This is a genomic window from Vibrio sp. B1ASS3, from assembly GCF_905175355.1.
Taxonomy (GTDB): domain Bacteria; phylum Pseudomonadota; class Gammaproteobacteria; order Enterobacterales; family Vibrionaceae; genus Vibrio; species Vibrio owensii.
Map to the genome: position 1 here is coordinate 1,441,788 of NZ_HG992743.1, position 57,671 is coordinate 1,499,458.

A 57,671-nucleotide genomic window follows, 5' to 3' on the forward strand; every position below is an offset into this window, starting at 1 on the left:
TCCCAATCACTAATATCAGCATTAAACGTTTTACGACTTTGAAATACATAAGTCATATCCGTCACCTGTGTGGTGCACAAGCGGATATGACCTTGCTCTAAATTATCTAACAAAGTCTTATTTTTGATTAGAGTGTTATCCACCACTATATAAACTTTGCCATTCTCAAACATCACGGAGTTAACAGGTTGGTCAGGGCATTTTACTGAGATATCAGCAGCAAAAACGGTTTGACTGGCAAGCGCGGCTGCGCCCACTAGAAGTGAGGTTATGGTTCTTTTCATTGTATTTTCCTAGGGTTGAATAGACGTTATTTAGAAAAAGTTGGAAGGTTATCTTCAGACAGGCCACTGCCTTTGGCGAAATCGATATGGCGTGAGACGCGCTTGACGTTCCAGTGGGTTAAGTCTTGGTCAAAGCGCTTAGCGCCGGAGAACATACGGTCCATGTTAGTAACACGGGAAGTATCCCAGCGGCTGATGTCTTGATTGAAGTATTTGTCTTTAGCGAACAGGTCACTCATGTCTGTTACGTGAGTGGTGCAGAGCAAAATGTTGCCATCCAGAAAGTTTTGCCAGTAGTCTGAATTGCGGATTAGCGTGTCATTGACGACCACAAACAATTCATCTTCTTGAACCATCACGGTTCCTGGTTTGTTGGACTCACAGGTGACTGTTTCAGGCTCACTAGCATAGGCTTGGCTACAACTTAGTAGCGCGCAGGCGGAAATAATCGAACGTAGCTTCATGATTAAGATATCCGTGTCTTATAAAACGAATCTCGATCATATAAAAAGCAATTTTGTCAGTTTCACTAATAGAGGCTTTAAATTAACTAAATCAATAAAAATGCATTCTTTAGCCCAATAAATACCTCACATTAATAACAGAATTCATTATAAAGAGAGAACTTTGTGAGACGTTCCGATAATTGTGCTGAATATCATCAGTGTATTTTCCAACCTTTACTTAATTAACGACTATTCACCGTATCAGTACACGTACTTTTAGGCATTTCGTTTTTGATCAAAAAAGAGCCGCAAACTGCGGCTCTTTATCTATTTCGTTGTATTTCAGAAAAGCTTATTCTTTACCGAATACGTTGTTTTCTTGCTCTTGTACGCGGATGAACGTAGTACGCTTGGTTAGCTCTTTAAGCTTTGCTGCGCCTACGTATGTACATGTTGAGCGAACACCGCCAAGGATGTCTTGGATAGTACCGTGAACGCTGCCACGGAATGGTAGAAGTACGGTTTTACCTTCAGCTGCGCGGTAGCCAGCAACACCACCAGAGTGCTTGTCCATCGCGCTCTTCGACGACATTCCATAGAATTTCATGAACTGCTTGCCGTCTTGCTCGATCACTTCGCCGCCTGACTCTTCGTGACCTGCTAGCATACCGCCTAGCATTACGAAGTCAGCGCCGCCGCCGAATGCTTTTGCAACATCACCCGCACATGAACAGCCACCGTCACCGATGATCATGCCGCCAAGGCCGTGTGCAGCGTCACCACACTCGATGATTGCAGAAAGTTGTGGGTAACCAACACCTGTTTTAACACGTGTAGTACATACAGAACCTGGGCCGATACCCACTTTAACGATGTCTGCACCCGCTAGGATTAGCTCTTCACACATGTCGCCAGTTACTACGTTACCTGCAGAGATAACTTTGTCTGAGAATGCAGCACGTACACGTTGTACGTACTCGACTAGGTGCTCTGAGTAACCGTTCGCGATATCGATACAGATGAAGATAAACTCATCAGAGATCGCCATGATATCTTTGGTTTTTTGGAAGTCTGCATCAGACGTACCCGTAGACACCATAACGTTGTTTAGCGTTGTTTTGTCAGCTGTTTTCGCAAACTCTGCCCAGTCTTCTACTGTGTAGTGTTTGTGAACAGCGGTCATTACACCATGCTCTGCTAGTGCCTTCGCCATTGCGAAGCTACCAACCGAATCCATGTTCGCCGCAATTACAGGTACACCAGACCATTGACGGCCACTGTGCTTGAATGTAAAATCGCGGGTTAAATTTACTTGAGAACGGCTCTTAAGGGTTGAACGTTTCGGGCGAAACAGTACATCTTTGAAACCTAACTTAAGTTCTTGTTCGATACGCATTGTGTAATTCCTTGATTCATAAGTATATGTGTCATCTCAGAGTGCGTAGTGAAGTCGTTGGCAGACGAGTTCACTGTTCTTCGGACACAAAAAAACCGGAGCGTTGGCAGACGCTCCGGTTTTCAGCATTATAGGTCGTGATTTATTTCCTACAAGTCTGATATTTGAATTTTTTTTGTGATACCATCTTGGAAATCGCATATCAAAAACACCTCACCACTCTCCCAAACCATAACTTTATCAACAATATCAAACAGTTAAATCCACCCTCTATTTAATCCTTTGCGCAAACCTTTGCGTTAAACAACGGGAATTTTACCGTTCAACCCCTCATAAACGGTCAAAATTACACCAAACGATACTTATTAGTCGGTTTGTACAAGAATAATTTTCTAATTTTTTTCACGCTCCACATCACTTTTCTGCCACTTTTTGAGTGTATCAAGCACGCACTAGCTCTCTGTAACGTTTATAGCGCATCGAAGTGATTCAATAACGTCACTTGCTAATAACCCAATTTCGCCTTTTTGTTGAACATTAATGTCCGCAGCGTGACTATGGAGCATCACTCCCAAACGTGCAGCAACAGCAATAGGTAACCCTTTGGCAAGCAGTGCGGCAATTACACCGGATAACACATCCCCCATACCGCCACTGGCCATTCCCGGATTTCCGGCAAGACAAACGTACATTCTCACACCATCATAGATAAGTGTACCCGCCCCTTTAAGGACTACAACACCACCATAACGTTCATGAAGTTGTCTTGCTGCGGCAAAGCGATCTTGCTCTATGTCCTTTGTAGAGACATTAAGTAAACGTGCTGCCTCTCCTGGATGTGGCGTCATAATGCGTTGCTCATCTCGTAAAACCACGACGTCATTACGCTGATTCAGCATCGCAAGAATGTTCAACCCGTCGGCATCAACGACTTTCAGTTTGTGCTGCTGAGATAAGTATTGATAGGCTTGATGCGCCCATTCATCCTCACCGAAACCGGGACCGAAAGCCAAGACATTCGCCCAACGTGTCCGTTTAATCAGTTCGTTATCTGCCTCTTTTAACTCATCAAGCGTAATAGCCTGACTCATGACTTCTGGCGAGCCAACTTGCAATGGCAACAATGAGCTTGGGTGTGTGAGAGCGGCGGTTAACCCTGCCCCTGTTCTTGCTGCGGCTGAGGCGCACAAACGAATGGCGCCAGACATGCCTTGATTACCGCCTACACATAAGAGCTTGCCATTATTCCCTTTGTGGGCTGTGGCTTTTCTTTTTGGTCGTAGCCTTTTGATGATTTGATGATCGACGCCCAAGGCACTTTCTTCCTCAATCGACTCGAACTCAACGTTTACACCTAAACCAGAAAAATGCAGCTCACCAACGTAGTCTCTCGCCTGCGCTGTACATAAACCTTGCTTCACACCAATAAAGGTCACCGTATGATCCGCTTGTATGGCATCTCCGAGCACGGAACCAGTGTCTGCACTTAACCCCGAAGGAATATCGATTGAGATGACTGGACAATGAATTTGATTAACTTGATCAAGGTAGCGACGATACTCATGCCTTACTTCACCAGAAAGCCCTGTACCAAGCATGGCATCGATGATCACATCCGCCTCTAAAAGTGCAGTGTGCCAATCATCCCAAGAGCTATTCTCGCCATCCACAGATTGCCAATCTTCAAACGCTCGCAACGCATCCCCTTTCAATGATGTGATGTCGCCTAGCTGGAAGACACGAACATTCAACTGTACCTGTTTGGCAAGCGTGGCAAACACGTATCCGTCGCCACCATTATTGCCTTTGCCGCAGACCACCAGCACGGTTCGCGCCCTTGGGTAAAGATGAAGAAATCGTTCGTATACCGCCATCCCTGCACGCTGCATTAGGCTGTACATTGAGACGCCTGCCATTTGAGCGGCGAGTATTTCTCCGTTTCTGACTTGCTCTGCGGTGTAGAGCTTAAGGGCGAGATTAAAGTCCATATTGAGATTCTGCGTTTTAGAAGACACGATTTAAGTATACGAAAAAGCCGAGGCGAACCTCGGCTTTTGCTGTGTTTATTTTCTCAAGCTTTATTTTTGCTGCTGCGACATCAAGGCTTCGGCAGTTGCATCTTGAATCGACAAGAACAGCGAGTTAATTTTCCCTGTTGGGGTTCGCATTGGGTTTAGCGTCACGTTTTGGTACATAAACTCTGCTTGTTGCGTCACTGGTCGAACATTGCGGCAACGGAACAAATACGGTCGCTGACGCCACGTGATAAAGCTTCGACACCCCAAATCGTAAACAGGCTTAGTTTTCAACTTGAACCACTCTTGCGGGATCTCAGGGAAGATATCAAAGATCGAACGACCAATTGCCTCGTGAGATTGCAAACCGCTGTGGTGAGTCATAAAGCCATTCCAGACTTGAACATTGTAATCTTTATCGATAACAACTAAGCCCATGTCGACATTTTGAACCATGTCGACCATCCAATGGAATTGTTCAAATTCTGCAGGTAAGTTCAGCATTAGAAATCCTCCATTAGGTACGACAGTTTGTTATCCAGCAACGGCAGTGACTCATCAACAAACATGAACAGTAGATCACAACGGATAGAGGTGCCTTCAATGTTGTAGCTGACCTCGAATGTCATGGTTCGGCTAAATGCACCTGTTGTCGACTCGATAATAGAATCGATGGAAATATGCTGACCAAGCAGCACTGGTGAACTCTGGAAAAAGCGGACTTCAGACTGTTCGCCCAAACCATTCAAGAATGATCCAACCAAGATATTGGAAATGTCCATCAACAGCTCTAGTTCTTCCAACTCTTCGCTGTCTGCTGGCACCTTCATCAGTTTCTTAAGATCAGAAACACTGGAGTCGCTCAAGATCACTAACGCTTCGCCGGCAATACCCTCACCACAAAAGCCTTGGCAAACACCAGAGACATTGTCGTGAGAGGCGAGATCACGCAAAGCCATGTGCAGTTCACTGACTTCAAAGATATTTACGTTTGGCAATGGAAGCTGAACAAATACATCAAAGTGTCGAGCGAGCGCATCCGCTGCACGACCAATAGAAACGTTCGCCACTTCCATATAGATGTCGCGACGGCGGAGAATAGGCAACTCTATGGTCGTCGGTGTGATGACTTGTGGTCGATCATTTGGTTCGATCAGCTCTTTTAACGTCGCTTTAAGCTCATCTTTACCAATCGGCTTTTGAATAAACGCTTTCGCACCGAGAGCAAACACACGCTCTTTTGCTTTTGGCTGAATATCACCAGACACAACCACGACGGGCGTTTGAATGCCCAAGCGTTTCATGTTTTCTAATGTTTCAAAACCGTCCATCTCTGGCATGGTGAGGTCAAGAAACATCAGTTTAAATTCTTTTTGCGCTAACTCTTCAAGCGCATTTTTACCATGGATGGCAAATGTCACGTCTGCATTCAATGTTGCTGGCAGTGATCTTGCCATCTGTTTGCGTGCTAACGCAGAATCATCACAGATGAGTACAGGAAAAGACATGCTACCACCTTTAAATATTCAACAATCTGCGCGGGATTCTACCAGATTGTTACTGCTACACAGACTAAGAGTCTTCGTTTTTTGTTTACTGGGTAAGCATACGCAATATGAATAGTTGAGTGAACCAATGAACTAAGAAAAAGTTCGATTCCCTATACATTTAGTGACATCAGTCAGGAATGATTAAAAGTTCTACAAGGCTTGATACGCAAGGGGTTGCGTTTATAAAGTTGCTGCCATTTAAGATAAACAGAAGTAAAAAAGGCACCCTCTTTGGAGTGCCTCAGTCTTTTGTTCACTGGTCGCTTTCTATGGCACACCGTGACCTTTTGATGCAACCCAAACTCGGTACCATTGCTCACGAGTTAGCTCAATGCTTAGCGCGTTAACTGCACTATGCACACGCTCGATTTTACCAGAACCAATAATTGGCATCGGCTTAGAAGGCAAGCGACGTACCCAAGCGTAAATCACTTCGTCGATGCTGTTTGCACCCACTTCTTCTCGGATAGCTTCTAGCTCGTTACGAACACGAACCGCTTGCTCCGTGTCACCAGTAAAGATGGAACCACCACCTAAACATGACCATGCCATTGGACGAACACGATGCGTTTGAAGTAGGTCTAGCGTACCATCGTGTGCCACTTCAAAGTTCAGTGGGTTGATTTCCACTTGGTTAGTCACAAGAGGTTTGCTTAAACGAGATTGAAGAAGCTCGAATTGGCGAGGCGTGAAGTTAGAAACACCAAAGTGCTTAACTTTGCCCACTTTATGTAGCTCAGAGAACGCTTCTGCAACCTCGTCAGCATCCATCAACACGTCTGGACGATGGATAAGAAGAACATCAATCTCGTCGACTTTTAGTCGCTCAAGCGAGTTGTTAACGGATTGATAGATGTGCGCAGCACTGGTGTCGTAGTGGTTAATCTTACGCTCTGGCGTTTTGTCACCACACAAGTTGATGTCGCACTTTGTCACGATCTGAATTTGCTCACGAACGCTTTTGTCCAGTGCGAGTGCTTCACCAAACAGCGCTTCACATTCGTAGTTACCGTAGATGTCAGCGTGATCGACGGTAGTAATACCTAACTCAATGTGTTGCTTTAGGAACGACAAACGCTCTTGCGCCGTCATGCCCCAATCTACTGCACGCCAATAACCTTGTACCAGTTCAGAAAACTCTGGACCGTTTGGTGCAGTCACAACTTTTGCAACCATGGGTTTATCTCCTTTTCTTAATCTGCTTTCATCCTAGTCTTGTTTTACCGCTCGCTCAACGGGTAAACTTTCGCAATTCGAACTGGAGTACGAAATATGTCTTTTGCCCAACGACTCGCGACATTAATTGGCGAAGAAAGCATCAGTGGATTTGCGCGACGTGTGGACGTCTCTGAAGCTTTGATTCGCAAATACCTCAAAGGCAGCGAACCAAGCTTAGCTAAAGCGAATCAAATCGCCATGCGAGCCAACTGTTCACTGGAATGGTTAGCCACAGGTTGCGGCTATTTATACCGTCAAGCGGAAGTCGTGGACATGGAGGCCTATAAACTAGCGTTCCAACACGTGATGAATGGAACGATATCAGAAGAGGAAGAAGCCAAGCACCGTAAGTTGGTAGCGGGTTATCAGTACCTACGAGCACACAAAAAGTCAGATGGTTTTTTGGATGAATCCGCGATGGCGACCTTTCTTTCGTTGCATGATGAAAACAAGACCGCGCAAAACTAAGCCTTTAAACGATGTTTGTATCGCGACGCTTTAACTTCCGCTTTAAAAGCGCTCAACCTTAAGCTCAATCATTTCGCCATCACTGTTTAACGTGACATGCACTCTCGGTGTTGGCGATTCAAACTCTTCAGCTAACACCCAATCAATACTTCGTGGCGCTTGCTGAGGGTAGCGGTTGATAAACAGAATCAGAGCTTTGTCGACAGCTTCTGGCGAGTTTTGTTTTAAGGCCGCAGCTATATCGTACTGCTCGCCCTGTATGTTAATTCGCTTCATCACCAAGCCATCTTTTCTCAGATTCAGTATCACACCACTCAAGTTTTGAGGTTGATAGTCCGTGAGAAAGTTCAGACGAATCGCTTTTTCTTCTATCGTTGCTTCTCCGTAAAGGTGCTGATGGTAATAATGAAAATCATCCAAGCATAATGCTCCTTCGCTTTCCTGCGTCTCACATCCGTACCAGTCACCACCCTCTTGCAAGGTTTGTTGAACCTCAGCGACAGGCGCTTCAGATAACATGATTTGCCACCATGCATCTCGTGCGTTAGCGGTATGAGAAAACAAACTTAAAGAAAGAAGCAGGAACAATGAGAAACGCAACATAGGGGTACTATCGATTTGACTCGAGAAGATGAATGAAAGAGCTTTATCTTTGCTGTAAGTAAAGCGAGAAGCAAGTGACTATGTCGGATTTCAGACACAAAAAAAGCGGACCTTCTAGCCCGCATCAATCTTTGTATAAAGCATAAACCGCGTAGTCCATCACGCTGAGAACCATTACGAGATAGCAGAATAGCATACCATTTATATTTATCAACACTTCATACGGTTATTATTAGACAACTGTGCAAACACTTATATAGGCGAAGTAGTGAATAGGCTTGCAGTTTAGACAGGCATTAAAAAGGCGCACTTTTGCGTGCGCCTCTGCCTCGTGACTCAATCGTGAGTATGCGAATCGGGAAGTCTATTGATGCATCCCGAACAAATAACGAGGAATTTCTGTAGGGTTTGAATCCATCCAAATTGTGTGTAAAACCTCACATCCCTCCTTCTGAAGCAGTCATGTTGCTTTACATTTAAAGCATGGTTCATTTTGCTCAGAAAACAAGGTTACTCGATAAAAAAATAGCGTGAGATATGGGATCAATAGCACAATATTTATCAATATTTGCACAATAGACGCTTGAACTGCTCAATAGTGGAAAGCTAAATTGCATCTTTATTGATTAGGTCTAGACTCTCGTGAGCGTATAATTTCTTTCGTCCCTTCCAATTAGTAGTCTAGGAGAATCTGTTAATGACCAAACGCGAGAGAATTGTGAAATCTGTGTTAGCGCACGTACCTAAAGATGCGATTAACCAGTTTGTCTCTCGAGGGTCAACGCCAACATCATTTTCCGTCCTCTTTATGGCCGCGATCGTTGGTACGTTAGCAGGTCTTGTCGGCACCTACTTCGAAATTGCCGTTCACTTTGTTTCAGAAACTCGTACCGAGTGGTTAAAAAGCGAAATCGGTAGCGTACTGCCTTTGTGGCTTGCTGCGATTCTAATCAGTGCAACCTTGGCATTTATCGGTTACTACCTTGTTCACCGTTTTGCGCCTGAAGCATCTGGCTCAGGCATTCCTGAGATCGAAGGTGCAATGGATAACATTCGTCCAGTGCGCTGGTGGCGAGTCATCCCTGTGAAGTTCTTCGGCGGTATGGGTGCGCTTGGTTCGGGTATGGTTTTAGGTCGCGAAGGTCCTACTGTACAAATGGGCGGCGCCGTTGGTCGTATGGTCACTGACATCTTCCGTATTAAAGACGATGATACACGCCACTCATTATTAGCTTCTGGTGCTGCTGGTGGCTTGGCTGCTGCCTTTAACGCACCATTAGCAGGCATTATGTTTGTGGTTGAGGAAATGCGCCCTCAATTTCGCTACTCGTTGATTTCTATCCGAGCGGTGATCATTTCAGCGATCATGGCAAACATTGTATTTCGCGCCATTAATGGCCAAGCCGCCGTTATCACCATGCCGCAGTATCAATCGCCAGAGTTACAATCACTATGGCTATTCCTATTGCTTGGTTCTCTATTTGGTGTATTTGGTGTCATCTTCAACAAGCTGGTGACTATCGCACAAGACAGCTTTGTTGCTCTGCATAAAAACGACCGTAAACGCTACCTAATCACAGGCACTGTATTGGGTGGTGTGTTTGGCCTACTACTGCTTTATGTTCCTCAACTTACTGGTGGTGGTATTGGTTTGATTCCGGACATTACCAACGGTAACTACTCAATCTCGATCTTGGTGATGCTGTTTGTTGGTCGTGTTATCACAACCTTACTCTGTTTTGGTTCAGGTGCTCCGGGCGGTATCTTCGCACCAATGTTGGCGCTGGGTACGCTATTTGGCTACGCGTTTGGCGCAAGTGCAGACATGTTATTGCCTTCTCTCACGATTGAACCTGGCGTGTTTGCCATTGCCGGTATGGGGGCGTTATTCGCAGCGACAGTGCGTGCTCCAATCACTGGCATCTTGCTGGTTATCGAGATGACAAATAACTACTACTTAATTCTGCCTCTCATCATTACTAGCTTAGGCGCGGTAATCGTAGCGCAGTTACTTGGTGGGCAACCGATTTACAGCCAGTTGCTACATCGTACGCTTAAAAATGACAAGCTACGTCAGCAAGACCTACCGGAAAACCAAGCCTAACTTAATATCGGCTCCAAATTATCTTCCACATAAGATGTTAGTTTGGAGCCAGTAATTCTGCGTTTTTGCATCTCTCTACAAAATTTCCCTACCAAACTCACAAAATTCCCATTCTCTGATATTTACTTATAATATTTAAGGGTAACGACTCATGAATATTGTTAGTATTCTCGCCTCAAATTAGAGTGATTCATCCAATCTCGGAGTAGTTTTGAACTGGAGAAGACTTGTACAGTTTTACAGTGTCCCGCCTTCGCAAGCGGCTTTGGCACTGGGTATGATAGGGCTTGGACAAGCTTGGGCTTTATACATTCCTGACATTGGCGAACCGATAAGACCATTTCTTGCTGCACTTGGTGCATTGCTCCTCACTCCAGTTCTCCTAAAATACGCCACCAGCCCTCGTCTGTTTATGGCGGACATCAAACACCCGCTAAGTGGTAGTTTAATGGCTCCAATGAGCATGGCCTTACTCGTGCTGTGTGACTACCTTGCGGCAGTAGCACCAATTATTGCGTATCCATTGTGGTTTGTGGCGGTCTTACTTCACTTTACGATGATGGTGTTGTTCTTTGGCTTCCAGATCATGAACTTCAAGATGTCGAACATCGTGCCAAGTTGGTTCTTATATCCTGTTGGCTTGATCAGCTCTTCCCTCGCAGGTTCTCAATTCGGCCATAATGTGTTTTCTGAAACCTTGGCAATGATGTGCATTGGTATCTACTTCTTCATGTTGCCATTAGTGCTATATCGCTTGGTGTTCTTTGGTTCCCTGCCACGCCGCGCACGCCCAACATTGGCGATCATGGCGGCACCAGTAAACTTGTCTTTAGCAGCATATTTGGTCAACTTTGGCGAACCAGACCCGATTCTGACAGGCGCATTGGCAGGCATCGCAATCACCATGACGTTGCTGATTTACCTGTGTTACTTCCGCTTAATGCGTTTGAAGTTCCAGCCATCTATTGCGGCCGTGACCTTCCCTTCCGTTATTAGTGCTATTGCGATGCATCGCCTCACCACCTTTTTTGCTGAGTCTCATCCCCACTGGCATTGGTTGCACGATTTTGGATTCCTAGAGTTAAGCATTGCCACTGTGCTTGTCGTTTGGGTTTCTGCTGGTTATGTAAAAATGTACTGGCCAGAACTGGTAAGAACGCCTTCAAAACAGACATAAAAAAACGACCTCATTACGAGGTCGTTTTCTTTTGTTCTTAGCAAGCTCATGCCCGATAAACATTACTCAATACACATTGGCCGATACATTGAGTTAGCCGATAAACTTGGCCATAAAGTTGCTGATATTGGTCACGCTTGATGCCGCCATCACCACGACAATTGCAACGCCCGTCAGCGTTAAATAGGCTGGGTGTTTGTAGTCACCTACGATGTCTTTTCTGCGTGTCGCCACCAGCACCATACCTAAAACGATTGGCAGAATAATACTGTTAACAAGGCCAGCCAGCATTAGCAGCAGAATCGGCATGTTCATCGTCACAGTGCCAAGCGATGTGATGATAATGAAACCGACACACCATGCTTTCTCGTTGCGAGCCACAACTGGGAAGAGTGTTTTGATAAGGGAAATCGCCATGTACGAGTTGCCCACAACTGAGGTAATCGAAGCAACAAACAACACCAAACCAAAGATAAAGTAACCTACTTCACCTGCACCTTGACGAAACGCGTCTGCGGCGGGGTTTGCAGAATCCAAAGTCGCGCCTGTTGCAATCACACCAAACACTGCCATAAACAACAGGATGCGAATCACCACGGCAATAGAAATACCTGCCCAAGCTGCCGTCTTGATAGCGGGTACGTTCTCTTTACCTTGCAAGCCGATATCAACCAAACGCTGTGCGCCTGTGTAATAGCCACCGACTGCGCCACCAACAATAGTCAACGTCGGTAATAGCAGGCTACCAACATCAGTAGGCATTACTGCTGCGCTCAAGGTCTCCCCCATTGGCGGCAAACTGGTCATCGCAACGTACGCAATTAAGATGATCATAAACAAGCCAAGGTAGCGTGCCATTTGATCCATGCGCTTAGAAGCGTTGTGCACCACAAACAGCAAACAACCAACTACGCCTGTGAAGAGAGCACCCCAAGTTGTATCCACACCCGTTAGTACGTTAATACCGAGCGCAGAGCCACTTACGTTACCGAAGTTAAATGCAACCGCGCCAAGAGCCAACAGAATGCCCACCACGTAGCCCATCCCCGGTGCAACTTTGTTGGCAATGTCTTGAATGCGCATACCAGACACACCTACGATGCGCCATAAGTTCATCACAATACCAAAGGTGATAAACATGGATGCAAACACAGGGAATGCCATGTCGATTTTGTAGATATTGGTGAAGACCGCTGTTTGGGTCAAAAAGCCAGGTCCAACAGACGTGGTCGCCATTAAGAACGCGACACTAAGAATTGCTTTCTTTTGCCAACTGTTTTCCGATGCTTGAATCGAAGCGGGAGCAGTCGAGTTGATGGTGGTTTGTGTGGTCATGCCAAATCTCAATTTTGTTGCCTTTCTACTATTAGAAAACAGAAAGACAACTGACCGAGATCAGCTGAGCTTGAAGAATCAAATTGGGCAGAACGAATAGAGAAGTGAACCTTCGCAACCGTTTGCTGGGCGCGGATATTAAGTCTATCGCATGTGACTGTCAACACAGAAATCGATAAATGATTTTTGTCGTTTTCATTCTCAAATCATTATTCATTTCAGACAGATACAAAAAAAGGATGGCGTTTGCCATCCTCTTAGAATAGTGCTTGGTTATTTAGCGTAAACCGTGCAGAAACTCGGCACGCGTTGCTGGGTTGCTTTTGAAGATGCCACCCAATGCTGTTGTTGTCGTTTCGCTGGTTGCATCCATCACACCGCGAGATTTCACACAGTAGTGTGTTGCGTCAATCGTCACTGCCACATCATCAGACTCAAGCAACGTTTGAAGTGCAACAAGAATCTGCTGAGTCATACGCTCTTGAACTTGTGGACGCTGGGCAAAGAAGCGAACGATACGGTTGATCTTTGATAGGCCAATGATCTTGCCACGTGGAATGTAAGCCACAGCCGCCTTGCCATCAATGGTCACAAGGTGGTGTTCACAAGTGCTGGTCACGGTAATGTCCTTCACGCGAACCATCTCGCTCACGTTCATCTTGTTTTCAATCACCGTGATTTTCGGGAAGTTGGAATAATCCAGACCAGAGAAGATTTCGTCGACGTACATCTTAGCAATGCGGTGAGGGGTTTCTTCTAGGCTATCGTCGGTAAGGTCAAGTTGAAGCAGACCTAAGATCTCACGCATGTGGTGTTCGATCTTCTCTTTCTTCTCTTCACGACTTACGTTGTTTGGACGCATTGGCGTTTCCAAACCGCGTTGCTCTAGCGCTTCTTTTACTAACTTCGCTGACTCGCTAAGACCTGACATTCCACTTCCTCTTTTGTTACTTCCGCTTCAATACAAACCCAATCAAAATTGCATTCATATTTTTCGCTTTGAGCTGCTCAGTTTCGTGTCTTTACACCAAGTCACATCAAATATAGGTACTGAGCTGATTTTATTGAGCTCCGCGGGCTTTTTACCCCTTTCGGATGGCTGACAAGGATACTCGGATTTTTGAATAATTACACCCATATTTTATAGGTGGACATTCTTACTCGGTCCCCTTTTTATGGTAAAGTTGCCACAAAACAAAAGAACACAGGATTTTCTCAATGGGCTGCTGCGACGCACCTGGCTTGATGCCAATTGAAGAAGCGATGGACAAAATGCTATCGCGAATCAAACCTATCCAAACAACGCTTTCTCTTCCACTTGCTGACGCACTCGGTTTTGTACTGGCAGAAGACATCTTGTCTCCTATTCACGTACCGCCATTCGATAACTCAGCAATGGATGGCTACGCTATTCGCATTCAAGATCTTGAGTCATCTTCTGTATTGCCTCTGGCAGGTAAATCATTTGCTGGACAACCTTTTGAAGGTGAATGGCCTCAAGGTACCTGTGTTCGCATCATGACTGGCGCAAAAATCCCACAGGGTTGTGATGCCGTTATCATGCAAGAAAACACAGAAGTAACGGATGCTGGTATTCAGTTCAACCAAACCGACGTGAAGCCGCAAAACAACATCCGCCCAACAGGTGACGACATCAAACAAGGCGACATCGTACTGGCAAAAGGCGCACGTTTAACACCTCGCGATATTCCGATGATTGCGTCTCTTGGTGTGAGCCATGTGACAGTAGTACGTAAGCCAAAAGTTGCTTTCTTCTCTACTGGTGATGAACTTAAACCATTGGGCGAGCCCCTAGACGAAGGTCAGATCTACGACAGCAACCGTTACGGTATTAAACCGCTTATTGAAAACTTCGGTTGTGAAGCCGTTGATCTTGGCATCATTCCAGATTGCCCAGAGACTCTGAAAGCGACCTTTGAACAAGCGCAAACGTTGGCTGATGTGGTTGTTACATCTGGTGGTGTTAGCGTCGGCGAAGCGGATTACACCAAAGACATTCTTGAAGAACTTGGTGAAATCGGTTTCTGGAAGCTAGCAATCAAGCCGGGTAAACCTTTCGCGTTTGGTAAGCTAAGCACTGCTTGGTTCTGTGGACTGCCGGGTAACCCTGTTTCCGCAGTTCTGACTATGTACGTGCTTGTTCAACCAATGCTGGCAAAACTTGCAGGCCATACAGAATGGAAAGCACCCGAATCTATTCCAGCAACAACCAAAACCGCCTTTAAGAAAGCGCCAGGTCGTACCGATTACCAACGTGGTATCTATACATTGGAAGATGGCAAGTTTGTCGTTGAAACAACCGGTAACCAAAGCTCTGGTGCATTCCGTTCAATGAGCCTAGCGAACTGTTTTGTTGTATTGGAACGTGAACGCGGCCGAGTTGAAGCGGGCGAAACGGTTCAGATTCAACTGTTCAACTCAACCCTTTACTAGGAAGTCGTTGTGGATATTCTTTCCGATCAGGAAATGCTGCGTTACAACCGCCAAATCATTCTTCGTCAGTTTGACTTTGAAGGACAAGAAGCACTCAAACAAGCATCGGTATTGATGCTTGGTGCTGGCGGTTTAGGCTGCGCATCAAGCCAATATTTGGCCACTGCTGGTGTCGGTAAAATCACACTGATTGATGATGATATCGTCGAGTTGTCTAACCTTCAGCGCCAAGTGCTACACCACGATGCGGATATTGGTCGTAAGAAGGTAGACTCGGCAGCCGATGCACTACGTGAGCTCAACCCGCACATCATTGTAGATACCATCGCAAAACGTCTTGATGATACAGCGTTAGAAAGCCTGATTAAGCAGCACACTATTGTTGTCGATGCATCAGATAACGTCGATACGCGTAATCAACTTAATCGCCTATGTTTTGCTACCAAAACACCGCTAATTTCAGGCGCGGCCATTCGTATGGAAGGCCAAGTGAGTGTGTTTACTTACGATGATCCAGCACAACCATGTTACCAGTGCTTAAGTGCCCTCTTTGGCAGCGGTGCGTTAAGTTGTGTCGAAGCCGGAGTCATGGCTCCTGTTGTGGGTATTGTTGGCGCAGTACAAGCGATGGAAGCGATTAAAGTGATTGCTGATTACGGCCAACCAAAGAAAGGCAAAATTCTGATTTTGGACGCGCTCAGCATGTCTTGGCGAGAAATGAATCTGATGAAAATGCCCACCTGTCCGGTTTGTAGTTAGTTCTAAACCGCTAATCATTCCCAAAAAGCCCAACTCGATGTTGGGCTTTTTTCTCATTTTGACAATCAGATTTAAAACCCTTCTTCTTACAAATATTAAATCACTAAAATTCAACAGCTTAAAAGTTGGCACATTCCTTTCATTGCATATATCACGAACCAATGAGAGGGCGAATTATGAAAAGGACATCACTACTACTTGGGTCTCTAATAGCGAGCGCTTATGCACAAGCGGCGCCATTTGACACATGCCCAAGCAAAGCATACCTATTCCAATCAACCCCGGTTCAAATCTATGGCGTCAATTTGGTTACAGGTTCTACGACTCTTTTAGAGGACGACACAGGTTTGGCTTCGGGCATTAACGGTGTAGGCTTTAACTTCACTGACCGTTATATCTACGGCTACGACACCACAAACAAAAAGATTGTTCGTCTTGGTCAAGACTTCCAAGCAGAAACGCTTGATGTTTCGGGCCTTCCTACCGACCACACGTTTTACGTAGGTGACGTTTACAACCACGTCTACTACTTGTACCGCAAAGGCAAAGGACTTTTCTCCATTGACCTTTCTCCGCTCGATTCTGATCCAAATGCGACATTAAGCATCGTGAAGATCAGTTCAACAGCGACTGTGAACCTAACCGACTTTGCATTCCATCCAGGCGACGGTTCCCTTTACGGCATCGACAATAACTCTGGAGTGCTGTACCAATTCAACCCATCAAATGGTAATACGACTGCGATAGGTGATACAGGCGAGTTAGGCACATTTGGTGCTGGTTACTTCGATGTGAACGGCAACTACTACGTGTCACGTAACCAAGACGGCAAAATCTATCGTGTTGACCTTTCGGAAGGTAACGCAGCCAATATCGCAGCAGGTATCGTTCCAGCGGTTGAGTTTGTATCCAACGGTCCAAGCTCAAGCCAAAATGATGGTGCACGCTGTGCAAATGCTCCAGTGATTGACGAAGACGAGCCAATCGATTTTGGTGATGCTCCTGACAGCTACCACACAACACTTGCGTCAAACGGCCCTCGCCACGAAGTGGACGGTGTAACTTGGCTTGGTTCTGTCGCGCCAGATGGTGATGCCGACGGTCAAGCAAACGACAACTCTGTGGGCACCGCTGATGAAGATGGTGTTGGTTTTGTATCCGCACTTGACCCAGGTTTAAGTTCAATAGTGAATGTGACGGCTTCCACTTCTGGCTACCTATCAGCATGGTTTGACTGGAACCGCGATGGTGACTTTGATGATGAAGGCGAACAAATCTTTACTGACGAATTACTGTCTGCGGGTAATAATCCCCTACCGTTTGTCGTTTCAACCGCTGCAACGGAAGGTTCAAGCTGGAGTCGATTCCGCTTTAGCCAACAAACCGGATTAAACTACGATGGTGGTTCGACATCTGGTGAGGTGGAAGATTACCCAATTACCATCACTGGTAATGGCTACTCAGTGGAATACTTCCCGAGTGCAGAAGATTACGCCACCGTGGCTTATGAAGATAATTGGCCATACACCGCAGACTACGACATGAACGATGTGGTCGTGAAATTCCGCATCACTGAAACCAGTCTTGCTGGTCATGTTGAGAATATCCAGATTACAGGTGACCTAGCGGCTTACGGCGCAAGCTACAAAAATGGCTTCGCAATCCGACTACCGGGTGTATTGAGAAGCTCGATTGAAAATGGATTAACGACGCTATCCTTCAATGGTGTAGAGCAAGCATCTAATGGCTTGGAAAGTATTTCTGATGAAGCAATTTTCATCATCAGTGAAGACTTAAGCACACACGCGGCGAGCAGCTGTAGCTACTTCCGCACAGAGTCTGGCTGTGATGAAAACGTTTCACTCACCTTTACTTTGAATGTGTACTTCACTGAAGGATCTGACCGTTCAGCCATTCAAGCCATGCCATACGACCCGTTCATCTTTGCAACACCGGGCACTTACCATGGCGATGGTATTACCTTCCAACCAGGTCGTAAATGGGAAGTTCACTTAGCAGACCAAGCACCTACAGAACAGTTTGATGACCAAAACCTCTTCGGTGTCGGCGTCGATGCAAGTGACCCAGCACAAGGTGTGTACTTCAAAACAGCCAACAACTTACCTTGGGCACTGTTGATAGTAGAAGATTGGGATTGGCCGCTAGAGCGTGTAGACATGGTCGATGCATACCCTCAATTCCAAACTTGGGCTGAGTCTGGTGGCGAACTAAGCACAGATTGGCACACCGCTCCAACACCTAACAAATGCTACATTCCATAGGGAGATAACATTATGAAAGCACTTATCACAATCATCATGGGATTAGCACTAACAGCTTGTGGCGGAGGCGGTGGCGGCGGAGGTGGTGGTAACAGCACACCTCCACCAACCCAAACCACCGTGCCAGAGGAAGATACTACCCAGCAGGAAGAAACGACCGAAGAAGAGACAACGGTAACAGTAGAAGAAGATGCAACTATGCAGGATCTAGTAGTACCAGATGACTTTAGCTACAACCCAGTGACGGAAGGTACGCTCAATGTAGACATCAGTGGTTTCTCTTCACAACGAGCACACCTAAGCGTATACAAAGAGTTTGTAGAGAACAGTTCAGGTAACTACGATGCAAGATACCCAAGTAAAGTCGCATCGGTTCCACTCAACAACGGTGCAGCAAACGTCGACTTTAATGTCTCTGATAGCCAAGGCAGCCTGCTTGTTGAGATTTGGTTCTATGACGGTAGTGACCCAATTCAGAAAGTGATTACTTCTGGAGACAACACTTGGACCATGTAACTGGGTAAATTGAAGGCATAGCGAAAGCAGCCTTTCAGAACAAATCTTCAATCTTTAACTTAAAAATCGCATCGTTCTTTTGAACATGCGATTTTTTTGTTGTAAAACAGTAGGATTAATCATCGAGCGGGAAAACACGTTGGACAACCCGAAAACCTTCATTTTGGTCTTTGTTGCTGCCATCGTCGCATTATGTTTGGCTCTGTGGCTAACATCTTCTGATGAAACACAAACCATCACCGCAAAAGTGATTTCAAATACCCTGACACAATCCCTCGATGGGCAAAGACGCTATCTCACCGTCGAATCAGAGGTACTCGGAACAAAGCGTGTTGCAGTTCCAACCTCTGTACATTGTCCTGAAGGTGCCTTAGTGACATTCAACCAAGCTACGGATTCACTCTTCGAGCAACCGCTCACGTTTTTAAACTGCGAATGAGCCTACTCTTCGAATTCATGTCAAACGTCATACTACTTTGAGGAAATGAAAAACAATGCAAGCACTGATCAGTACTGATGAACTCAATAGCCTTCTCGGCCAACCTAACGTCAAGCTCCTCGACGCTAGTATTGCGTTTCAAATCCCTTCTGAAGGCAAAAAGATCCAAGATAAGTGGATTGCAAATACTTTACGCTTTGATTACGACAATGACTTTTGCTTACCCGGCTCCTCCCTACCGCATATGATGCCAACAGAAGAAGGCTTCAACCAAAGTGCGCAACAACTCGGTTTGAACAACGAAGACTTGATTGTGGTTTATGACAACTCTGGCACTTTAGCGGCACCAAGAGCTTGGTGGATGTTCAAAGCCATGGGGCATGACAATGTCCGAGTCTTAAACGGCGGCCTTCCTGCTTGGATTGAAGCAGGACTCCCTGCCGAAAGTGCCCTATCGCAACCAAGCGAAGAAGGCAACTTTGCGGGCAAACTCAACCCAAATGCCTTTTTGAGTGCACAAGATGTTCTTGCTCATTCAACCAATAAAAGTGCCAATATCATCGATGCCAGAGCCAAAGCCCGCTTCCTTGGTGAAGTGCCTGAGCCACGAGAAGGTCTACGTAGTGGGCACATTCCAAATTCGGTTTGCTTACCGTTTCAAGAACTCTTAACCAACGGTCACATTAAACCGAATTCAGAGTTGCAACAGATATTTAGCGCACTAACAATAGATAGTGATAATTCAATCATTTTTAGTTGCGGCTCCGGTGTGACCGCATGCATTTTATTACTCGCGGCGTATCAAATTGGTCTGGACAATCTGTCGGTGTACGACGGTTCTTGGACCGAATGGGGCGCTGACCACTCTCTACCTATCGAGCGTTAAGATCAGGAGCAGTAAAACGATATGATCGGCTTAAAGAAGAACATTTGGACGCTCTATATGACACTGTTTGCTATCAGTGTCGGATTGTTCTCTCTGTTTGGTCACTATCATTACGAATCCACTCTCGATAAATATAAGGACAAGCAACTCCTTCAGTTGGAGTTGTTTGCTTCTTCTGTCGATTCTCTATTCAAAGGGCAAGAAACGCTGTTAGAAGTCGTTGGGCATCAACTAATTGACCAAAACGATTTCACTCGCACCGCGTCATTACAAATGCGCCCTTTGCTTGATGACTTGATGGATATCCATCCCGCCATCGCCGCTTTTGGCCTGACGAATCCTGAAGGGGATTATCTTGCCATTAGTTCTAATCTGGATTTACAAAAGCTCCACAACCTCAAGCAAGATCCTCAGACTAAACAGACTTTCGAAGCCGCACTGCAATCTGAGCACATGGTCGTTGGTAGAACCTATTTCATGCCCGCGCTCGATTCATTAGTGATTCCAATTCGAAAAGCGATTCGAGATAAAAGTGGTAAGGTGCTGGCGGTGATGACAGCAGGCTTCAACATGAACTCGTCTTTGGTGTTCAGAAATGATGTGCACGCCAACAAACACAATCGCGTGTCTTTGGTCCGAGAGGACGGCTACCTAACCTTTACCTCAGCAGAACAAGCAAGTCTATTCAGTTATACCCTTCCTGCTGATGGGCACAAAAAATCCATTGTTTTTGAACAGGTTGAGAAAAAGTACGGGTGGAGTCGAGAAACCGTCAAAGCGTTATCTGGTGCGGTCAATATTGTTGCTGATGATCCAAGAATTAATCAACTCGTCACGCTGAAGTACCTGCCAGATTACAAGTTGTGGGCCTCGTCTTCTACTGACCTACGCTACATCCAAAGTGGTTTTTTTGACCAATTTGCGCTGTATTCCATTGTCTTTCTTTTTATCCAAGCGGGTTTTTACGCACTCGTTCGCTCTATTGCCAACAACGAACTGGCGACACGCCAAAAGCTCCTTTACCAAGCGCATCATGATCACCTAACGTTGCTGCCAAATCGCGAATATCTCAGAACACATATCAAAAGTTGGTTAAGCGAGTCTTCAACGCCATTTACTCTGATGTTCATCGACATCGATAACTTTAAATCGGTCAACGACACTCATGGGCACGAGTTCGGCGACGAAGTGTTGAAGCAAATCGCACTGCGCTTGAAAAGCTTCGACAGTGATGGTCGATTGATTGTCAGAGAAGCCAGCGATGAGTTCATACTGCTCGTCAACCGTACCGATGAAAATGCCGTGCGAACGCTGGCAAGTGATCTGATTCATTACTTGTCCGAGCCTTACCTTGTGAACGAAAACCAGTTTCTATTGAGTTGCAGCATCGGTGTTGCCCTCTACCCTTCACACGGCAAAAATTTAGACGCATTGCTTCGCTCGGCAGATATCGCGATGTATCAAGCGAAAAAAGAGCGTAATGCATACAGTGTGTTCGACCAACAAATGCAAGCCAAACACCTACATAAAATGAAGATTGAACAACGTTTGAGGTTAGCGATAGAACGACAAAATCTGTTCCTAGTTTATCAACCACAATTAAACGTCAGCGGTGAAATCTATGGTGTTGAAGCCCTAATTCGTTGGCAAGATGAAGAGCTGGGTTTTGTTCCACCAAATGAATTTATCCCCGTAGCGGAAAGCTCAGGCTTGATGGTGAGACTGGGTGAATTAATCATCGAGAAAAGTTTGGTCGATATGGCTCGCCTAACCAACCTAGCCGCTCAACCAATTCAAATGTCGATAAACATCTCGGTCAAACAGTTCATACAGGTCAACTTTATCGACGACTTAGTGGCATTGATTGATAAACATGGGGTCGACCAACATCGCATCACACTCGAAATCACCGAGAACTTATTTATTGAAGACCTCAACAAGTTTGCCCCGATTTGCGAACGCTTACACACTCTAGGCTTCAAGATTTCTCTGGATGATTTTGGGACGGGCTACTCTTCACTTTCGATGCTCAAAGCGTTGCCGATCGATGAAGTCAAAATCGATAAGAGCTTTGTCGACAATATCGAGGACGACGAGAAAGCACTGAACATGGTGCAAAACATCATTGCTATCGGTAAAAACTTTGGGATGAAAGTGCTTGCTGAAGGGGTTGAAACACGTCAGCAACGCGACCAACTTACTGCTTGTGGCTGTGATTTGATTCAAGGCTACTTCTATTCCAAGCCCTTGCCTTTTGAGCAATTGATTAGCTTCGCCGCAGAGAGCCAAAACGAAAAAGCCGTCGAACGATAGCGACGGCTTGATTTACTTAGCTATAGTGTAAGGGGAAGAGACTAGTTCTGCATTTCCTTATACATCACTTCGACTAACTCCCCTTTCGGATCTCCTGATAGTTCCCATGTAAAGATCCCACCAAGATTTGATTGCTTCGCCCAGTCTGCTTTGGCTTTTATAGAGCGCTGATCTTCGAATGAGATGAACACCTTCTTATCTGGGTTCCACAGGTAAGGCGCTTGAGCTTGCTCGTCATATTTGTACTCATATCCCTGTTTCGTGCTGTAGTTCTTCATCAGATCCCAGAACATGAAGTAGCCATTCTCACCAGTACCGAACTGTGCGCCTTGCTCAGAAACTAGGTCTTGAGTTGGTAAACCTCCAGAAAAATCTTTGGTACCTTGCCAGCCACGACCGTAGAACGCCGCACCAATCACTAGCTTTTCACTCGGAATGCCCAACTCAATCATTTGATTAATAAACACGTCTGCGCCCATCCCCCACCAACTGCGGTCGGTCGCATGTAGGTTAGTTGTATGCCCTGTCTGCTGTCCCCAACCGCCAAGGAAGTCGTAAGTCATCGCAAACATGTTGGTTAGGTAAGGCTGCGCCGCTTTCCAATCGATGCCCGCCGCTTTTGGACCAACACCCACCGCAGTTGAAAGCTCGTACTCACGCTTAGTCTTTTTCGCTAGAGTATCTAAATCGCCACGCATGGTTTTGACTAGATATGTGAAGGCGTCACGTTCAAGCGCTTTCTGCTCATCTGTAAGCTTGGTATCTGGATTCCAAGGTGAAGTCGTTAAACCGCCGCCACCTGGGTATTCCCAATCCAAGTCAATGCCATCAAAGAAATCATATTGAGCAATCAACTCAACAGCCGTTTTAGAGAACTGATCCATCGCTTGCTGGTTTTTAGCCATTGCGTGGAAAGGTTCAGACATGGTCCAACCGCCAAAAGAAGGGAGAATTTTCAGATCAGGGTGTTGCTTCTTAAGTTCGGCTAATTGAGCGAAGTGTCCTTTATATGGAACGTCGACAGAGACCGGACCAAAGTCTTTTTCAAGTGCCGCCTCTGTGTCAACCAGAATCGCGGTATACGGATCTTTGCCTTCACATTGCTTAGCAACTAACTTTTGCACTGTCTCAGATGCGCCAGTATGAGGGCCACACATGCTCAAAAACGCATAGATGATATGGGTCAGGTTATCAGCTGGGATGTCTTTTACTGTATATGGGTTGTCTGCATTAGCGTATTGCCAGTCAGCAAAATAGCCTGCAACGACTTTTTGCTCGGCGTGTGCCATGCCTGTTAACCCCGTTAATAAAGCAGCTGCGAGAAGTGTCTTTTTCATAATTTCCTCCAGAGTAATCAACTACAAATTACTCCTGAGGATTATTTTTAACTTGGAAACGAAATCAGGCTGCGAGTCATTTATAAATCCTCTCAGCCTGATTACATAGTTTGCATATTATTTGTGCTAAACCTCTGATGTACTGTTGCCGTGCATCTGCTCATCCAAGTTAAGAACCGTCAGTGCGTTACTAACGCTGGTAGCAATAACATCTATCGCGCCAGTTCTTAAAGCACCTAGTAGTGCGAGTGGCTTACTGTTTTCCGCCGCAATCGCAATCACTTCTGCAATCGGTCTAAACTCTTCAATACCTAAACCGATCACTCGGTCACTCATCACTGTGTTTGCGACGTTGCCGTGGATATCAAAGAAGTCGTAGCCAGCAAAGTCCCCGACGACACCTTGCATTAAACGGGATTGCACCACTTCATCTGGAGTGAACCATCCAAGGTCGACCATATAGCTGTTTTCACTCATATCGCCGATACCGACAAGGGCTACATCTGCTTTACGTGCAAGATCGAGCGTTTGTTTGACCGTAGCATTTTGCATGAAGGCAATTTTCTGCTCTCGGTTTTCAGCGTAAGCCGGTGCATAAAGGGTTTCGGAGGTTCCGCCATATTTCTTAGCAAACTGTCGGCAAATGTGGTCGGCGTTAAACATACCGCCACGAGGGTGGATCCCGCCGATACCACACACAAACTTACAATCACGCGGCGTAATAACACCAATGTGGTGAGCCACGGAAGATACGTTACGCCCTTGCCCAACCGTTACTACCATGCCGTTCTTGAGCGTGCTAGTGAGATAGTTAGAGACCAAACCTGACACTTGAAGGCGCTGCGCTTCTTCATTGGGCTGATCTAATGCCACCAGCGCACGTTTCACACCAAAGCGGTCAATCAAGCGTTGCTCGATCTTGGCGCTGAACACTGGATGGTACTTTACGGTGATTTCAACAATCCCCTCATCACGTGCCTGTTTGAGCATTCGCCCTACTTTGGCACGAGAAATGGAAAATTTTCTGGATATCTCTTCCTGTGTTGCACCATCTTGATAATAAGCAACGGAAATCTCCGTTAGTAAGTCTGTGCTTTCAATAGAAATATCTTGGTTAGAACTGCTCATGGTTTTTCTCGCCCTTTTAGAGGATCGACATTGTATGCATTAGTGAGCATCCGCTCATTGACTTAGCATATGTTACCCTCCAATTTTACTGCGACATTTGCTCACTGCAATGACATTTTCTCACTGCGTAATTTTATTAATATCAGCACTGCTCAAGCCTTGAACAATAAGGGCAAACGTTTATTTCGGCCATGCTCTGAACACACAGCAAAAAAACGTTGATGAACTTCACTTAAAGTCGGTTTCGGCGATTGACTTTCAGCATGGATAGGATAAATATGGATTCATCATTTACTCAGCTACCGATCAAATGTTCATAGCAAATGTTCGGTACCGAAATTTTCCGTAGTTGGCTGAGCAGATGTCTCGTTAAATATGATGAGACGATTAGCCGACACGCTTGCAAATGCACAAGCTGTGGTATTGAAAGCCACACTTAAGCCCATTTATATAGGATGATCGATTATGAGCAACAAGTTAGAGCAACTTCGTAAACTAACAACTGTAGTAGCGGACACTGGTGAAATTGACGCAATCAAAAAGTACCAACCTGAAGATGCAACAACGAACCCATCTCTTATCCTAAAAGCGGCTCAAATCGAAGAGTACGCACCTCTAATCGACGCTTCTATCGAATACGCAAAAGCACAAAGCAACGACAAAGCACAACAAGTTCAAGACACTTGTGACATGCTTGCTGTAAACATCGGTAAAGAAATCCTAAAAACAATCCCAGGTCGTATCTCTACTGAAGTAGATGCTCGTCTATCTTACGACATGGAAGGCAGCGTAGCGAAAGCACGTCAATTAGTGAAAATGTACAACGATGCAGGCATCACTAACGACCGTATCCTTATTAAATTAGCTTCAACTTGGGAAGGTATCCGCGCAGCTGAGATCCTAGAAAAAGAAGGCATTAACTGTAACCTAACGCTTCTATTCTCATTCGCTCAGGCTCGTGCTTGTGCTGAAGCTGGCGTATTCCTAATTTCTCCATTCGTTGGTCGCATCATGGACTGGTACAAAGCGAAAGAAGGTCGTGACTTCGAAGCTCAAGAAGATCCAGGCGTACTATCAGTTACAACAATCTACAACTACTACAAAGAATACGGCTACAACACAGTAGTTATGGGTGCAAGCTTCCGTAACATCGGCGAGATCCTAGAACTTGCAGGTTGTGACCGTCTAACTATCGCTCCTGCTCTACTTGCAGAGCTAGAAGCAGCGGAAGGCGAAGTTGTTGAGAAACTGGTTGATTCTAAAGGCGCGAAAGAGCGTCCAGCAGCAATGACTCACGCTGAATTCCTATGGGATCACAACCAAGATGCAATGGCTGTTGAGAAACTGGCTGAAGGTATCCGTAACTTCGCTGTTGACCAAGGTAAACTAGAAGCAATGATCGAAGCTAAGCTTTAATTGCTTACCAAAAGCGAGTAGCCAGTCTACTCGCTTTTAGCATCAGCGTTTTACTCAAAAAATTCTATTTGAACTGGTTTCGACGAGTTCCCTCTATTTAAATCAAATATCGAGAAGTAAATACTATGGATCGTAAATATCTAGCTAATGCAATCCGTGCACTAAGCATGGACGGTGTTCAACAAGCTAACTCTGGTCACCCAGGTGCACCTATGGGTATGGCTGACATCGCTGAAGTTCTTTGGCGCTCTCACCTAAACCACAACCCATCAAACCCAGAGTGGGCTGACCGCGACCGTTTCGTACTGTCTAACGGCCACGGCTCTATGCTTATCTACTCTCTACTGCACCTTGCAGGCTACGAGCTATCTATCGACGATCTTAAGAACTTCCGTCAGCTTCACTCTAAGACTCCTGGTCACCCAGAGTACGGCTACGCACCTGGTATCGAGACAACAACCGGTCCTCTAGGTCAAGGCATCACTAACGCTGTTGGTATGGCAATGGCTGAGAAAGCACTTGCGGCTCAGTTCAACAAAGAAGGCCACGACATCGTTGACCACTTCACTTACGTATTCATGGGTGATGGCTGTCTGATGGAAGGTATCTCGCACGAGGCTTGTTCTCTTGCTGGTACACTAGGCCTTGGCAAACTGATCGCATTCTGGGATGACAACGGCATCTCTATCGACGGTCACGTTGAAGGTTGGTTCTCTGACGACACGCCTAAGCGTTTTGAATCTTACGGCTGGCACGTAATCCCTGCTGTAGATGGTCACAATTCTGAAGCGATCAACGCAGCAATCGAAGCGGCAAAAGCAGATCCACGCCCTACGCTTATCTGTACTAAAACTATCATCGGTTTTGGTTCACCAAACAAATCTGGTTCACACGACTGTCACGGTGCGCCACTAGGTGCTGAAGAAATTGCAGCGACACGTAAAGAACTAGGTTGGGAGCACGGTCCTTTTGAAATTCCGCAGGAAGTCTACGCAGAGTGGTCAGCGAAAGAAGCAGGCGCAGCTAAGGAAGCAGCGTGGGACGAGAAATTTGCAGCTTATGAAGCAGCGTACCCTGAGCTGGCAGCTGAATTCAAACGCCGCGTAAACGGTGATCTACCGGCTGAGTGGGAAGAGAAAGCAAACCAAATCATTGCTGACCTTCAAGCAAACCCAGCAAACATCGCATCACGTAAAGCATCTCAAAACGCACTAGAAGCGTTTGGTCAAATGCTTCCAGAGTTCATGGGCGGCTCTGCTGACCTAGCGCCTTCTAACCTAACCATGTGGTCTGGTTCTAAGTCTCTAGAAGCGAACGATTTCTCTGGTAACTACATCCACTACGGTGTACGTGAATTCGGTATGACTGCGATCATGAACGGTATCGCGCTACATGGCGGTTTCGTTCCTTACGGCGCAACATTCCTAATGTTCATGGAATACGCTCGTAACGCTATGCGTATGGCTGCTCTGATGAAAGTTCAGAACATCCAAGTTTACACGCACGACTCTATCGGTCTTGGCGAAGATGGCCCAACTCACCAACCGGTTGAGCAAATCGCGTCTCTACGTCTGACTCCAAACATGAGCACATGGCGTCCATGTGACCAAGTTGAGTCTGCAGTAGCATGGAAACTAGCAATTGAACGTAAAGATGGCCCATCGGCGCTTATCTTCTCTCGTCAAAACCTAGCGCAACAAGAGCGTACAGCTCAGCAAGTTGCTGATATCGCTAAGGGTGGTTACATCCTGAAAGACAGCGAAGGCAAGCCTGAACTAATCCTAATCGCGACAGGTTCTGAAGTTGAACTAGCAGTGAAAGCAGCAGAGCAACTAACCGCTGAAGGTAAGAAAGTACGTGTTGTTTCAATGCCTGCAACAGATACATTCGACAAACAAGACGCAGCTTACCGTGAGTCAGTACTACCATCAGACGTAACGGCACGTATCGCTATCGAAGCGGGCATTGCTGACTTCTGGTATAAGTACGTTGGCTTCGACGGTCGCATCATCGGTATGACAACATTCGGTGAATCTGCGCCAGCTGACCAACTGTTCGAAATGTTTGGTTTCACTGTAGAAAACGCAGTAAACACAGCAAAAGAACTGCTAGCTTAATCGCTGAGTATTATCAGTTTTCTCTATTGCGAATTTGAAAACTGAAAAGCCCCGCTTCGGCGGGGCTTTATTTTATCTAATCATTTTTCAATAACGATTCTGCTAGCTGGTTTGAATCACTTCTCTTCAAATTGAATAGCAAGTCGATAGAAGTCTTGAACTTGATCTTTCAACTGCTTACTGTTTTGTTCTACAGAATGTGTAGCCGCTAAGTTCTGCTCTGCTGTCGACGCAATAGAATGAATGTGCTGATTCACGTCGCTAGAAAGCTGTAACTGCTTATTGGCAGAGTCCGCGACATTCACCATCAAACCACTCATGGTTTGCATCATTTGTTCTACCTCAGACAGACGCGCTGCACTTTGTTCAGCCACTTGCGAACAGGTATCTGTTTGATCTTTATTAGCGATGATATCCTTCTGCCAGCCTTGAATCGTCATTAGCATAGCTTCAATCGATGCTTTAATTTGCTCAGTCGCATTCGAGGTACGTCCAGAAAGCGCCCTCACCTCATCAGCCACAACAGCAAAGCCACGACCTTGTTCACCCGCTCGCGCTGCCTCAATTGCAGCATTGAGTGCTAGCAGATTAGTTTGATCGGCAATTCCACCAATCTCTTCCATTAATTGACTGACCTTTTGTGCTTGGTCACTCAATTGATACGTTGTTTCTGTCGCTTTCTCAGCTTGTAAGCTCAGTTGCGCTAGGTTGGTATGAGTTTGGTCGATGGTCTCTTTCGCCATTAAGCAAGATTTCAAAGTATCATCAATCAGCAGATGAGCATCGTGGGTGCTGGATGAAACCGAGTTCGCTGATGCCTCCATCGAGTCAGCAGCATCACGAACTTCATGAATGTCTTTGTTCTGCTGCGTCAAAGCAGTAAGTACTTCTGCTGTGGTATGACTTAACTCTTCAGCGCAATTTTGGAGCGGTCTTGCCGAGTCCGTCATACGACCCAAAACGGTACGAATACGAGCAGAAAGCATTTTGATGTGAAAGTCCGCGATAGAGAATGGCTTATTACCGGAATACACCAAGCGACTCACACTGTCGTATTGTGCTTGCAGTTTTTTAAACTGTTGCGGCGTATCAATGAGTTCTTGGCGGAATAACACGGTAAGCACGCCTGCCGGTAATAATGTCGCAAGCCAAGCGAGTGGCCCTTCAAGTGATAAAGCAAAGCTAGTGACCGGTGCGGCTAATGCCCCTAGAAGAATCGCATAGCGTAGTGTTTCATTTAACTTCAGTGACCATGCACGTCCCGACTTCTCTGCTTTCAAAAGCTCTTGGTAAGCCTTAGAAGCGATATCAACCCATTCACGCTTTGGTTTCACACGAACCGATTGATAGCCCACCATTTGATGACCTTCATAGATTGGGGTTACGTAAGCATCGACCCAATAGTAACCACCCGACTTCGTACTGTTCTTTACAATTCCGCGCCACGCTTTGCCTTGTTTTAGGCGAGCCCACATATCACCAAAAGCGGCTTTGGGCATATCTCCGTGGCGAACGATATTGTGGTTTTGTCCGAGCAGTTCGTCGTGGCTGTATTCTGCGATTCGACAAAACGCATCATTACAGTAAGTAATGACACCTTTGAGATCGGTGGTTGAGACCAGCTCGTCGGAATCTCCTACAAGGGTTTCTTGAGCTTTATTGGAAGTTGAGACTGACATAGATGAGGCTTCTATAGTTTTTATTAAATTGCGACAGGTTATATACACGATTGTTATATTTATTACAAAATGCTAGAGAAAAAACCTTGCAGATGCGACATTTCAAGCTCGAAAAACTTACTTAGATAACAATAATTAACCAATTATTTTGTAGGTTGTGAGCCGATAGACAAAAAAACCCAGCGTACATAACTGGGTCTTATAAAATCTTGAAGTTGATTTATGCAACTTGAGATTCAGAGTTGTTATTCGCCTTGATAAAAAATATTCCCATCACCAATAGGACAAAAGGCAGAACGTACAAATTTAAGTTCTGCCATCCTACGTTAGATTCCAACCAACCTGACAAAAGCGCAGTAACGGTGACGCAGCTGAACACGAAAAACTCATTAAACGCCTGCGCTTTACTCTTGTTCTTTGCTTCATAACTCTGGCTAAACAAGCTTGTGGCGGCGATAAACATGAAATTCCATCCAACCCCGAGTAAGATCAACGCGGTACTGAAATGCCAAATAGAAAGTCCATGCATGTTAATCGCAATACACGCAATAAACAGTACTCCACCAGCTAAGATCATCTTCTTCGCCCCAAACTTCTCGATCAAACTGCCCGTAAAGAAAGCAGGAACAAACATGCCCAAGACATGCCATTCAATCACACCAGCCGCTCTGGTGAAGTCAAAGCCACAACCAATCATCGCCAATGGAGTTGCTGTCATCAGAATATTCATGACAGCATAGGCAACCATCGCGGCTAGAACTGCGATCATAAAGTTAGGACGGCGAACAATGACTTTTAGCGAGTCTGTTTTTAAATGTGAATTCTGGGTGTGTGCCGGGGGGAATCGAATCGTTTGAAGCAAAATGAGGGCGGTAACATACAAACCAATCAATACAGCAAAAGCACTAATATACAGTCCATCGCTTGACCACTTTTGTGAATAGACAGCGAGGTTTGGCCCCAATACTGCGGCAAGTACCCCACCCGCCATGGAAATAGAAATTGCGCGGTGCCTCGCAGATTCATCACAAACTTCAATCGCAGCAAATCGATAGAGCGTACCAAACCCAATCCCTACACCTAATAAAAACGTAGAAGCACAAAACAAAGTGAAGTTTTCTAACGAAAGCGCATAAGTTGCTAATGAAGCGCCAAAGATGCCAATAACGTTACCCAAGCTAAAACCTAGACGACGCCCTAGTTTTCCCATAATTAAGGCAGCAGGAATCGTCGCTGACATTAAGCCTAGAAATTGCAACGCTACTGGCAGAGTAATCATGCTTGAAGAAGGAGCGATTTGCTTTCCGATGAGCGCGATGACTGAGATTAAGAGAATGTTCCCTGTCATTAATAAAGCTTGGCAAAGTGACAATAGCCAGACGTTTCTGTTCATCTCATTCCTTGAGTGTTTTTTAATCGATGCCCACACCATAACGGATTTAAAACTAAAACACATGACTTATGTGCAACACGTTTATTCTTGTTTTGGTTTAGTTGGATATAACCGATTTCATTCTATGTTTGCAGGACATTAAAAAAGCCAGCAAGTTGCTGGCTTTTATGAACACGAAATATTGATGCTTACTTAGCGCGACGAGCTTTTACAGCATCTGATAACTGACGAAGAACGGTTTCCGTATCTTCCCAACCAATACATGCATCTGTAATAGATTGGCCGTAGTTAGCGACTTTGCCGTCTACTAAGTCTTGGCGACCTTCAACAAGGTGAGACTCAATCATCACACCAAAGATTGCGTCTTCGCCGCCAGAAATCTGCTCTGAAACATCATCAGAAACCAGCATTTGACGCTTAAATTGCTTAGAGCTGTTTGCGTGGCTGAAGTCGATCATGACTTTCTTCGGCAGACCCGCAGCATCTAGCTCATCTTTGATTTGTGCTACATGAGACGCGCTGTAGTTTGGCTCTTTACCGCCACGTAAAATGATGTGACAGTCAGGGTTACCTGCTGTTTCTACGATTGCAGAGTGGCCGTATTTTGTCACTGATAAGAAGTGGTGAGATGCGCTTGCAGAGCGGATTGCGTCGCTAGCGATCTTGATGTTGCCATCAGTACCGTTTTTAAAGCCAACTGGGCAAGACAAACCTGACGCTAGCTCACGGTGTACCTGAGATTCGGTCGTACGTGCACCGATAGCACCCCAACTAATAAGGTCAGCGACATACTGTGGCGTGATCATATCTAGGAATTCACTTGCTGTAGGAAGGCCCATGTCAGTAAGGTCAAGCAACAGCTTACGCCCAATACGAAGACCATCATTCAGCTTGTAAGTATCATTTAGGTACGGGTCGTTGATTAGACCTTTCCAACCAACCGTTGTACGTGGCTTTTCAAAGTAAACACGCATGACCACTTCAAGTTGCTCACCTAATTCATCACGAAGCACTTTGAGCTTTTTGCCGTACTCGACAGCAGCTTCTGGATCGTGGATAGAACATGGACCAACGATCACAAGCAGACGGTCATCTTTACCTTCAAGAATATTGTGGATGGCATTACGACATTCAAAAGTGGTTGTGGAAGCAGTTTCGGTTGCCGGAAATTTCTCAAGCACTGCAACAGGTGGCAATAGCTCTTTTACTTTATTAATTCTTACATCATCAGTTTGAAACATTACTTCTACTTCCTAATTACTATCCCAGACCCACTAATTTGCCCAAACTTTACTCAGTGCAACATTGTTCACAAAGCAAGCAATAATAAGGGCTGTGGGCTTATTTAATTGTGTCAATGCAAGTAACTTATCGGCTTAGAAGAACAGTTGCAATCACTTTTTTTAAAAAATGCAAATTAACACTCTATGTTCAAAACAAAACACAGTGTAAATTTTAATGTACAGAAAAAGTTCAAAATAATCATATATTTTCCTGTAACTTTGAAAAAGTTGTCTACAATGTAAGAAATATCAGAAGTTTGTGAGGGAGTTCGCGACTAAAAGTGTAGCAAGATCTAAGATATTGTTGCTTGATGTTAAATTAAATGACTATTAAACTAATTTCTTATAACTACCTAGTTTTACTCAAATTGTTAAAACAAAGTAGAAATTAATATGCAATCAATACAAGGAAACACTATGAAAAAGTAGCAATTGCAGTAGCAGCAGTGGTAGCTGGTGGTTTAATTAACTCTGCTCAAGCTGAAATGTATATCGGGGGCAAAGTAGGCATGACTACACTAGATGATGCTTGCTATTTAAACAGCCCTTGTGATGATGATGCTTTCGGTGCCGGAATGCACATCGGTTACGACTTTACCGATATCATTGGTCTTGAGTACGGCGTTGATTACTTAGGTAACTACGAAGCTAACTTCAAGTCAGGGGCTAATACGGCTAACACAATTGATGGTGATCTATGGGCGCTAACGCTTGCACCTAAATTCAATTGGCACTTAAACGACACGTGGAACCTATTCGCGAAAGTCGGTGGTGCTTACATGATCTCTGGTGACGAGAAAGACATCGTTCCTACAGGTTCATTGGGTGCGGAATACACTATCGATAGAAACTGGAGCGTTCGTGCAGAGTACCAACGTTACCAAGATATTTCTGACGACGTTCTAGATGATATGGACGCTAACTTCTTCGGCATCGGCGTTAACTACAAGTTCGCAGCAGCACCTGTTGTAGCAGCAGTAGTAACAGAAGAGGTGATGGAAGAAGAACCAGTAATGATGACGAAGACGCACAAAGAAGAGTACGGTACAGGTACGTTTGAATTCGACAGTGCGACACTTACTGATTCAGTATCTGAGCGTCTAGACAACTTCGTTAACTTCTTGAACGAGTACCCACAAGCTCAAGTTGAAATCACTGGTTACACAGATAGCTCTGGTCCAGCAGCATACAACCAAAAACTGTCTGAGCGTCGTGCTCAATCTGTTGCAGATTACCTAATCGCAGCAGGTATCGATGCAGACCGATTCACAGTTAAAGGCATGGGTGAAGAGAACCCTGTAGCTGACAACAGCACTCACGAAGGTCGCGAGAAGAACCGTCGTGTTGAAGTTGTAGTTCCTGAGTTCCAATACGAAGAACTAGTTCAACCAGAATAAGAGTTACCGCTCTAATTTCTAGTCTAAGGGATGTTTCGGCATCCCTTTTTGTTTGCCTCTTATTTGTTCACTTCAGTACCATTTGCCGCTAAGACTCTCTCAACTCGCTCACTGTCTAAATCAAACTTCTTATTTGCTCCGTCATAACACTTCTGGTTCTAGCTCTTATGTCAAAGGCGACAGTTTAAGCTCATAGATTAAGGATTTGTTCAGCAAGACTTGACGGAGTTCAACGAAAAGCCGTGTGGCAGTTCTTCATGAGCCCCCTCCTCTCTCCCGTTGCTAACTAAAGCGTGATTCATAAATCCTCAGCTTTAGCACAAGCGCTCAAAAAGGTATTTATCAAAAGGTTTGGTTTACACCGCAAAATGATTAGATATAAAGACCAACAAAAAACCGCACCTGATCAGTGCGGTTTGACGAAACAAAGAAGAGAGCGTCTATAGCGAGAAGATCAAACCAAGATAATGGTCTGCCAACAAAGCAACAAATAAAGCGAGTAAGTGATAAATGGAGAATTTGAATGTTTCCATAGCGCTGTTTTGTTCAGGTGAGAACTTCAATTTCCACGCATGATACATAAAGCCAATGTTAAGAAGCAAAGAAGAGAAAAGATAAACCGAACCGACCATCCCCACCAGCACAGGCAGAATACAAACGAGCGTGAGTAAAACTGTGTACAGAAGAATCGAAGTTTTGGTGTACTCAATACCATGGGTGACCGGGAGCATTGGAATATCCACTTTTCGATAATCTTCGACTCGATGAATCGCCAATGCCCAGAAATGAGGTGGCGTCCATATAAAGATAATCATCACCAAAAGCCAAGCATGGGCGTGTAACTCTCCCGTAACTGCGGTCCATCCTAAAAGTGGCGGCATAGCACCTGCAATTCCAGCAATTACAATATTTTGTGGGGTCGCTCGTTTGAGGTACATGGTGTAAACCACCGCGTAACCGAGCAAGCTTAAAAACGTCATCCAAGCTGTTAACGGATTAACCAGTGCATACAAAAGTACAAAACCAACAACACCTAACGTAACAGCAAACAACGCGACTGATAACGGATTCGTGTCACCAGAAGGCAGAGGACGCTTATGAGTTCGGGCCATTCGCGCATCAATTCGGCGATCGATGAGATGATTAAACGCTGCCGCGGAGCCGGCCATTAAGCCAATTCCGATAAGGCCTATCGCCGCTTGTAGCCAAGGAAAACTGGCCACCGGCGCTAAGCTCATTCCGACAATGGCGGTAATCAACATAAGCGCGACGACTTTGGGCTTTGTTAGTTTTAAATAAGTTGACCCGAACTTTTTCTTACCACTTTCTAGAGGTAACGCGATTTCTTTACTCATAGCGAACTCCTTTCGCTTGATGACTCCAACGAGCTTTACCCTGCCATAGGTAGAACTGACTAACACAGATAAGTGAAAGCATGACCGCTGCGCCTAAATTGTGCGCGACTGCCGCATAGATAGGAAGTTGGAACACAACATTACTTACGCCCAATAGGATTTGGCAAACCAAAGCTAAGCCAATCCATACACCCAAGCGCTGAGAATGGTGTGAGTCTTGTTTTAATAGTAATACGCAGTAAATCAGCACAACACATGCGGTAATGATGGCACCAATACGATGGCTGACATGAATTGTCATTCGAGCTGGGTAATCTAGGACACCAAACTCATAGTTATCAAACCCTGTTTGCCAGAAAGAAAACGCCTCTTTCCAAGACAAGTAACTGGTCCAGTTCCCCTCACAAATCGGTAAAGCGGTGCACATAAGAGCGGCGTAGTTGGATGATGTCCAACCACCAAGCAAGACCTGTGTTAACACTACGCCAAAAGCGATCAAGGAAAAGGTTCTTACGTTTTTGGAAGATGGCGAAAAGTAGAGGCTGTTCTGAGACTTTATCTGACAATAGAACACCGCTTGGAGAGCAAGCAATGTAAATCCGCCCAGTAGGTGCAGCATTACAATTACTGGCATGAGTTTTAAAGTCACGGTCCACATCCCCAATGCTGCCTGACCAATAACTAAGACGCAGAGTAAAACCGGAATCGTCGCATCGACACGTTCAGCCCTAACGGCAACAATCGCCATCATCAAAATCACGAGCCCCAAGGTGCCCGCGAAATAACGATGAATCATCTCCAGCCAAGCCTTTCCCTGTTCCACTGCTCGTTCTGGAAATAATGCATTCGCTCGAGAAACTTCAGCATCGGTTTGAGGAACGAGTAATTGACCATAACATCCCGGCCAATCTGGGCACCCTAAACCCGCATCAGCAAGGCGTGTGTATGCACCTAGCATAATGACGACGAGGGTAAGACAAAGACTGAACTTAACTAAACGTTTTAACGCCATATCACTCTCTCCCTAACCTACACGTGATAACTTCAATAGTTTTCGTAGATCCGCCAAAACGTCTTTACTTAGTTGCACCAAATCCTCGTTGGCCTCCGGTGTATACGCCATCACAAGCTGTCCTAACGGATCAACGATCAGCATTTGGCCTGCTTGTACTTTTTCCGACAACGAATCATTCATTTGCATCACCATCATCTTTTCGCTCGTACTAGCTGCCTGCTTTGATGTCCAGATAACTGGGACGACTCGCTCTTGGTACTTGCCCAATGCAATATGACTCTGCTGCATGAGGTGAAGTTGTTGCTGACACTGTTCTTGGCAATCAGAAGGCAACACATAAGCCAATTGCCACCCTTTTTCACTCAGAGGCGATGTCTGCCCCAATTGTTCAAATGTGGTGTAAGGCTCCACCAGCTCACCTCTATTGGTCACACCTGTTTCGTACCAGCCTTGACTAAGCACTACTTTGGCAATAACGGCCGGGAGGGCAAAAAGAACAATGAGCGATAACAGTACAATTCTTCCTCTCGTGACTGCTGATGTCATATCTCACCTCCTTGTGAGCGTGAACTTTTGAACCATCGAATGAAGATCATCACCGTGATAAGCAGAAATGCTCCCGCCATAGCAAACCATTGAAAGGAATAACCAAAATGCTTAGCACTGGTTAATGGCAAAGGATTCCATGGGAAAGAATACGGCCATCGGACTAAATTATCTGGCTGAACAACGGTTGGCATTAATTCGACATTGAGTAACTGGCTCAGTTGATTAATGTTGAGGTTTTGCACGCGTATCGTATCGCCAACTTCTGCCATTAAGTCAGAACTCAAAAGGTTCATCGATTTACGATATAAACGCCCAGTAACCTCGTAAGGAGCTTGTAAAGTTTCCACTTTAGGTAGCACAGAGCGTGAAGCTTCCCCTTTGACAAACCCTAACTCTAGGAGGGTCAATGTGGTTGGGTCTTGCGTCAAGGAAACGACTTGAAACGCTAAATACCCCACTGCCCCTTCATACGTCTGGTTATCTAAAAGGATGACCGGAAGTGCCTCCGGCGTCACATTGGCTTTCACCTTAATGCCAATCACACTCTCCTCACGCCAATCATTGTTCTCCAGTACAGTGCGTATATCCTGATAAGGTGCGTTCGCTCTTGCCAAAATAGCTTGTTCTAAAAGCTGCTTTTCGTTACCGCGTTCGAGCTGCCAGAAGCCCAGTTTGACCAATAGAGAAAACACGACCACAGTTAAACAAACAGCAATCCAAACCCATTTCGATAACATCAAAAACGAAACCGGAGGTGCCATGTCCACCGTATTTCTGTTCAAATTAACGCTTGTTCTTTTGCTGCTTTTCATCATCTTTAACCTCGCAAAAGCGCTTATCGAAATGGTTCGCGAAGACCCAGAGGACTCATCGAAAAAAAGCAAACCAATGAGCCATTATCTCGGTCGTCGTGTCATGTTTTCTGCGTTAGTCGTGATACTCCTTCTGATTGCTCTAGGGGCAGGCTGGATCGCCCCTAACCCTCGTCCTTACTAGTTTTACAGGACATAAACAAAAACAAATAAACACAGCCAAACCACGTCTACAAAGTGCCAATACCAGCTACCCGCTTGGAACGCAAAATGGTTTTTAGGTGAAAAGTGATCCTTGGCGATGCGAAACAGCAATACGATGAGGAAGATGGTTCCGAGGCAAACGTGCAAACCATGGAAGCCCGTGAGCATAAAGAAGGTATTGCCATAAACGCCCGATTGCAGTGTCAGCCCAATATCTTGATAAGCATGAGCATACTCAACCGCTTGGTAGTAGAGGAAGAAACCCGCTAAGACAATGGTAATCTCCAACCAAACAATTAATGCTGTTCGCTTATCTTGTTCTAAGCTGATGTGTGCCATATGTAACGTAATCGAAGACAATAGCAGCAAAATCGTATTGGTTAATGGAATGCCTTGCCACGGCATTGCTTGGGTCGTATCACCACCCGGTGTGGTAGTGAGTGGCCATATCGCCTCAAAAGCTGGCCACAACACTTCATGAGTCATGACATTGTTATCTGCGCCACCTAACCAAGGCACGGAAATCATTCTTGCGTAGAACAGAGCACCAAAGAACGCACCAAAGAACATGATTTCTGAAAAGATGAACCAGCTCATCCCTTGTCGAAATGAACGGGTGATTTGCGCGCTGTATTTTCCGGTAAGGGACTCGGTGATAACGTTGCTGAACCACCCAGCCAACATGTAAAGCAAAAACAGCATACCAACCGCAAGAATAATGCCTCCTAGCGTCCCAACCGCACCGTCACTTTGAGTGCCTTGAACGGTCATTCCAGCACCGACAGCGACAAGAAATAACGCAAATGCCCCAACAATAGGCCAACTGCTTTGTGCGGGAACATAATAGGTGTCAGGCTTGTTACTCATGAGTTCTCTCCTTACAGACGCGCTTTGGTTTGAGGCGTTAAGGTCTGTTTCTCACTCCCTGAGAGGCTAGCTGTCGAAGACTCGCCCGATTGAGGAGGAAATTTGTAGAGTGTGTAAGACAAGGTCAATGTATGAATTGAATCCGGCACGTCCGGCTCAATGTAGAAAATCAAAGGCATACTCGCTTGTTGCTTACCTTCCAATGGTTGTTGATTAAAGCAAAAACACTCGATCTTATTGAAGTAAGCCGCACCAGTACCCGGCGATACGGAGGGCACAGCTTGACCTACTAAATTTTCACTGCTTTGATTAAGAGCAAGATATTCCGTTTGAATCACTTCGCCGGGATGAACATCCATGGATACAACTTTTGGTTTGAATTCCCAAGGCATGTCTGGACTGACGTGCGCCATAAATTCCACACGAATCGTTCTACTGATGTCCGCTTGCATGCCTGTTGGCTGAATCGCTGCAACCTCACTGGTTTTACCGTTAATACCCAATGCATCGCACATAATGTCGTAGAGTGGTACCAAGGCAAAACCGAAGCCGAACATCATTGCTGTCGCTAACAGCAACTTGATAGTGAGTTTCTTATTAGATGAATTACCTTGCATCTCGCTCACCTCACTCTTTTCTTAGTCGACTTTTGGCGGCGTTGTGAACGTGTGGTGTGGCGCTGGACTTGGTACTGTCCACTCTAGACCTTCTGCTCTCTCCCATGGCTTGGCTGGTGCTTTTTCACCACCACGGATGCATTTAATCACTAACCACAAGAAGATCAGTTGAGAGAGACCAAAGGCAAAGCCACCTATCGATACGATTTGGTTTATGTCCGCAAACTGGATGGCGTAATCAGGAATACGTCTTGGCATCCCCGCTAAACCCAAGAAGTGCATTGGGAAGAACAATACGTTGACCGAGATGATGGAACACCAGAAATGCCACAGACTCAGCTTGTGGTCATACATATTGCCCGTCCACTTCGGTAGCCAGTAATACGCCGCCGCCATAATCGAGAACACCGCACCAGATACCAAGACATAATGGAAATGTGCGACAACAAAGTAAGTATCATGGTATTGGAAGTCCGCAGGCACAATTGCCAGCATCAGACCTGAGAAACCACCTATTGTGAATAAGACAATAAACGCGATGGCAAATAACATCGGTGTCTCAAACGTCATTGCACCTCGCCACATGGTCGCCACCCAGTTAAACACCTTCACCCCAGTTGGTACCGCAATCAGCATGGTGCAATACATAAAGAAGAGTTCGGCGAATACTGGCATACCCGTGGTGAACATATGATGCGCCCACACTAGGAATGAAAGCAGCGCAATACTACAGGTAGCGTAAACCATCGAATGGTAACCAAACAGTTTCTTGCCGCTAAACGCAGGGATGATTGCCGAAACAATACCAAACGAAGGCAAGATCATGATGTACACCTCTGGGTGACCAAAGAACCAGAAGATGTGTTGGAACATCACCGGGTCACCGCCACCAGCGGCATCAAAGAAGCTGGTACCGAAGTATTTGTCGGTCAATACCATGGTCACCGCACCAGCTAATACGGGCATTACCGCGATCAGCAAGAATGCCGTGATTAGCCAAGTCCAAACAAACATTGGCAGCTTGAACCATGTCATGCCCGGTGCACGCATGTTTACAATAGTCACTATGACGTTAATAGCACCCATGATGGAACTGATACCCATGATATGGACTGAGAAAACAAACAACGCCGTACTGTCAGGACCGTAGGTTGTAGAAAGAGGCGCGTAGAAAGTCCACCCGAAATCAGGACCACCACCCGGTAAGAACAAAGAGCCGATCAAAATGAGGAAAGCAAAAGGTAAGATCCAAAAGCTCAAGTTGTTCATTCGTGGTAACGCCATATCTGGAGCGCCAATCATCATTGGGATCATCCAGTTAGCTAAGCCGGTAAACGCAGGCATGACGGCACCAAATACCATCACCAAACCATGCACGGTCGTCATTTGGTTGAAGAACTGAGGGTCAACCAATTGCAAACCCGGTTGGAACAACTCAGCGCGAATGATCATCGCCATCGCACCGCCAGTGAGGAACATGGCAAAACTAAACCATAAATAAAGCGTACCGATGTCTTTATGACTGGTGGAATAAAGCCAACGCGTTAGCCCTTTTGGTGTGTGATGATGACCGTGGTCGTCTTCAATCGCAATGGTGGTGTTTGCGGTCGTTTGCGCTTCTGCAGGAGCAGACTTCACCGCTTTTTCAATTGGCTTACTCATATTTCCTCCTTGGCACTTTCTTGTGCCTTAAAGGCGTTAACATCGGATGCTTGAACGGTATCGCCAGTGTCATTTCCCCAAGCATTTCGTTGATAGGTAATAACAGCAGCAATTTCTTGGTCGCTAAGTTGGTTAGCAAAAGCTTGCATCGCTGTCCCTGCACGTCCGTTCACTAATACGTCGATGTGAGCCATAACCGGGCCTTTAGCTATTTCGCTGCCTTTAATCGCCGGGAATGCGCCCGGAATGCCTTCACCATTGGCTTGATGGCACACGGCACAGCGCGCGGTGTAAATCGACTCGCCTTGTCCCATCAAGTCTTCCATTGAAAGGTCTTGCGTTAGTGCTTCTTGTGCAGCCGCTTTTTGTAATGCAATTTCTTGTTTCTTGTCTGCCATCCATTGGTCGAAATCGTCTTCCGCCATCGCATGAACGACAACCGGCATGAAACCATGTGCTCGACCACAAAGCTCTGCACACTGACCGCGATACACACCCGGTTCGTCAATCTTGGTCCAAGCTTCATTGATAAAGCCTGGAATCGTATCTTTCTTAACTGCGAAGTCAGGCACCCACCAAGAGTGGATTACGTCATCAGACGTCATTAAGAAACGAACTTTACGATTGATTGGTAAAACGAGCGGGTTGTCTACTTCGAGTAAGTAGTGCGCCCCTTTCGCTTCGATGCCATCAATTTCTTTCTGGCTGGTAGCAAGCAGGCTGAAGAATTCGACGTCCTCACCGAAGTAACTGTAATGCCACTTCCATTGGGAGCCCGTAATCTTCACAGTGAGGTCAGATTGACTGGTATCCTCCATCGCCACCAACGTTTTTGTTGCAGGAATCGCCATGGCAATGAGGATAATGACGGGAATGATGGTCCAGATAATCTCCACTTTGGTACTTTCATGGAAATTTGCCGCAACTGCCCCTTTTGACTTGCGGTGTCGGAAGATGGAATAGAACATCACACCAAACACCACAAAGGCGATGGCACAACAAATGTAGAAGATCAGCATATGTAATTCATACACTTGCTCACTGATCCCTGTGACACCTCTCGTCATGTTGTAATCGTTTTGCTCTGACCAACTGTACGAAGAAAATGTGATAAAAATCACATTCGTTAATAAGGCTAGAGTAGTCGCTAATCTTTTCAAAAGATCTCTCCTCTGCTCAGCCGCTGCGCTTGCGCGAGCTTCCTTGTTTCCCGATGCAAATATCGAACAAATTTACAAAAAATCACAAAAACTACGATTTCAATGCACTTTGTTATATTTATGTTAAAAGGCTAGTTATAGTTCAATAGTTCTTCAAGAAATAAAATGTGAATAAATTCTGTACAGAGAGAAAAATAAATTCGGTTTATCGATTGCCCTCTTTGAAATGTAATTGAGAACCATTTACATTAATAAAAAGAAAACATTGGGACACTTTCCTGATAAAAGTGTCTAAACAAGTAGGCTCCCCCTGCTAAGGAAAGATGAATATGACAACACAAATTACTCAATGGCTAGCACGAGATCCTGACCCAAAAACTCGTGAAGAGCTTCAGCACCTAGTCGATGCGAATAACGAACAAGAACTGACAGATCGATTTGGCTCACGCTTAGCATTTGGTACGGCAGGTCTGCGCGGTAAAGTTGGTGCTGGTCCAAATCGCATGAACCGTTTGGTGATTCAAGAGACAGCAACTGGTCTCGGTCACTATCTGATTGGACAAGTGAAAGACGCATCGTCTCGTGGTGTTGTTATTGGTTACGATGGTCGCCCAGATTCACAACAGTTCGCACACGATACAGCTTCCGTACTTACTGCTTTAGGCATCAAGGTTTACCTAACCTATAAAGTAGCGGCCACACCAATTGTTGCTTTTGGTGTTCGCGAGTTAAATGCAGCAGCTGCTGTGGTGGTTACCGCAAGCCACAACCCGCCTGAGTACAACGGCTTTAAAGTGTACTGGGAAAATGGCGCACAGATTATTCCACCGCACGATTCTGGTATTGCTGCAAAAATCGATGAAGCAACAACAAAACCGCTTCCTCTGATGTCACTGGACGATGCGAAAGAAAAAGGTTTGTTAGTTTGGCTCGAAGACGAGTACTACCAGACATACCGCAAAACAATGAACGACAATGCACTGCTAACACCGGACAGCAACACAGATATCTCGATTGTTTACACGGCAATGCACGGTGTCGGTGCGGACATGGCAGAAACGTTGCTCGCAGACGCTGGCTTTAAAAAAGTGGCAAGCGTTCCAGAACAGCGCGAACCGGATGGTACGTTCCCTACCGTAAACTTCCCGAACCCTGAAGAAGCAGGTGCAATGGACATGGTGATGGCGCTAGGTAAATCTGTCGATGCAGATATCGCTTGTGCGAACGACCCTGATGCAGACCGTTTTGCTGTGGCTGTAAAACGTCCAGATGGCGAATACCAGATGCTAACGGGTGACCAAGTGGGTTCATTGTTTGGTGACTACTTACTGCAAGCTCAACCAAACGCGCTTGTTGGTAATACCATTGTGTCTTCTCGACTATTGAGCAGCATTGCGAAAGCACACGGTGCAGAATACTACCAAACGTTAACTGGCTTTAAATGGCTAACCAACGTAGCAATGACACAAGAGACAGAAGCAAATCCGTTCCTATTCGCTTACGAGGAAGCACTGGGCTACACGGTAGGCAACAAGGTTTGGGATAAAGATGGCTTGTCAGCACTGGTCGCTTTCTCTCAATTGACAGGTAAATTGAAAGCACAAGGCAAAACGCTATGGGATAAGTTAGAAGAGTTATACCGCCAACACGGTTTCTACTTCAACGCGCAACGCAGTATTGCGCTTGACCCTAAATCTCCACCAATCGGTGACAAACTTCGCGCAAACCCACCGAAAGAGATCGCGGGTAAACGTATCGAAGTCATTGAAGATCTAAAGTCATCACTTCGCTTTGTGACCGATGGCCCAACAGAAGCGATTGACTTGCCTGCAAGTGACGTACTGGTTTACCACCTAGAAGACAAATCACGCGTGATTGTACGCCCTTCAGGTACTGAACCGAAGTTGAAGTGTTACTACGAAGTGATCAGCGACTTCCCTGCAGAGATGGATTACGCGCAAGCTAACCAAGCAGCAGAAGCGAAGATGAACGCATTGATCGAAGCACATCAACAAAGCTTGTAATTCGGGTTGATACATCGATTCTGTAACAACAGCAAATAACAAATCGCAAATAGTAAAAGAGGCGCATCGAGCGCCTCTTTTTTGTTTAATTCAAACCAAATCAAGCAATCTGTTTTTGCAGGAAATGTTTATCAATGCCTGCTGCTGGGTAACCTGAATACTGCCCTACTTTTTCAAAACCCAATTTCAAGTAAAAATCGAGTGCTTGAAAGCTATAAGTATCGAGGTACAAATGCGTGACTCCACGCGGTTTCACTTTTTCTTCCAGTAGAGAAATCAGTTTGCTTCCCAATCCCGAAGTGCGTGCCTCTGCATCTACCCAAAGATATTCAACGAACACGGTGTTATTGAACATCTCTCCCGTGAGTCCACCAATCACTTTGCCCTCGTCATTACGGGCAAAACAACCAATGGCATTTACATCACCATCCGGTAAATGCATGCGGTTATATGCTCGGATGCCATCACGGATAAAGTCGAGATCGTTTTGTTCTGGGTTGAGTTTAAATTCAAGTTTCATACTGCCACTCCTTGGAAATCAGTGTGATACTAAAACAAAAAGCCAGCGAGTGCTGGCTTTTGTTCAAAAATCTGATTGTTCCTACACACTACATCGCGAAGCTACTAAGCATCCACACCGCAAGGATTACGAACACCAAACCCATTAGCTTACCTTGGTACATGCGGAATTTATCGTTTTCCAATAACCCTTTACCCAATGTCCCCGCCAATGCAACTAACAAAATATTGAATAGTAAGCCTAAGACGTTTAGCAGCAAACCAAGTGCGAGCATTTGCTCACCCGACGATGCGGTAATGTTGCTAGAGACAAACTGAGGTAAAAACATCACGAAGAACACCAAGGCTTTCGGGTTCAGCAGGTTACTCATCAAAGCGCGTTGATAGTAAGTCGATGCCATTTTGTTTTTCTGGTCCAGCTCTGGCGCAGCAGAAACGTCCGCTCGTAGACAGTCCCAGCCCATTTTTAGTAAGTATGCGCCCCCCAGTAGATGAAGCACTTTTAATGCGATTGGGCTCATTGCAATCAAGGTCGACACGCCCATTGCTGCCAATAAGGTTAAGATCACACCGGATGTCGCGTTGCCCAAGCTCGCAAACAGACCAACTTTCTTACCATAGCTCATGCTAGAACTGGCAATCAGCAACATGTCAGGTCCAGGTAACAAAAGAAGTGCAACAACAGCAGTGAGATAAACAGGGAGTACAGATAAATCGATCATGGTGGAACTGGCTTTCTAAAACAGGCGGCGGATCTTATACCAATGAATAGATAACAACCAGACCAAATATCTAACCAAAGAGTAAAATTCAGAAAATAGAAAAGGTTTAATGTTAAATTTAAAAACAATTAACCTTTTTGGTGTTTATTTCTAATACCGATAGCAATTTTGTACAAAAATAAGCAGGATGGATCCGGTAGACTCCAAATGATGTGATGCCACGATTAATGCTTGCGCAGTTCGGAACAAGATGAAAGAAAAGAATAAGGAAATCGCGACTTTTAAGATTGCTCAAGAGCTCGGTGGCTTGGAGCTGCTCGACGCAAAGTACGAAAAACAGAATTTCTCTCGTCATAGCCATGAAGGCTACACCATCGGTGTGATTGAAAAAGGCGCGCAACAGTTCTTTCGTACTGGCGGCAACCACATCGCACCGCAAGACAGTATCATTCTTGTCAACGCCGACGAGGTGCATAATGGTCATTCAGCATCAGAAGGCGGTTGGGAATACAAAGCCATGTATCCCGTACCAGAGCAGTTTCAAACGCTTGGGGAAGAACTTGGCGCCCCCAATGTCGCGCAGCCCTACTTCCCCCAACCTGTCGTTTACGATCCGGAACTAGCTAATCAACTGCGATTAGTGTTCGATACTCTAGAGAAGTCCGATAACCGCTTATTAAGAGAGACACTTGTCTACGGTACGTTGGTCAAACTTGCCAGCAAGCACAGTACACATCGAGCCCCTCTTCAAGATGCGACTAAAGCGCAAAAGCAAGTACATCAGGTCAAAGAGTTTCTTGAAGACTTTCCTCAAGCCGATGTCTCTTTAGAAGAACTGGCGAAATTAGCGGGATTAAGTCCTTTTCATTTGTTGCGTGAGTTTCAAAAGCAGTTTGGTTTCCCACCGCACGCATTTCAGATTCAACAGAGGCTCAGAATGGCGAAAAAACTGCTCAAGCTAGGACAAAAGATTTCTGATGTTGCTCAAGAGTGTGGCTTTCACGATCAAAGCCATTTGCATCGTCACTTTAAAAAAGCCATGGGCGTAACGCCTGGGCAGTACATCAAGCATTGTTAGCAATTTTGTACAAGGCAGCGTGCTGAGGTCAGCCTACCTTAACAGCATGTTTTTCTATTTAAGTTGAAGTTATGGATACTACTTTGCCAACTCATCAAGACTCAAAATCCTCACTCTTTTTACAAGGCACCATCGCAATGATGCCATTGAGCATTGCTGTATTGCCTTGGGGATTACTAGCCGGCTCATTTGCCATCGATACTGGCTTACACCCTTTGGAAGGTCAGGCGCTTTCCGCCATTCTGTTTGCTGGATCCGCACAGCTTGTTGCCATGGGGATGATTAAAGCAGGCGCTGGCTTGACGACTATGTTGCTGACTACCTTTTTTATTACCTCTCGCCATTTTCTTTATAGCGTTTCGATGCGCAGTAAAATTTCGCCTTTGCCACTAAAATGGCGCCTTTCACTTGGCTTCTTACTCACGGATGAGCTATTTGCTATTGTCGGGCACCAATCCGATAAACAATTTGATCGATGGTACGCCCTTGGCGCTGGATTAAGCTTTTATCTCTTCTGGAACTTCGCAACGCTTGCTGGCATCGTCGCCGGTAGTTTGATACCTGAATTGAATGAGCTCGGATTGGAATTGCCGTTGCTGCCACCTTTATCGCGATTGTGGTGCCAACGATAAAAAGCATTCCCGTGTTATGCAGTGTGTTGGTGGCATTAGTTAGCTCAGTGGCGCTGAACTACTACCAAGTGGAAGGGAGCTTGATGTTCGCGAGCATTCTCGCCATGTTAACGGGCTATTTTGTAGAACAATTTACGACGAAAGCACCAAACATTGAGAATACACCGGAGGAGCGCCAATGATCTTTTTGTCTATCTTAGCCATGACAGCCTTGGTGTTCACCAGCCGTTATCTGTTCTTAGAACCGAAATTACCGCTTAGGTTGGGGGTAAGAACTCAGAAAGTATTGAGCTACGCAAGCCCTGCAGTACTCACCGCAATTTGGGCTCCAATTGTGTTTATGCCAGAGGGTGAACTTAGCGTCACATGGCAAAATCCATTCCTATTGGCAGCTCTATTAGCTGCTGCGATTGCGTACCTCACCAAGAATGTCTTGCTCACCACCATAGTAAGTATGGTCGCGTTCTTATTGCTTCGAATTTGGTTGTAAGCTCACGACTAAGTAGCTACCCACTCAATCTCTAACAAGGTGATGTCTCCACACTTCAAGCGCCCAAGGAAGACATCGCCTTGATGCACTTCTCCTACGCCCTTTGGTGTGCCTGTCATCACGACGTCGCCATCTTCTAGTGTTGTATAGCTCTTCAGCTCATCGAGAATATTTATTGGTGGGTAAAGCATCTGTTTAACGTGCCCTTTTTGAACATGAACACAGTTAATCAAAAGCTCTAAGTTGAGATCGTCTATATCGACACCTTGAAGAGAGTGGAATCGACTGAATACCGCTGAACCGTCAAACGCTTTGGCGCGCTCCCACGGCAATCCTTTTTCTTTGAGGTTAGATTGTAAGCCGCGTTTGGTCAGATCTAAGCCGAGCCCTACCGCAGTGTATTGACCATTTTTGATCAGAAAGCAGATTTCTGCTTCGTAATGCAAAGGCTCTTGATGAAATGAGGTGAGTTTGGTTGAAACGGAAGTCGCTGGTTTATTAAACACCACCATTTGCTCTGGCATGGCATTATTGAGCTCTTGAATATGCTCAACGTAGTTACGTCCAACACACAGAACTTTACCAACTTTGACTTTCTTCTCTTCAACCTGAATGACGCTCATTGCTCTTCCCTGCAAAACAAAACGCACATGATAATCTAACTGATTGACTTGCCCACACTAGTTCCCACTCTTGAATGTTAAAAACAAGACATTCAGCCCGTTTTGTTCTCACACTCATAAAGACGAACCTATCTCGTTTATCAAACAACAGATATGAAAAAAGCCAGCACGAAGCTGGCTTTTATAGTAACTAGGACAGGTTACTATTATAGGTAGTAACGAGCACCAAGTGCCCATTTGTCGTCTGCATCGTCACCATCGATCAGATCGAATTGGTAACCTGCGTAACCAACAAACTTAGAAGTGAAGTTGTATTCAGCTTGAATAGCCATTTCTTCACGTGCAGTTTCAGTCTTAGCACCGCTGCGTACTTTACCTTCAACCATTTCGTAGTTGATGCTTAGGTTTAGGCTGCTTGGTAGAGCGTATGCTAGAAGCGCTTCGTACGCATCGCTTTCAGCTAGACGTTGTGAACCGTTGAAGTTCATGTTTTCGTTTGAACCGTATACTGCGGCAATGTATAGGCCTTGACCGTATGAACCGTATGCCGCAGATACTAGGTGAGATTCAGCTGACTCTGAACGTACACCTGTATTGATATCGCCACCGTTGTACGTGTAACCGATTTTCGCGCCCATGATTGCGTAAGAAAGTGCAACTTGCATGCGGTCATCGTATTCTGCACCGTCAGTCTTAGCACCTTGCCAACCTAGACCGAAGTTGATTGCACCAGCTTCACCTAGCTCGATTGCATTGCGGTAAGAAAGCATCTTGTCCGCACGACCAGTACCTAGGTTACCGTGGTCATCGTAGATAAAGTCGTTCGCAAACGCGATTGGCATATCAGCAACACCAGCTACGTCGTAGTAAGGTGCCCATTGAGTACCACCAACTGCACGGCCGTATACGTCGTGAGTTAGGCCTAGGTAGCCAAGACGAGTAGTGAATGTTTCTTCACCGCCATCTAGGTAGTTTAGAGCCCACTCACCACGAGCGTCAGCTGTGAAGCCGTTGCCTAGGTCTTGAGTTGCTGTGAAGTTGATACGTGGAGAGTTAGTACCTACATCTGTGTCGCCTTGCTCAGAACCGTTTAGGTTAACTGAAACGTGACCACCGATAGAGAAAGTAGTGCCGTCGTTGTTGTAAAGCTCCACTGCTACTGCTTGTGTACCAAATGTTGCTGCTGCGATCGCTGCTGCTAGGAATTTTTTGTTCATTATAAAATCCGTGTATTTATGCATTAGTTTATAAGTCAGTCTTATACAAAAGTGGATTGGGGCATCTCTTCCACCAATGTCGCGTCACTTTTGCTTAACAACTGCTAATCAATGTATTTCAGAAGTTCCCAAGAGCAGAGTGAAAAGATGTAATAAAAAAGAAAAATGGCAAACGTTTAGCTCGAATCAATACACAAATTTGGAAAACAACACCTAAAAACAGAAACATTTTGTTACAACTATGAAGAAACACCAAGCATAAGTCATTGTTAAACGGTCAGATAGTCGAATATTTGAGAAACCCAATGTTACATTTCGGGTAAAGAAATATGATTAGGAACTTTTTTAAAAACACACTGTCAATTAGGTAAGACAGAAACATCAAAAAAGATAAAAAGCCCTTTCCTCTTATTTTCATGAATAGGAGAGTATTCATGCATTTGAAATAAAAATGCAATGGAATCATAACTTAACAGAAATCTATCTTTCATTTTCGCGGTTTACCTTAAGCGTCATCGACACAAATCGAGCAAGTAAGCTCATCGATTACAACTAGGGTAATAAGAAAATGAAAAAGGCAGCACTAACTACTGCAGTTCTAACAGCATTGGTATCATCACCATCTTTCGCAGCAACAGTTTACAAAGACGACGGCACTGAATTAAAAGTTGGTGGTCGTGTTGAATTTCGTGGTGACTTCATCGGTTCAGACGGTGCTGAAATCGATGGCTCTATGGAAGATGCATCACGTGCACGTTTAAACCTAAAAGGTAAGACAGAAATCGGTAACGGTCTTTCAGCTTTTGGTGTTTACGAAGCAGAACAAAAAACAGGTAAAAGTGAGTTTAAAAACCGTTACATGTACGCTGGTGTGAGTGCTGATGCAGGTGATTTTTCGGTAGGTCGCCAAGACATGGCTGCTGTTATCATCTCTGATATGACGGATATCACTGAGTTCTCAGGTGTTCAACAAGTTATTGATTCATCTTCTGATAAGCAAGACAGCGTATTCGCTTACCGTGGCGAATTTGATGCTCTGCAAGTTCAAGCAACTTACCAAGCTAACTCTGGTGACAGCCAAGACAAATACGGCATCTCTGGCCTTTACTCTCTACCAATGGGTCTAGACCTAGGTCTTGCTTACTCTGGTGGCGATGTAGATAAAGATAACTCAGAAGATCAAATTCTTGGTGGTATCGCCTACTCTCTAGAAAACCTTTACCTTGCAGGTACATACTCACAAGGTGCACTAGACGATTCTGAAGACTTCACCGCTTACGAAATTGCAGCAAGCTACAAACTAGCAAGCAAGTTCACTGTTGTTGGTCTTTACACGTACCAAGAAAACGATCCAAATGGTGGCGCAAAATACGATGCTCTTGATGGTTTTGAGCTAGTCGGTTACTACAAGCTTAACAGCAACTTCCGTACTTACCTTTCTTACTACATGAACCAACTCGACGAAGAGAAGGATGCAGAAGGTAAAGTGATTCAAGGCGAAGACACACTACGTCTAGGCGTACGTTACGACTTCTAATAAAAACTTGTCCTAATAGCGAGTCTTTTGGCCGGCACTATTGTGTCGGCTTTTTTGCTCGCATTAACTAACAAAGAACTTGCCCTCTTTTAATGCACCAAATCCCGAAGTTAGTGCATTTCCTCTAGTTACTCTCAGGCAACACCACTCTAGCCCTTTAAAATCAATAGATTAAAAGTTGGCACACTAGCTGCAATACTTAGATCGAGCAAATGCATGGCAGCGTTTGTGCTTCTCGTTCTTTGTACCTACTTCGGTAGGCACGTCCTTTGAATTGGTAATGTCGCCTCCCTCTGGGAGGCATTTTTTTATTGGCTACCTACAGATTAGGACGTATGATTCTGATAATTCTTTAAAACCGGAAATATCCAATTGAATCATCATCCTGCCCAAGGGGCATCTTGGATGCTTACCGCAGGTTTGGCATTCGCCATCGTCAATAGTTTTGCTCAAGTTGCGAGCATTCACTTTGGTGTGTCATCCACCACATTTGCACTCTTCCAGTACGCCATCGCATTTTTCGCTATCTTGCCTTACTTGCGAACCTTAGGTATCCGCCAATCTCTGCGCACGAATCATTTTGGTTGGCACGCATTACGTATCTTCTTAGCGGTTATTGGTATTCAACTTTGGTTGTGGGCGCTCGCTTATCCCGTCCCGATTTGGCAAGGTATTGCGTTGCTAATGACCTCTCCTCTTTTTGCTACCGTTGGCTCAGGCCTGATTCTTAAAGAGAAAGTGGGAATCGCTCGTTGGATTGCGACACTAACAGGCTTTATTGGCGCGATGATCATCCTTGAGCCATGGTCAGACTCCTTCACATGGGCAACCTTGCTTCCTGTTGGCGCAGCGTTTTTCTGGGCTTCTTATTCTTTGATGGTGAAGAAACTATCAGTGAACGATCCTCCTTCCACTATGGTGGTCTATCTGCTTCTACTGATCACACCATTTAATATCTTGCTCGCCGTTCCGACTTTCGCAATGCCAGAAGGTTGGAGTATCTGGGGGATTTTGGTTGCAGCAGGTGTACTGACTGCACTTGCACAGTGGGCGGTTGTTAAAGCTTATGCCGTAGCGGATGCATCTTTTGTACAACCCTTTGACCATGCAAAGTTACCACTTAATGTATTTGCTGGCTGGTTAGTGTTTAACTGGGTTCCACCGGGTCGACTATGGCTTGGGGCCGCAATCATTATCGGCTCGATTGCTTTCATTACTCATTGGGAAGCAAAAAAAAGAAAGTAATTTGAAAGAAATATTTGGGTTTTGGGTTCTATATTTTCAGGAAAGGAAATGAGGAGCATCTTATGACACAGCCAATCAAAATTACATTGTATCGTTGGGCGGGAAGCTGGGGACCGTTTAAAGTAAACATCCCATGTGGCGAATGCACACTAACAAAAGACATTCTTGCAGATACGTTTGAGAACGAATTAGCAGACGTACCTGTCGAGCTTGAAGTGAAAGATTGGTTGTCTCACTGGTGGGAACCGTTGAAGCTTGGTGCTTGGCACGCCCCTATCCTAGTTGTTGAAGGCAAAGTCGTCAGCCAAGGGGAAGCGCTAAACAGAGGTGTGCTTGTCCAGTCTGTTATTGCTGAATGGACCAAACGAGACCAACTTCAAGGCAACATCGTTTATGGTAAAGCGACCTGCCCTTACTGTGTAAAAGCCAAAAAGCTGCTTGATGAAGCGGGAGTGGAATACAAATACCATGACGTTGTAAAAGACAGTGCAGCACTTTATCGCATGATCCCAGAAGTAAAAACGATCATCGGAGAGAAAACTCCAGTCACTGTCCCACAAATTTGGTTAGATGGTCAGTACATCGGAGGCGCCGATAACTTGGAAAAGTGGTTAGCGGAAAAGGGATTGGATAGTGTGCCAGATAACGTGCTTGAGATCCCAAGCCAAACAGCTTAGAGCTCCGAATTCAAAAACCGATACCTAGAATGCAAAAAGCCCCGACATGATGTTGGGGCTTTTCTTATTAATTCGCTAGCTTTTTCATAACGCGAGCAAACATAGAAGGCTTTTTCTTCTTCGCTTTACCGTAAAGCGCTTTGTGCATCGCATCTTTGGCAATCATTTGGCCAAAGTAAACACCACCAAGTTCGTAACCCATGACCTTCTCCTAAGAAGTAATTGACTGGTTTATGTTGTAATTTTACACCATAAAAACCACAAAACAAGACTTGGGTCACAATTATTTTGTAATTTACTTACATAATTTTTTATCCTAGCGAATCAGAACGGTAATTAACGCTTAGGCTGTTGGTACGTTTTACCTGCTGCTTTGTACGTGTCTTTTGGTTTGATCTCAAAGAAAGTCTCAAAGAACCAAGCTGCGAATTTGATCAGGTGATCACCTTCATTCATTACATGTTCAACGAATTCTTTCTCTTCACCCGATTCATCGGCTTGAACCGTGATGTGGTAGATACGTTTTTCGCCTTCTACTTCAGCAAGACCAAATTGACCAGTCAGTGATTCAGCCGCTTGCGCTACTTCCTCTTCCTCACACGCTTTTAATAGCTCTAGCGCTTGAGGCAGGTTTTCTTTTTGACAGATTTCTTTTAGCAGTGCTTCAAATTCGTTTTGTTGCATGATTTCACCTAACGATTAACGGGTGTTGTCGAACGCTCACTTCCATAAGCCAAGTGTAGGTAACGACACAATAATTGGTTGCGCATTTTAGAGAGGAGCTTAAATGCTTGCAACCAGATTTAACTATGAACGTTCCGGTTGAACCAAGCCACTTGAAGGCGTACGAAACTGCCCGAGCAGCAGAACAACGCAAGAAATAACGGCGACTAAAACGTAGAACACACCTAATTGATGTTGAGTTGTTACCCAACTCTCAACGAGGTAACCACCAAACAAACCTGCCAAACACATCTGGATAGATCCAGACAAAGCAGACACAGCGCCGGCTTGCTGCTTGTGTGGAGACAATAAGAGGCTAATTGACACAGGAAAAGACATCCCCTGTGCAAAGCTCAAGCAAGTGAACGCCACCAATAACGACACAACGTTAAACGGCAAACAAAGTAACATAACGCCAGAAGCCGCGACGATGACAAAGCTCATCAGTAAAATCTGCTGTTCTTTATAGCGCGAGTTGATGAAGTTGAGCACCAAACTGCCCATCAATAAGCCAGCCGAAGGCACGATCATTAGTGTTCCGTAATCAGCAGCGGTTAATCCAAGCTCTTGTTGCATCAAAAATGGATAAAGAGACAAGGTAACCAAAGCAGATAAGTAGCTAAGCCAGTTGTAGCTTGCGCTGACAATCACTTGTTTATTGGTCAGTAATTCAAGGTAGTTCAACATTACACGTTTTGGTTCAAAGCGTCGCTTGGGATACGGCAGCGTTTCATGCAATACAGCGAAGCCCAATGTAAAAATAGCTAGCAGATAAACAAGCACGAACACAAAAACCGCATGCCAACTGATGTGATAGGCAATCCAACCACCAAACAAAGGAGCGACTATCGGCATCACGGACGCGGTTACTGATATGTAAGAAAGCGCTTTGGTTAACTGCGCCCCATCGTAACTATCACGCAAGACGGATCGTCCCAGCACCGAGGCACTACCCGCCCCAAGTCCCTGCAACAAACGGCCGGCTTCAAGGGCAACAATATGATCAGCAAAAACAATACAAATGACCGTACCAATCAAATAGACGCTCTGCCCCAAGAGAAACACCGGTCTTCGTCCAATGGCATCCGACAAAGGTCCATAAAACAACTGCGAAACACCGAAACCAACAAGGAAAAGAGTCACTAAGTTTTGAACGGTATGCTGTTGCAAAGCGAGGTCATGACTGATCAGAGGCAAAGAGGGAAGATAAATGCTGACGCCTACTTGACCAGTCGCGATGATCATCATCGCCAATAATAATGGTGTTTTACGCAATATACCCTCCTTACAACATGACAGTTTCACGACAGACAGTGTATATTTGTTACTCAAGGATGATAATCAACCAAAATGGAAAGGGATTATTTCCCCTGAGGATGGAATTGAATGGATTGGATACAGAGTGTTAATAGCTACATTCGCGTTGTTGAAGAAGGCAGTTTCAATGCAGCAGCACGTAAACTCAATACCACCAGCTCCGCCATCAGCAAACGTATCCAATGGTTGGAAGATAAGATCGGCGTCCAATTACTTAAACGAACGACGCGCTCCATTAGCCAAACCGAGGCAGGCGCTTTGTTTTACGAGCGCGCTAAAGTGCAACTCGACTCTTGGCAGTCCGTACTCGACGAAACCCGTTCCGTTAACCAATCTCCTGCCGGGCTGCTAAAAATTGGTGCTACGCTCGCCGTCGGCTCTAAGTTCTTAGTGCATTACCTGGATGACTTTCTGGAAAAATACCCAGACATCAAGCTGCAATTGATTACAACCCTACCCGGTCAAATACCTGAACTCAGTTTAGATTTGTTCATCAGCCGAGAGTTAGAGCAATTGAACTCGCTTAGCTTTAAAGCCAGCCCTCTGTTCGAACACAAGGCACAGTTTTATGCGGCGCCAAGTTACCTAGAGAAGCATGGCACACCGCAAAGTGTTGAAGAGCTGTCACAACATAACGTTTTGATTTGGGGTGAAAAGCCCGTAAGAGAAATCAAGACTAATCGTGGGAAACGCATTAGCCTTTCAGGGAATTTCGCCACCACCAACCCAGAAGCTCTGTTTCACGGCGCAAAACGTGGCATGGGCATCTTGCTATCAAACAACGTGATGATAAAAGAGGACCTGAGATCCGGAGCCTTAGTGCCGATTCTTCCAGACATCACAGCTGATGAAGCTACCGTCTATGCGTATTACCCTAAGCTCGATTACCAACACACTCGAACCCAGCTCTTCTTGGACTACTTAAAGAGTCGTTTAGAAGAAGAAAAGCGTGCTTAATCTCATGGCTCTCTGGTACCTTCAGTACTAGAGAGCTAATACCCTTCCCCCTATGAACTACCACTTTGATGAGAGGTTGCTCCCATCATCTCTAACCCTAAGGTTGAAATTTTTGAGCAAAACCCTTGTTGAGTTTGAAAAATCACGTGAAGTAAACAATAGTTAACTTGATGCATATCGATTAAATGAGAAAAGATCGTGTAACAAAACCAACATAAACACGATATGGCAAAACACAACGTCGGGTGAAATGTTCAATGGATCATGAACAAAACAGTATCCAATTGCTTGATGAGATTCTAAAACTTAACGGTAGTGCATTACTCGATAGAGTAACGCTGGAGCTCCATCAACAATTTCAAAGCTACTGCACGTGTGTAGTAGAAATAGCGCACCTACAGCACTGTGCCGTAACCCTTTCCAATTCAAGTGGTGGCACCATTGCTGATAACATGAGTTATGGATTAGAGGGAACACCTTGCGAAAAGGTGGCACAAGACATCGGTGAGATTATTTTCTATCAAGATGAGGTCTACCGTCTCTACCCTAAAGACCAGCTATTCCAAGATGCTGGCATTCAAGCTTACATCGGCCTTCCACTGAAGACACACAATGGGGAAGTGCTTGGTATCTTACTTTCGACCTTTCCTCGCGCCATCAATGAGCAAGAGGCAAAGGAGATCATTTTTTATCACCGTTTCTTATCCAACGTGCTCATCCACAGCTTAAGAGAGAAGTGGATCAGCGAACGCTCGGACAAACTGCTTAACCAACTGAGTTATGAAGTCTCCCATGATAACCTCACCGGTTTGCTCAATCGCAGTTGTTTGGCAGACACGCTAGAAACACTCACGCAACAAGCTACGCGCCCTTTTAGCCTAGCCTATTTAGATATTGATAATTTCAAATCGATTAACGACATTAACGGTAACTACATTGGCGACCAAATTATCAAGTTCACCGCCAATGCGATTCAGCAGAGCTTAACGTCACCAAATAACGCGTTCCGTGTTGCAGGAGACGAGTTTGCCTTCATCACTTATGACGAAGACCCTGTCGCGGTTTGTCAGGAAATTCTAGATAAGATTGAAGCGGGTTATACAGATAAATCCAACCGTATTTCGTTTACGGTCAGCATTGGTATTGCTCGTGCTCCTGTCCATATGCTCAACAGTGACGACCTGATTCTTAATGCAAGCCTAGCGCTCAAAGACTGTAAAAAGCACCGGGATACACGCATACAGCACTACGACACCCATTTAAGTGCGCTCTATCATCGCCAGACACAATTGATTGAAGCGCTGCGCGAACAGCTGCGTTTGAGTATCGATGAAAACGAAGAGTTATACGTCGTCGTTCAACCGATTGTGGACATCACCAGTGACCGCTGGGATTACTTTGAAATCCTAGCGCGATGGAACAGTAGCGTTTACGGCAGTGTCTCTCCCGTAGAGTTTATTGAAGCAGCCGAGCAATCTGGGTTGATCATAGAGCTAGGCGAACGAATTGTTGAACTGGCTTGCCGTGCGAAACAAGAGCTTGAACGACAGCTTGGCTACAAGGTGAAGCTTTCTATTAACTGTTCGGCACACGAACTGGTCGATTCAAATCGTTACATGAACTTTTTGACACGTATTTTAGAGAAGTACGACCACCAAGCGACTGACTTTGTTA

At 45.3% G+C, this 57,671-nt stretch carries 52 protein-coding genes and 1 pseudogene (2 of these 53 cut by a window edge); 23 read left to right on the forward strand and 30 right to left on the reverse strand.

All coding sequences use genetic code 11. The features are described 5' to 3' along the window. The 7 genes from KJB05_RS24760 to KJB05_RS24790 form a co-directional block, all read right to left on the reverse strand. A protein-coding gene (locus KJB05_RS24760) for a BspA family leucine-rich repeat surface protein (RefSeq protein WP_208444889.1) crosses the window boundary here: on the reverse strand, positions 1 to 284 show its 5' end (the start). The gene continues 1,282 nt to the left of window position 1, outside the view; the window shows 284 of its 1,566 coding nt (coding positions 1-284); it begins with the start codon at positions 282 to 284; its stop codon lies beyond the left edge, outside the window. 26 nt (positions 285 to 310) lie between these two features. After that, positions 311 to 748 carry a BspA family leucine-rich repeat surface protein gene (locus tag KJB05_RS24765; RefSeq protein ID WP_208444888.1) on the reverse strand — a complete coding sequence of 146 codons (438 nt, stop codon included), beginning with the start codon at positions 746 to 748 and terminating at the stop codon, positions 311 to 313. Between the two features lie 334 nt (positions 749 to 1,082). Next, complete coding sequence (locus KJB05_RS24770) at positions 1,083 to 2,126, reverse strand: GMP reductase (protein ID WP_208444887.1); 1,044 nt, start codon at positions 2,124 to 2,126, stop codon at positions 1,083 to 1,085. Between the two features lie 452 nt (positions 2,127 to 2,578). Beyond that, on the reverse strand, positions 2,579 to 4,114 hold the full coding sequence (locus tag KJB05_RS24775) for an NAD(P)H-hydrate dehydratase (protein WP_208444886.1): 1,536 nt from the start codon (positions 4,112 to 4,114) through the stop codon (positions 2,579 to 2,581). A 90-nt stretch (positions 4,115 to 4,204) separates the two neighbouring features. After that, the gene (locus KJB05_RS24780) at positions 4,205 to 4,645 is read right to left on the reverse strand and encodes a PAS domain-containing protein (protein ID WP_005435629.1); all 441 of its coding nucleotides are present in this window, start codon (positions 4,643 to 4,645) and stop codon (positions 4,205 to 4,207) included. Beyond that, positions 4,645 to 5,649 (reverse strand): response regulator, encoded by a 1,005-nt coding sequence (locus KJB05_RS24785; RefSeq protein ID WP_005425987.1) that lies wholly within the window; start codon positions 5,647 to 5,649, stop codon positions 4,645 to 4,647. Before KJB05_RS24785 ends, KJB05_RS24780 begins: the two co-directional genes overlap by 1 nt. A 309-nt stretch (positions 5,650 to 5,958) precedes the next feature. Beyond that, positions 5,959 to 6,867, reverse strand: a complete 909-nt coding sequence (locus tag KJB05_RS24790; protein ID WP_045412166.1) for an aldo/keto reductase family oxidoreductase — start codon at positions 6,865 to 6,867, stop codon at positions 5,959 to 5,961. 96 nt (positions 6,868 to 6,963) lie between these two features. On the opposite strand from KJB05_RS24790, the gene KJB05_RS24795 reads away from it, so the two are divergent. Further along, positions 6,964 to 7,377: a helix-turn-helix transcriptional regulator gene (locus KJB05_RS24795; RefSeq protein ID WP_005435626.1), complete on the forward strand. Its 414-nt coding sequence runs from the start codon at positions 6,964 to 6,966 to the stop codon at positions 7,375 to 7,377. 42 nt (positions 7,378 to 7,419) lie between these two features. On the opposite strand, the gene KJB05_RS24800 is transcribed toward KJB05_RS24795, so the two are convergent. After that, positions 7,420 to 7,980, reverse strand: coding sequence for a hypothetical protein (locus KJB05_RS24800; protein WP_208444885.1), 561 nt, complete (start codon positions 7,978 to 7,980; stop codon positions 7,420 to 7,422). Between the two features lie 697 nt (positions 7,981 to 8,677). On the opposite strand from KJB05_RS24800, the gene clcA reads away from it, so the two are divergent. Further along, the gene (gene clcA, locus KJB05_RS24805) at positions 8,678 to 10,084 is read left to right on the forward strand and encodes a H(+)/Cl(-) exchange transporter ClcA (protein WP_005435622.1); all 1,407 of its coding nucleotides are present in this window, start codon (positions 8,678 to 8,680) and stop codon (positions 10,082 to 10,084) included. Positions 10,085 to 10,295: 211 nt separating this feature from the next. Next, positions 10,296 to 11,261 carry a TDT family transporter gene (locus tag KJB05_RS24810; protein ID WP_005435620.1) on the forward strand — a complete coding sequence of 322 codons (966 nt, stop codon included), beginning with the start codon at positions 10,296 to 10,298 and terminating at the stop codon, positions 11,259 to 11,261. A 93-nt stretch (positions 11,262 to 11,354) separates the two neighbouring features. Here KJB05_RS24810 and KJB05_RS24815 read toward each other — a convergent pair whose 3' ends face one another. Both KJB05_RS24815 and folE read right to left on the reverse strand, forming a co-directional pair. After that, positions 11,355 to 12,596, reverse strand: a complete 1,242-nt coding sequence (locus KJB05_RS24815; protein WP_199482438.1) for an NRAMP family divalent metal transporter — start codon at positions 12,594 to 12,596, stop codon at positions 11,355 to 11,357. 277 nt (positions 12,597 to 12,873) lie between these two features. Continuing rightward, on the reverse strand, positions 12,874 to 13,527 hold the full coding sequence (folE, locus tag KJB05_RS24820; RefSeq protein WP_005373478.1) for a GTP cyclohydrolase I FolE: 654 nt from the start codon (positions 13,525 to 13,527) through the stop codon (positions 12,874 to 12,876). Positions 13,528 to 13,814: 287 nt separating this feature from the next. On the opposite strand from folE, the gene moeA reads away from it, so the two are divergent. The 7 genes from moeA to KJB05_RS24855 all read left to right on the forward strand — a co-directional run bounded on the left by moeA (position 13,815) and on the right by KJB05_RS24855 (position 22,245). Further along, positions 13,815 to 15,050 (forward strand): molybdopterin molybdotransferase MoeA, encoded by a 1,236-nt coding sequence (gene moeA / locus KJB05_RS24825; RefSeq protein ID WP_208444884.1) that lies wholly within the window; start codon positions 13,815 to 13,817, stop codon positions 15,048 to 15,050. A gap of 9 nt (positions 15,051 to 15,059) precedes the next feature. After that, a complete protein-coding gene (gene moeB, locus KJB05_RS24830) occupies positions 15,060 to 15,809 on the forward strand; it encodes a molybdopterin-synthase adenylyltransferase MoeB (RefSeq protein ID WP_045483339.1) in 750 nt (249 codons plus the stop codon). Positions 15,810 to 15,985: 176 nt separating this feature from the next. Next, a complete protein-coding gene (locus KJB05_RS24835; RefSeq protein ID WP_208444883.1) occupies positions 15,986 to 18,091 on the forward strand; it encodes an LruC domain-containing protein in 2,106 nt (701 codons plus the stop codon). 12 nt (positions 18,092 to 18,103) lie between these two features. Next, positions 18,104 to 18,607, forward strand: a complete 504-nt coding sequence (locus KJB05_RS24840) for a hypothetical protein (protein ID WP_208444882.1) — start codon at positions 18,104 to 18,106, stop codon at positions 18,605 to 18,607. 139 nt (positions 18,608 to 18,746) lie between these two features. Beyond that, positions 18,747 to 19,046, forward strand: a complete 300-nt coding sequence (locus KJB05_RS24845) for a hypothetical protein (RefSeq protein ID WP_020196635.1) — start codon at positions 18,747 to 18,749, stop codon at positions 19,044 to 19,046. Positions 19,047 to 19,101: 55 nt separating this feature from the next. Next, entirely contained in the window at positions 19,102 to 19,932 is an 831-nt protein-coding gene (locus KJB05_RS24850; protein WP_208444881.1) for a sulfurtransferase, read from the forward strand. A 21-nt stretch (positions 19,933 to 19,953) separates the two neighbouring features. Further along, positions 19,954 to 22,245 (forward strand): EAL domain-containing protein, encoded by a 2,292-nt coding sequence (locus KJB05_RS24855; protein WP_208444880.1) that lies wholly within the window; start codon positions 19,954 to 19,956, stop codon positions 22,243 to 22,245. Positions 22,246 to 22,286: 41 nt separating this feature from the next. On the opposite strand, the gene KJB05_RS24860 is transcribed toward KJB05_RS24855, so the two are convergent. Continuing rightward, positions 22,287 to 23,582: a glycoside hydrolase family 18 protein gene (locus tag KJB05_RS24860; protein ID WP_208444879.1), complete on the reverse strand. Its 1,296-nt coding sequence runs from the start codon at positions 23,580 to 23,582 to the stop codon at positions 22,287 to 22,289. A gap of 126 nt (positions 23,583 to 23,708) precedes the next feature. Beyond that, positions 23,709 to 24,710, reverse strand: a complete 1,002-nt coding sequence (locus tag KJB05_RS24865; protein WP_005435602.1) for a sugar-binding transcriptional regulator — start codon at positions 24,708 to 24,710, stop codon at positions 23,709 to 23,711. A 465-nt stretch (positions 24,711 to 25,175) separates the two neighbouring features. Here KJB05_RS24865 and tal point away from each other — a divergent pair, with 465 nt between their 5' ends. Then, complete coding sequence (gene tal, locus KJB05_RS24870) at positions 25,176 to 26,126, forward strand: transaldolase (protein ID WP_138941142.1); 951 nt, start codon at positions 25,176 to 25,178, stop codon at positions 26,124 to 26,126. 125 nt (positions 26,127 to 26,251) lie between these two features. Beyond that, on the forward strand, positions 26,252 to 28,243 hold the full coding sequence (gene tkt, locus KJB05_RS24875) for a transketolase (protein WP_208444878.1): 1,992 nt from the start codon (positions 26,252 to 26,254) through the stop codon (positions 28,241 to 28,243). Positions 28,244 to 28,359: 116 nt separating this feature from the next. Here tkt and KJB05_RS24880 read toward each other — a convergent pair whose 3' ends face one another. The 3 genes from KJB05_RS24880 to aroG form a co-directional block, all read right to left on the reverse strand. Next, positions 28,360 to 29,922 carry a PAS domain-containing methyl-accepting chemotaxis protein gene (locus tag KJB05_RS24880; protein WP_208444877.1) on the reverse strand — a complete coding sequence of 521 codons (1,563 nt, stop codon included), beginning with the start codon at positions 29,920 to 29,922 and terminating at the stop codon, positions 28,360 to 28,362. Positions 29,923 to 30,142: 220 nt separating this feature from the next. Further along, the gene (locus KJB05_RS24885) at positions 30,143 to 31,315 is read right to left on the reverse strand and encodes an MFS transporter (protein WP_208444876.1); all 1,173 of its coding nucleotides are present in this window, start codon (positions 31,313 to 31,315) and stop codon (positions 30,143 to 30,145) included. A 188-nt stretch (positions 31,316 to 31,503) separates the two neighbouring features. After that, positions 31,504 to 32,556 (reverse strand): 3-deoxy-7-phosphoheptulonate synthase AroG, encoded by a 1,053-nt coding sequence (gene aroG / locus KJB05_RS24890; RefSeq protein WP_009706150.1) that lies wholly within the window; start codon positions 32,554 to 32,556, stop codon positions 31,504 to 31,506. 440 nt (positions 32,557 to 32,996) lie between these two features. Between aroG and KJB05_RS24895 the strand changes: the two genes are divergently transcribed. Beyond that, the gene (locus KJB05_RS24895) at positions 32,997 to 33,995 is read left to right on the forward strand and encodes an OmpA family protein (RefSeq protein ID WP_213053134.1); all 999 of its coding nucleotides are present in this window, start codon (positions 32,997 to 32,999) and stop codon (positions 33,993 to 33,995) included. Between the two features lie 440 nt (positions 33,996 to 34,435). Here the strand turns inward: KJB05_RS24895 and cyoE are convergent, their stop codons facing one another. Genes cyoE through KJB05_RS24915 form a run of 4 tightly spaced genes read right to left on the reverse strand, consistent with a single transcriptional unit; the run spans position 34,436 to position 37,675 of the window. Next, the gene (gene cyoE / locus KJB05_RS24900) at positions 34,436 to 35,350 is read right to left on the reverse strand and encodes a heme o synthase (RefSeq protein WP_208444875.1); all 915 of its coding nucleotides are present in this window, start codon (positions 35,348 to 35,350) and stop codon (positions 34,436 to 34,438) included. Further along, positions 35,343 to 36,362 (reverse strand): COX15/CtaA family protein, encoded by a 1,020-nt coding sequence (locus tag KJB05_RS24905; protein ID WP_208444874.1) that lies wholly within the window; start codon positions 36,360 to 36,362, stop codon positions 35,343 to 35,345. The genes cyoE and KJB05_RS24905 overlap by 8 nt, the downstream gene beginning before the upstream one ends. Before the next feature lie 12 nt (positions 36,363 to 36,374). Then, positions 36,375 to 36,911: a cytochrome oxidase biogenesis cluster protein gene (locus KJB05_RS24910; RefSeq protein WP_208444873.1), complete on the reverse strand. Its 537-nt coding sequence runs from the start codon at positions 36,909 to 36,911 to the stop codon at positions 36,375 to 36,377. Further along, positions 36,908 to 37,675, reverse strand: a complete 768-nt coding sequence (locus KJB05_RS24915; RefSeq protein WP_208444898.1) for an SURF1 family protein — start codon at positions 37,673 to 37,675, stop codon at positions 36,908 to 36,910. Before KJB05_RS24915 ends, KJB05_RS24910 begins: the two co-directional genes overlap by 4 nt. On the opposite strand from KJB05_RS24915, the gene KJB05_RS24920 reads away from it, so the two are divergent. Further along, positions 37,674 to 37,910: a DUF2909 family protein gene (locus KJB05_RS24920; protein WP_039841456.1), complete on the forward strand. Its 237-nt coding sequence runs from the start codon at positions 37,674 to 37,676 to the stop codon at positions 37,908 to 37,910. The genes KJB05_RS24915 and KJB05_RS24920 overlap by 2 nt on opposite strands. A gap of 2 nt (positions 37,911 to 37,912) precedes the next feature. On the opposite strand, the gene KJB05_RS24925 is transcribed toward KJB05_RS24920, so the two are convergent. From KJB05_RS24925 to coxB, 4 genes are read right to left on the reverse strand one after another with little or no spacing between them, the layout of a single operon-like run. Further along, on the reverse strand, positions 37,913 to 38,797 hold the full coding sequence (locus KJB05_RS24925) for a cytochrome c oxidase subunit 3 (RefSeq protein WP_039841457.1): 885 nt from the start codon (positions 38,795 to 38,797) through the stop codon (positions 37,913 to 37,915). An 11-nt stretch (positions 38,798 to 38,808) separates the two neighbouring features. Continuing rightward, positions 38,809 to 39,414: a cytochrome c oxidase assembly protein gene (locus KJB05_RS24930; RefSeq protein WP_208444872.1), complete on the reverse strand. Its 606-nt coding sequence runs from the start codon at positions 39,412 to 39,414 to the stop codon at positions 38,809 to 38,811. 21 nt (positions 39,415 to 39,435) lie between these two features. Further along, positions 39,436 to 41,076, reverse strand: a complete 1,641-nt coding sequence (ctaD, locus tag KJB05_RS24935; RefSeq protein WP_208444871.1) for a cytochrome c oxidase subunit I — start codon at positions 41,074 to 41,076, stop codon at positions 39,436 to 39,438. Further along, a complete protein-coding gene (gene coxB, locus KJB05_RS24940; RefSeq protein ID WP_171371631.1) occupies positions 41,073 to 42,236 on the reverse strand; it encodes a cytochrome c oxidase subunit II in 1,164 nt (387 codons plus the stop codon). Before coxB ends, ctaD begins: the two co-directional genes overlap by 4 nt. A gap of 329 nt (positions 42,237 to 42,565) precedes the next feature. On the opposite strand from coxB, the gene KJB05_RS24945 reads away from it, so the two are divergent. Then, positions 42,566 to 44,260 carry a phospho-sugar mutase gene (locus KJB05_RS24945; RefSeq protein ID WP_208444870.1) on the forward strand — a complete coding sequence of 565 codons (1,695 nt, stop codon included), beginning with the start codon at positions 42,566 to 42,568 and terminating at the stop codon, positions 44,258 to 44,260. 100 nt (positions 44,261 to 44,360) lie between these two features. Here KJB05_RS24945 and KJB05_RS24950 read toward each other — a convergent pair whose 3' ends face one another. Further along, positions 44,361 to 44,780 carry a GNAT family N-acetyltransferase gene (locus tag KJB05_RS24950; protein WP_208444869.1) on the reverse strand — a complete coding sequence of 140 codons (420 nt, stop codon included), beginning with the start codon at positions 44,778 to 44,780 and terminating at the stop codon, positions 44,361 to 44,363. Between the two features lie 88 nt (positions 44,781 to 44,868). Continuing rightward, positions 44,869 to 45,501 carry a LysE family translocator gene (locus KJB05_RS24955; protein ID WP_020194801.1) on the reverse strand — a complete coding sequence of 211 codons (633 nt, stop codon included), beginning with the start codon at positions 45,499 to 45,501 and terminating at the stop codon, positions 44,869 to 44,871. A gap of 250 nt (positions 45,502 to 45,751) precedes the next feature. Between KJB05_RS24955 and KJB05_RS24960 the strand changes: the two genes are divergently transcribed. The 3 genes and pseudogenes from KJB05_RS24960 (at position 45,752) to KJB05_RS24970 (ending at position 47,701) form a co-directional block, all read left to right on the forward strand. Next, a complete protein-coding gene (locus KJB05_RS24960; RefSeq protein WP_078609788.1) occupies positions 45,752 to 46,579 on the forward strand; it encodes an AraC family transcriptional regulator in 828 nt (275 codons plus the stop codon). 71 nt (positions 46,580 to 46,650) lie between these two features. Continuing rightward, positions 46,651 to 47,393, forward strand: a pseudogene (locus tag KJB05_RS24965) (AzlC family ABC transporter permease). After that, positions 47,390 to 47,701: an AzlD domain-containing protein gene (locus KJB05_RS24970; protein WP_005435565.1), complete on the forward strand. Its 312-nt coding sequence runs from the start codon at positions 47,390 to 47,392 to the stop codon at positions 47,699 to 47,701. The pseudogene KJB05_RS24965 and the gene KJB05_RS24970 overlap by 4 nt, the downstream one beginning before the upstream one ends. Positions 47,702 to 47,709: 8 nt before the next feature. On the opposite strand, the gene KJB05_RS24975 is transcribed toward KJB05_RS24970, so the two are convergent. Both KJB05_RS24975 and KJB05_RS24980 read right to left on the reverse strand, forming a co-directional pair. Continuing rightward, positions 47,710 to 48,324, reverse strand: coding sequence for a fumarylacetoacetate hydrolase family protein (locus KJB05_RS24975; RefSeq protein WP_208444868.1), 615 nt, complete (start codon positions 48,322 to 48,324; stop codon positions 47,710 to 47,712). Positions 48,325 to 48,530: 206 nt separating this feature from the next. Beyond that, positions 48,531 to 49,541 (reverse strand): porin, encoded by a 1,011-nt coding sequence (locus KJB05_RS24980; protein ID WP_208444867.1) that lies wholly within the window; start codon positions 49,539 to 49,541, stop codon positions 48,531 to 48,533. A 568-nt stretch (positions 49,542 to 50,109) separates the two neighbouring features. On the opposite strand from KJB05_RS24980, the gene KJB05_RS24985 reads away from it, so the two are divergent. From KJB05_RS24985 to KJB05_RS24995, 3 genes are all read left to right on the forward strand, one after another. Next, on the forward strand, positions 50,110 to 51,078 hold the full coding sequence (locus KJB05_RS24985; RefSeq protein WP_208444866.1) for a porin: 969 nt from the start codon (positions 50,110 to 50,112) through the stop codon (positions 51,076 to 51,078). 405 nt (positions 51,079 to 51,483) lie between these two features. Continuing rightward, the gene (locus KJB05_RS24990) at positions 51,484 to 52,323 is read left to right on the forward strand and encodes a DMT family transporter (protein WP_050567667.1); all 840 of its coding nucleotides are present in this window, start codon (positions 51,484 to 51,486) and stop codon (positions 52,321 to 52,323) included. Between the two features lie 62 nt (positions 52,324 to 52,385). Next, entirely contained in the window at positions 52,386 to 53,000 is a 615-nt protein-coding gene (locus tag KJB05_RS24995) for a glutaredoxin (RefSeq protein ID WP_208444865.1), read from the forward strand. A gap of 67 nt (positions 53,001 to 53,067) precedes the next feature. On the opposite strand, the gene KJB05_RS28915 is transcribed toward KJB05_RS24995, so the two are convergent. The 3 genes from KJB05_RS28915 to KJB05_RS25005 form a co-directional block, all read right to left on the reverse strand. Then, a complete protein-coding gene (locus KJB05_RS28915; RefSeq protein ID WP_009706169.1) occupies positions 53,068 to 53,202 on the reverse strand; it encodes a hypothetical protein in 135 nt (44 codons plus the stop codon). 134 nt (positions 53,203 to 53,336) lie between these two features. Next, positions 53,337 to 53,684: a hypothetical protein gene (locus tag KJB05_RS25000; protein ID WP_005435558.1), complete on the reverse strand. Its 348-nt coding sequence runs from the start codon at positions 53,682 to 53,684 to the stop codon at positions 53,337 to 53,339. Positions 53,685 to 53,807: 123 nt separating this feature from the next. Next, on the reverse strand, positions 53,808 to 54,998 hold the full coding sequence (locus KJB05_RS25005; protein ID WP_208444864.1) for a multidrug effflux MFS transporter: 1,191 nt from the start codon (positions 54,996 to 54,998) through the stop codon (positions 53,808 to 53,810). A 111-nt stretch (positions 54,999 to 55,109) separates the two neighbouring features. Between KJB05_RS25005 and KJB05_RS25010 the strand changes: the two genes are divergently transcribed. Both KJB05_RS25010 and KJB05_RS25015 read left to right on the forward strand, forming a co-directional pair. Further along, on the forward strand, positions 55,110 to 55,997 hold the full coding sequence (locus tag KJB05_RS25010; RefSeq protein ID WP_020194793.1) for a LysR family transcriptional regulator: 888 nt from the start codon (positions 55,110 to 55,112) through the stop codon (positions 55,995 to 55,997). 257 nt (positions 55,998 to 56,254) lie between these two features. Further along, on the forward strand, positions 56,255 to 57,671 hold the 5' portion of the coding sequence (locus KJB05_RS25015) for a bifunctional diguanylate cyclase/phosphodiesterase (protein WP_208444863.1). It continues 404 nt past the right edge of the window; 1,417 of the gene's 1,821 nt are visible here — the first part of the coding sequence; the start codon lies at positions 56,255 to 56,257; its stop codon lies off the right edge, out of view.

Coding starts and splice junctions, on each gene's coding strand:
- KJB05_RS24765 (WP_208444888.1), bottom strand. CDS start 748: ATGAAGCTACGTTCGATTATTTCCGCCTGCGCGCTACTAAGTTGTAGC.
- KJB05_RS24770 (WP_208444887.1), bottom strand. CDS start 2,126: ATGCGTATCGAACAAGAACTTAAGTTAGGTTTCAAAGATGTACTGTTT.
- KJB05_RS24775 (WP_208444886.1), bottom strand. CDS start 4,114: ATGGACTTTAATCTCGCCCTTAAGCTCTACACCGCAGAGCAAGTCAGA.
- KJB05_RS24780 (WP_005435629.1), bottom strand. CDS start 4,645: ATGCTGAACTTACCTGCAGAATTTGAACAATTCCATTGGATGGTCGAC.
- KJB05_RS24785 (WP_005425987.1), bottom strand. CDS start 5,649: ATGTCTTTTCCTGTACTCATCTGTGATGATTCTGCGTTAGCACGCAAA.
- KJB05_RS24790 (WP_045412166.1), bottom strand. CDS start 6,867: ATGGTTGCAAAAGTTGTGACTGCACCAAACGGTCCAGAGTTTTCTGAA.
- KJB05_RS24795 (WP_005435626.1), top strand. CDS start 6,964: ATGTCTTTTGCCCAACGACTCGCGACATTAATTGGCGAAGAAAGCATC.
- KJB05_RS24800 (WP_208444885.1), bottom strand. CDS start 7,980: ATGTTGCGTTTCTCATTGTTCCTGCTTCTTTCTTTAAGTTTGTTTTCT.
- clcA (WP_005435622.1), top strand. CDS start 8,678: ATGACCAAACGCGAGAGAATTGTGAAATCTGTGTTAGCGCACGTACCT.
- KJB05_RS24815 (WP_199482438.1), bottom strand. CDS start 12,596: ATGACCACACAAACCACCATCAACTCGACTGCTCCCGCTTCGATTCAA.
- folE (WP_005373478.1), bottom strand. CDS start 13,527: ATGTCAGGTCTTAGCGAGTCAGCGAAGTTAGTAAAAGAAGCGCTAGAG.
- moeA (WP_208444884.1), top strand. CDS start 13,815: ATGGGCTGCTGCGACGCACCTGGCTTGATGCCAATTGAAGAAGCGATG.
- KJB05_RS24835 (WP_208444883.1), top strand. CDS start 15,986: ATGAAAAGGACATCACTACTACTTGGGTCTCTAATAGCGAGCGCTTAT.
- KJB05_RS24840 (WP_208444882.1), top strand. CDS start 18,104: ATGAAAGCACTTATCACAATCATCATGGGATTAGCACTAACAGCTTGT.
- KJB05_RS24850 (WP_208444881.1), top strand. CDS start 19,102: ATGCAAGCACTGATCAGTACTGATGAACTCAATAGCCTTCTCGGCCAA.
- KJB05_RS24855 (WP_208444880.1), top strand. CDS start 19,954: ATGATCGGCTTAAAGAAGAACATTTGGACGCTCTATATGACACTGTTT.
- KJB05_RS24860 (WP_208444879.1), bottom strand. CDS start 23,582: ATGAAAAAGACACTTCTCGCAGCTGCTTTATTAACGGGGTTAACAGGC.
- KJB05_RS24865 (WP_005435602.1), bottom strand. CDS start 24,710: ATGAGCAGTTCTAACCAAGATATTTCTATTGAAAGCACAGACTTACTA.
- tal (WP_138941142.1), top strand. CDS start 25,176: ATGAGCAACAAGTTAGAGCAACTTCGTAAACTAACAACTGTAGTAGCG.
- tkt (WP_208444878.1), top strand. CDS start 26,252: ATGGATCGTAAATATCTAGCTAATGCAATCCGTGCACTAAGCATGGAC.
- KJB05_RS24880 (WP_208444877.1), bottom strand. CDS start 29,922: ATGTCAGTCTCAACTTCCAATAAAGCTCAAGAAACCCTTGTAGGAGAT.
- KJB05_RS24885 (WP_208444876.1), bottom strand. CDS start 31,315: ATGAACAGAAACGTCTGGCTATTGTCACTTTGCCAAGCTTTATTAATG.
- aroG (WP_009706150.1), bottom strand. CDS start 32,556: ATGTTTCAAACTGATGATGTAAGAATTAATAAAGTAAAAGAGCTATTG.
- cyoE (WP_208444875.1), bottom strand. CDS start 35,350: ATGAGTAAAGAAATCGCGTTACCTCTAGAAAGTGGTAAGAAAAAGTTC.
- KJB05_RS24905 (WP_208444874.1), bottom strand. CDS start 36,362: ATGGCGTTAAAACGTTTAGTTAAGTTCAGTCTTTGTCTTACCCTCGTC.
- KJB05_RS24910 (WP_208444873.1), bottom strand. CDS start 36,911: ATGACATCAGCAGTCACGAGAGGAAGAATTGTACTGTTATCGCTCATT.
- KJB05_RS24920 (WP_039841456.1), top strand. CDS start 37,674: ATGTCCACCGTATTTCTGTTCAAATTAACGCTTGTTCTTTTGCTGCTT.
- KJB05_RS24915 (WP_208444898.1), bottom strand. CDS start 37,675: ATGGCACCTCCGGTTTCGTTTTTGATGTTATCGAAATGGGTTTGGATT.
- KJB05_RS24925 (WP_039841457.1), bottom strand. CDS start 38,797: ATGAGTAACAAGCCTGACACCTATTATGTTCCCGCACAAAGCAGTTGG.
- KJB05_RS24930 (WP_208444872.1), bottom strand. CDS start 39,414: ATGCAAGGTAATTCATCTAATAAGAAACTCACTATCAAGTTGCTGTTA.
- ctaD (WP_208444871.1), bottom strand. CDS start 41,076: ATGAGTAAGCCAATTGAAAAAGCGGTGAAGTCTGCTCCTGCAGAAGCG.
- KJB05_RS24945 (WP_208444870.1), top strand. CDS start 42,566: ATGACAACACAAATTACTCAATGGCTAGCACGAGATCCTGACCCAAAA.
- KJB05_RS24950 (WP_208444869.1), bottom strand. CDS start 44,780: ATGAAACTTGAATTTAAACTCAACCCAGAACAAAACGATCTCGACTTT.
- KJB05_RS24955 (WP_020194801.1), bottom strand. CDS start 45,501: ATGATCGATTTATCTGTACTCCCTGTTTATCTCACTGCTGTTGTTGCA.
- KJB05_RS24960 (WP_078609788.1), top strand. CDS start 45,752: ATGAAAGAAAAGAATAAGGAAATCGCGACTTTTAAGATTGCTCAAGAG.
- KJB05_RS24970 (WP_005435565.1), top strand. CDS start 47,390: ATGATCTTTTTGTCTATCTTAGCCATGACAGCCTTGGTGTTCACCAGC.
- KJB05_RS24975 (WP_208444868.1), bottom strand. CDS start 48,324: ATGAGCGTCATTCAGGTTGAAGAGAAGAAAGTCAAAGTTGGTAAAGTT.
- KJB05_RS24980 (WP_208444867.1), bottom strand. CDS start 49,541: ATGAACAAAAAATTCCTAGCAGCAGCGATCGCAGCAGCAACATTTGGT.
- KJB05_RS24985 (WP_208444866.1), top strand. CDS start 50,110: ATGAAAAAGGCAGCACTAACTACTGCAGTTCTAACAGCATTGGTATCA.
- KJB05_RS24990 (WP_050567667.1), top strand. CDS start 51,484: ATGCTTACCGCAGGTTTGGCATTCGCCATCGTCAATAGTTTTGCTCAA.
- KJB05_RS24995 (WP_208444865.1), top strand. CDS start 52,386: ATGACACAGCCAATCAAAATTACATTGTATCGTTGGGCGGGAAGCTGG.
- KJB05_RS28915 (WP_009706169.1), bottom strand. CDS start 53,202: ATGGGTTACGAACTTGGTGGTGTTTACTTTGGCCAAATGATTGCCAAA.
- KJB05_RS25000 (WP_005435558.1), bottom strand. CDS start 53,684: ATGCAACAAAACGAATTTGAAGCACTGCTAAAAGAAATCTGTCAAAAA.
- KJB05_RS25010 (WP_020194793.1), top strand. CDS start 55,110: ATGGATTGGATACAGAGTGTTAATAGCTACATTCGCGTTGTTGAAGAA.